Here is a 57,671-nt window from a genome sequence, read left to right on the forward strand (position 1 = left end):
CTCGGTGTGCCTATCTTCACTGGCAGTCCCCCTAATTTTCACTCTGACCGAGCGGGTGGTCGGTATTGTTTGTTAAGCAAAGGTGTATCCTGCGCAACATTATTTCGCAAGCGCAGCATTAATACGTTGTGTTATTACCACATCACCTCATATCCATCGGCGGGTTTGGCGTTCATATCGGGCAAAGTCGGCGCGAAAAATTCTGCGCATTCTGTCCTCTTCTGGCACGATGAAACGACGTTCCAGAAGCCATACGAATATTGGAATCAGAACCAATGACGCTATGGCATCAAACCGCAGGATCAGGCCGGACAGGATGAGCACATCGCCCACGTATATGGGGTTTCGGCTACGTTTGAAGATCCCTGACTGCACCAGCGATGTAGGCGTTTCATGCGGGATAATCGTGGTGCGATGACGGCGAAATTCGGCTGCGGCCAGAACGATCATGATAACACCGCCACCGATCAGAACACCGCTGAGCAAATCAACAAACCCGTTGTCGAGCGACAGCCCCATCGGCATATGCCGCGCCTGCAGCCATGCAACCACAGCAAAGCCCAGCAGCCACACCGGTGGGATGTCGATTTTTTGCATGTCGGGCAGTCTTTCGTATTCGGGCAGGGCAAAGTGTCGCTTTTGCCCGATGACCTACCGCTTTTCGTTGGAAATAGCAAAATCACAGTTGGTCGCAGCCATGCAATCGGCGCGCGCCCGGACATGGTTGCAGAGAGGGTCCTCGATGATGGACAGCCGCTTTTGGATCAGATAGCCATTTTGCATCAATAATTGTCCACATAATGATGAGAAAACGATGACCGACTTTGCCGCGACCAAAGCCATGTTCAACCTTCCCCAAGGCGTCGTTTATCTGGACGGAAACTCGCTTGGACCGCTGCCCCGCGCTGCCGGCGATCGGGTCAGTGACATGATGGTTCAGGAATGGGGGCAGATGCTGATCACCGGCTGGAACAAGGCGGGGTGGATGGCGTTGCCGATCAGCCTGGGTGACCGCATCGGACGGCTGATTGGCGCAGAACCTGGCAGTATCGTCACCGGCGACACCCTGTCGATCAAGGTCTACCAGGCCGTTGCATCAGCGCTTGAATTGTGCCCGGATCGCAAGGTCGTACTTTCGGACAGTGGTAACTTTCCCTCCGACCTCTATATGGTGGATGGCCTGCTTCGCTCACTCGGGCCGGAATATGAACTGCGCGTCGTCGCACCGGAAGACGTAGCTGACAATGTGACTGAGGATGTAGCCGTTTTGATGCTGACCGAGGTGGATTACCGCTCGGGCCGGATCCACAACATGAATGCTTTGACAGAACTTGCCCATGCAAACGGCACAGTGACAGTCTGGGACCTGGCCCATTCAGCTGGCGCGATTCCCGTCAATCTGGCGGCATGCAATGCAGATTTCGCGGTTGGGTGCAGCTATAAATACCTGAACGGCGGGCCGGGTGCGCCCGCATTCATCTATGTCGCCCCGCGCCTGACGGAACAGGTGCGCCCCGCATTGTCCGGGTGGTTGGGCCACGAGGCGCCTTTTGCCTTTGATCTGGATTATCGCGCTGGCAACGGGATCGAAAGAATGCGTGTCGGTACGCCTCCGATCCTTCAGATGGTCGCGCTGTCTGCGGCGATGGATATCTGGGATATGGCTGACATGCAGGACGTGCGGACCAAATCCATTGAATTGACCGAGTTGTTCATCAAACGTGTCGAAGCCGCCTGCCCCGATCTGCAACTGGCAAGCCCGCGCGATCCCGCCCAGCGCGGCAGTCAGGTGTCTTTCCGATTTGCCGACGGCTATGCCGCCATGCAGGCCCTGATTGCCCGCGGCGTGATCGGAGACTTCCGCGCGCTTGACATCATGCGGTTTGGCTTCACGCCGCTGTACATTGATGAGCAGGATGTTGAAAATGCAGTCGAAATCTTGGCGGACATCATGCAGAACCGCCTGTGGGATGCACCAGAATTCAAGGTGCGCCAGCGCGTTACCTGACTTCTAGCCCCGCTCCTACCAGAGCGGCAAACTGGGCAACACGGGTTTCATATTCTTCCGCGCCAATAGCGCTTGCCTTCAGCCCTTTCAGAGTGGCCGTTATCGTTTTGGCCGTCTCGTCTGCCTCCATCTGCAACCAGACTCGCCCAGCCTGATCTTCGCGCTTCAGCCACTCGGCATATAGGCGCGCAAGTTTAGCCTCGCCTTGCGATATGATTTCTGACGACATGGATTTGGTCGTATCCAACATTTCAAGCCCATGTGGGGATGCAAGGATGGTCGCCATCCCCTCGGTTTGGGCTTGAACCGCGCCCTTGAAAATGTCCGAAACCGAGCCCGGTTTGGTCAGCGCCGCGGCCACTGCAACGCTTTTCGCTGCATAGTAGAGCTCGGTTAGTTTAGTAACGATCGCCTCTTTATTTTTGAAATGCAGATACACTGCCGGACGGGACATCCCTGCGCCCTGCGCTATGTCATCCATCGAGGTCTTGCGGAATCCATAAGTCGCAAAGGCCCGAAACGCCGAGTCCAGGATCGCCTGTTGCCGTGTATCGTCTGCTACGTCTGCCATCCTTGAACTGGTGACAGTTTCTGTCCATTTTGTCAATTGACACACTGACACTTTTAATCAATTATGTCAGAAACCAGCCACAGCTACGAGAGGTGCGCCATGGCGACCGCCCTTAAGATCAACGGAAAGCAACATCAGGTTGACCTGCCCGATGACGTCCCCCTGCTTTGGGTTCTACGGGATGAGGTCGGCTTGACTGGCACCAAATTCGGCTGCGGCGTGGCCGCTTGCGGGGCATGCACCGTGCACATTGACGGCGAGGCTGTGCGTTCGTGCCAAGTGGCGCTGTCGGATGTATGGGGCGATGTGACCACGATTGAAGGCATTGGCTCCCCGGACGCGATGGCCGCGATTCAGCAGGCCTGGGTCGATCATCAGGTGGCGCAATGCGGCTACTGCCAGTCGGGCCAGATCATGCAAGCCGCGGCGCTGCTGGCCGAGAACCCTGCGCCTTCGGATACCGATATCGACGATGCCATGCAGGGCAATTTATGCCGCTGTGGCACCTACCCCCGCATTCGCGCTGCAATCCACGACGCGGCATCCAAGCTGAAAGAGGCATAAACGATGGCATCTGTTGGAAAAATCCTCCGCCGTACGTTCCTGATCGGCTCGGCCGCGATTGTCGGCGGCGTGGCATTCGGCGCCTATTACGTCAGCCGCCCGGCCGCCAATCCGCTGAGACCAGCTAAGGGCGAAACCGCGCTCAGCCCTTTTGTTCTGATTGATCAGCAAGGCGTCACCCTGTTCGCCCCTCGCGCCGAGATGGGGCAAGGCGTCAGGACCACTTGGGCAGCCTTGATCGCCGAAGAACTGGATGTGGAGCTGGACCAGGTCCGCGTTCTGCACGGCCCCGCAGCAGCGGCCTATTACAACTCGGCCCTGGTTGGAGAAGGCTTGCCGAACAAGGGTTATGACATCTCGGACTTCCAGCACAATCTGGGGGAAGCGCTGGGTGTGTTAGGCCGAACACTGGGCCTGCAAGTTACCGGCGGCTCGACCTCGATGAAGGACGGGTTCGAGCGTATGCGCGAGGCGGGTGCGACCGCGCGCGAAACGCTGAAACAGGCCGCAGCTGACCGTCTGGGCGTGGATCGTACGCAACTGAAAACCGAGAACGGCACGGTGATTGCACCGGACGGGACGCGCATTCCGTATACTGAGCTTTCCGAGGCTGCCGGTCAGATTGAACCGCCGGAAGTCGAATTACGCGATCCGTCAAACTGGCGCTTGCTGGGGCGGAACCTGCCGCGTGTGGATGTGGTCGGCAAATCCACCGGAACGGCTGAGTTCGGGATCGACGTGCGCCCGGAGGGTCTTAAGTTTGCCTCTGTCCGCATCAATCCCAAGCTGGGCGGTGAGATGAAGAGCTTTGACGCCAGCGCGGCCGAACAGATGCCGGGCGTGGAAAAGGTGGTTGATCTGGGCAACGGCGTGGCTGTGATTGCCACCAACACATGGCTGGCCATTCAGGCCGTCGAGGCGATTGATGTGGACTGGGGCGACGCCCCCTACCCGCCTGAAACTGACGCTGTATTTGCGGAAATCGCGAAATCCTTCGACACGTCCCCCAATTCGACCATGCGCGATGACGGGGATGTTGACACTCTGCCCGACGGCGCCACCGAAATCACTGCCGAATATACAGTGCCCTATCTGGCCCATTCCACGATGGAGCCGATGAACGCCACCGCGCTGTTCACAGGCTCGGCGCTGGAACTGTGGTGCGGCAATCAGGCCCCGACGCTTGTCCAAATACGCGCGGCCAACACGGCCAACCTGGATAAAGAGGCCGTTCAAATCCACACCACCTATCTGGGTGGGGGATTTGGCCGCCGGGGTGAGCTGGACTTTGGCGAGATCGCCACAAAGGTCGCGATGGCCATGCCCGGCGTTCCTGTCCAGACCACCTGGAGCCGTGAAGAGGACATGCGCCACGACTACTACCGCCCCGGTGCGATGGCCCGTATGCGCGGTGCTGTCAAAGACGGTCAAGCCGTTCTGATTGACGGCAAGGTCGCGGCGCAATCCTGCACGCAACAAGCGGTTCAGCGCTATACCGGCTTGCCGGCTGGCGGACCCGACAAAGTGCTGGTCGAAGGGTTTTTTAACCAACCCTATGCGGTGCCCAACTATCGCATGAGCGGGCACATCGCCGATCTGGATATTCCCGTCGGCTTTTGGCGTTCAGTCGGGAACAGCCACAATGGATTCTTCCATGAGACCTTCATGGACGAGATGGCGCATGCCGCTGGCCGCGACCCGCTGGAGTTCCGATTGGAATTGGCCAAAGCCGAGCACGCGCCATCGGCAGGTTGTCTGCAGGCCGTGAAAGAGATGTCCGGCTGGACCGGAGAAACCCCGGACGGTGTCGGGCGCGGTGTGGCGATGACCTATAGCTTTGGCACGCCGGTCGCTCAGGTGATCGAGGTCGTCGATGAGGATGGCACTATCCGTATCGCCAAGGCATGGATCGCCTGTGACGTCGGTCTGGCCCTGGACCCCGGCACAGTCGAGGCGCAGATGTTCGGCGGCATGATCTATGGCCTGTCGGCGGCCGTGATGGGTGAGATCACATTCTCGGACGGTGAGGTCGAACAGTACAACTTCCCCGACTACGACGCCCTGCGGATGCACAATGCTCCGGTGACCCAGGTGAAAATTCTGGAAACCAACCAGCACATGGGCGGCGTTGGCGAACCGGGGACTCCCCCGTCCATGCCGGCCCTTGGCAATGCCCTTTTTGACCTGACGGGTGAGCGAGCGCGCACCCTGCCTTTGATCAATCAGTTCAATCTGCTGGTTTGATCGCGCTGCGCCGGTCCGGACCCTTCCTCCCGGATCGGCGCAGGAGTTATGCGGTTTGTTGAACTAGCGCCCTATCCGAACCGGTTGCCCATGCATGAACAGCAGCGCCGAACGCCTTGAACAATGGGCGGGACACGGGATCATTTTCGGCGTCCCATTCCGGGTGCCATTGCACTGACAACGTAAATCCGGGCGCGTCCTGAATGAATATAGCCTCGGGCGTTCCATCGGGGGCTTGACCATCAATCACAACCCGACGCCCAACCGATTTGATCCCCTGCCCGTGCAAGGTGTTCGTCATCACTTCGGTCGCGCCCATCAGGCGGTGGAATACACCGCCCTCGTTCAGCGCAACGACATGACGCAGGGCAAATTTCTCTTCCAGGGTCCCATCAGGCGGCATGCGGTGGTTCATCCGACCCGGCAGCTCTCGGATTTCCGGGTATAGTGTCCCGCCCATCGCCACGTTGACTTCTTGGAACCCTCGGCAGATGCCAAAGAAGGGCTGCCCGCGTTCCACACAGGCGCGCACCAGCGGCAATGTGATCGCATCGCGCGCCCTGTCAAATTCACCATGGGCCTCGGTCGCGGACTCGCCGTATTCCTCGGGGTGGACATTCGGGCGCCCGCCGGTCAGCAGAAAACCGTCGCAGACCTCAAGCAGCTCATCGACCGAGACATAGCGCGGATCGGCTGGGATCAGCAACGGCAGACAGTCCGACACATTCGCAACCGCGTCCGAGTTCATCGTCCCACCGGCATGGGTCGGATATTGATCATTCATCAAATACGAGTTGCCGATGATACCGACGACGGGTCGAGACATGCTGCGTTCCTGCGTTTTCTGTTTGCTTTCCAAAAACTATCGACAGCAAGAACAGCGCGCAATAGCACAGGCCCTGCGTGTCAGCGCAAGCTCTTGTTCAACTGTGCACATGTTGGAAAATGATCGCGCTTTGTCTGGTACTTTGGCCATTGCTTGTTTTTGTGGCTTTGCACGAACATCGCATTGGGTCGGAGAGCCCAAAAGGCTCTCCGCCAGTCATCAGGTTCAGATCTCGCCAGTCAGGCCGGCAGTTTCGATCCCGGCCAATGCCGCTGCGGCATCATTGTCGGACGTATCGCCGGTCACGCCGACCGCACCGATAACTACGCCCTTTTTGTCGCGAAGCAACACACCACCCGGAACTGGCACGACCTGCCCGCCATAGACGCCATTCACAGCTGCCATGAAATAGGCCTGCGCTTCGGCCCGCTGCATCTGCGCGGTGCCAGCCATGCCCAGCATCACTGCGCCATAGGCCTTGCCATGCGCAATTGCGAACCGACCGGGGGCCGCGTCGTCTTCGCGTTCAAATGCGATCACGTGGCCGCCTGCATCAAGAACGACGACGGAAAGGGGTTTCAGCTCCATTTCGTGCCCCTTTTCAAGGGTCTTTCGGATGATGGTGCGGGCTTTGCGGAGGGAAACTCCCATGTCGTGTCCTATCGTTCCTGTTGGTTTAAAGGCTGGCTTTCAGTTCCAACCGGCGGGCATGAAGAACCGGCTCGGTATAGCCCGAGGGTTGCACACGCCCCTTGAAGACCAGATCACAGGCCGCTTGGAAAGCAATTCCGTCGAAACCAGGTGCCAACGGGCGATAGTCTGCGTCATTTTCGTTCTGGCGATCCACCACAGCAGCCATTTTTTTCATCGCAGCCATGACCTGCCCTTCCGAGACAACATCATGGTGCAACCAGTTGGCCAGCGCCTGAGATGAAATCCGGCAGGTCGCGCGATCCTCCATCAGACCGACATCGTTGATATCTGGCACTTTCGAACAGCCAACGCCCTGATCAACCCAGCGCACCACGTATCCAAGAATGCCCTGCGCGTTGTTCTCGATCTCGCGGGCGATCTCGTCTTCGCTGAGGTTTCGACCGCCCAGCAGCGGAATGGTCAGCAAATCCCCCAGCGTCCCCCGCGCGCCACCGGCAGCCAGTTCATCTTGGCGTGCCAGTACGTCGATCTTGTGATAGTGCGTCGCGTGCAGTGTCGCCGCTGTCGGCGACGGCACCCAGGCGCACGTCGCGCCGGATTTCGGGTGGCCGATCTTCTGCTCCAGCATATCACCCATCCGGTCGGGCATAGCCCACATGCCCTTACCAATCTGTGCCTTGCCTTTCAGGCCGCAGGCCAGACCGATATCTACGTTGCGATCTTCATAAGACGCAATCCAGGGTGTGTTCTTGATGTCGCCCTTGGGCAGCATTGGTCCAGCTTCGATCGAGGTGTGAAATTCATCCCCGGTCCGGTCAAGAAAACCGGTGTTGATGAAGGCCACCCGCGATTTCGCAGCGCGGATGCATTCCTTGAGGTTGACCGACGTGCGGCGTTCTTCATCCATGATGCCCAGCTTCACGGTATTGCGCGGCAGGCCAAGGATGTCTTCGACCATGTCAAAAATCTCGACCGAGAACGCGACTTCTTTCGGTCCGTGCATCTTGGGTTTCACCACATAGACCGAGCCCTGGAGCGAATTGCCACCTTCACGCTTGAGATCGTGCATGGCGATCAGCGTCGTGCAGAGCGCATCCATCAACCCTTCGCCGATCTCATTGCCCTGTTCATCCAACACAGCAGGGTTTGTCATCAAATGCCCGACGTTGCGGATCAGCATCAGCGAACGACCCTTCAAGCTGCCTGTCTCACCGGATGCCGTCGTAAAGCTCAGGTCCTTGGCAAGTTTGCGGGTGAAAGTCGTGTTGCCCTTGTTCACCTCTTCGGTCAGGTCACCCTTCATCAGTCCAAGCCAATTGCCATATGCCACCACCTTGTCAGCGGCATCGACGCAAGCGACCGAATCCTCGCAATCCATGATGGTCGACAAGGCCGATTCCAGACGCATATCGGCAATATGCGCCGGATCAGTGGCCCCGGTAACGCTGTGTCCGTCGACCCTGATCTGAATGTGCAGCCCGTTGTTGCAGAGCAGTACCGCATCCGGTTTGCCCGGATCTCCGTCGTAACCTACAAATTGTTTAGGATTGGCCAGAGTCGGCATCAGCGCGCCGTCCTGTACACTCAGATCTGAGACATCAGCCCATGACCCGAAAGCCAGCGGCACAGCGTCATCCAAAAACTTTTTGGCCCATGCAATCACTCGCGCTCCACGCGCCGCGTCGTAGTCGCCAGCCGCAGGCAAATCACCCATCGCGTCCGTTCCGTAAAGCGCGTCATACAGACTGCCCCAACGTGCATTGGCTGCGTTCAGTGCAAATCGCGCATTGGTAATCGGAACAACAAGCTGCGGTCCGGGGATCGAGGCGATCTCGGGGTCGACATTGGCGGTTTCAATCTGGAAATCTGCACCTTCCTCGACCAGATAACCGATCTCGCGCAGGAAAGCCTGATAGGCCTCGGCGTCGTGGTCCTGGCCTTGACGCTCAAGATGCCATGCATCGACCTTGCCCTGGATGTCCTGCCGCTTGGCCAGAAAGGCGCGGTTCTTGGGGCCAAGCTCGGCAACCATGCGCGCCAGACCATCCCAGAAGGCATCTGCTGTGACACCTGTACCCGGCAGGGCTTGATCTTCGATGAACTCGGCCAGAACCGTATCCACCTGCAATCCGCTGCGCGCCTGTCTGCTGCTCATTTTGTTTCTCCCGGGAATGTGCACGACTGTATGCCGTCAGCATTTAGGACGAAAGTTTCCGATAGGCAACGTGCGCCGCAGCGTCGCGGTCAAAAAGACTTACCAAAATCAATTATCGGGACATTCCGGCGCGCGGATCGCACCGCTTGCAGCCAACCGCCACAGCCCATACGTTCGCGCAAACACAAAATCATGCGAGGCCCCTGATGCGCGACGCTGCCCCAACGACGATCTATCTGAAAGACTACACGCCCTTTGGTTATCTGGTGGACAGCGTGCACCTGACGTTCGATCTGGCCGCCCACGCAACCCGCGTCACATCACGCATCGCATTTCGTCCGAACCCGGAGGCCAGCGACAAGACATTCTTCTTGCATGGCGAAGACCTCAAGCTGATCCGCGCATCCATCGATGGTGCTGAAATCCCCTCCGAGATTACCGACAAGGGCTTGACTCTCGCAGCGCCGGATGCGCCGTTTATCTGGGAGGCCGAGGTTGAGATCGACCCGGGAAACAACACGGCGCTCGAAGGGCTATATATGTCGAACGGCATGTACTGCACCCAATGCGAGGCCGAAGGGTTCCGTAAGATCACCTTCTACCCTGACCGCCCTGATGTGATGTCCACCTTCACTGTGCGCATCAACGGTGATCTTCCTGTTTTGCTGTCCAACGGCAACCCCTCGGGCAAAGGCGAAGGTTGGGCAGAATGGACCGACCCGTGGCCCAAACCCGCCTACCTGTTCGCGCTGGTCGCGGGCGATCTGATTACCCATCCCGGCCAATTCACCACAATGTCAGGCCGCGAGGTCGATCTGAACCTCTGGGTCCGTCCCGGTGACGAGGGCAAGTGCGCCTTCGGGATGGAAGCGTTGAAGAAGTCCATGAAGTGGGACGAACACGTCTATGGTCGGGAATACGATCTGGACGTATTCAATATCGTGGCCGTGGACGATTTCAACATGGGCGCAATGGAAAACAAGGGGCTGAACATCTTCAACTCATCCGCTGTTCTGGCCAGCCCCGAAACCTCAACCGATGCCAATTTCGAACGGATCGAGGCGATCATCGCGCATGAGTATTTCCACAATTGGACCGGCAACCGGATCACCTGCCGCGACTGGTTCCAACTGTGCCTGAAAGAAGGGCTGACCGTTTTCCGGGATGCGCAGTTCACCTCAGACATGCGCTCGGCCCCGGTGAAGCGGATTGAGGACGCCATCGACCTTCGCGCGCGGCAATTCCCCGAAGATAACGGACCGCTGTCCCACCCAGTCCGGCCCGAGAGCTTTCAGGAAATCAACAACTTCTACACCGCGACCGTCTACGAAAAAGGTGCCGAGATCATCGGTATGCTGAAACGTCTTGTTGGTGATGAGGCCTACTCCAAGGCCTTGGATCTGTATTTCCTCCGCCATGACGGACAGGCCTGCACCATTGAAGACTGGATCAAGGTGTTCGAGGACACCACCGGCCGCGACCTGAGCCAGTTCAAGCGCTGGTACAGCCAATCTGGCACGCCGCGCGTGACAGTGAGCGAAGATTGGAATGACGGCACATATACGCTGACATTGGCGCAGCATACCGAAGAAACACCTGGGCAGTCCGAAAAGCTGCCGCAAGTGATCCCCGTCGCGGTAGGTCTGCTTGGCCAAAACGGGGACGAGGTGCGCGCAACCGAGGTTCTGGAACTGACCGAGACTGAACAAAGCTTCCAGTTCACCGGGCTGGCGGCAAAACCTGTGGCCTCAATCCTGCGAGATTTCTCGGCCCCTGTGATCCTTGAGCACGATCACACTGATGCCGAACGCGCCTTCCTTTTGGCCCATGACATTGATCCTTTCAATCGGTGGCAGGCGGGACGGTCATTAGCGCAGGACACGCTGTTGCGCATGACCCTCGAAGACGCAACGCCGGGTGCGGATTACCTTGACGGGGTGCTGGCCGTTCTGCGCGACGGCAATCTGGACCCGGCGTATCGCGCCCTGATGCTGGGTCTGCCTTCGCAATCCGAACTGGCCGCTGCGTTGTCCGACCGGGGTGAAACACCTGACCCTATGGCCATCTGGACAGCGGTAGAGACACTGCGGCAGGCAACAGCGCAGCACGTTCAGGATCTTCTACCGCGTCTGCACAGCGAAACCTTGATCGAGGCGCCATACAGTCCCGACGCAGACCAAGCCGGCAAACGTTCGCTGGGCAATGCTGCATTGGCCCTGACCTCACGGCTTGATGGTGCGGCAATGGCGGCCGAGCAATACGCGGCGGCTGGCAACATGACGCAGCAGCTGAGCGCCCTGTCCTGCCTGCTGCGCGCAAGCAAAGGTGAGGCCGAGCTTTCCGCATTCTACGAACAATGGCAGCACGACCGCCTGGTGATGGACAAGTGGTTTGCCCTTCAGGTCGGGATGGCCTCGCCAGAAGCTACGGCGGACATTGCCCGCACCCTGACCGAGCACGCCGATTTCAACTGGAAAAACCCCAATCGTTTCCGGGCGGTGATGGGTGCGTTGGCCATGAACCACGCCGGTTTCCACCGCGCAGATGGTGCGGGTTATGCGTTGCTGGCCGACTGGCTGATCAAACTGGACCCGGTCAACCCACAAACCACGGCGCGGATGTGTTCGGCCTTCCAGACCTGGAAACGCTATGACGCAGACCGTCAGGACCTGATCCGCGCGCAGCTGACCCGCATCGCGGAAACGCCTGACCTGTCACGCGACACGACCGAAATGGTCTCTCGCATTCTCAACGCATGACGGAATTTGAATTTACGCGTCAGAACCGGGCGCCGCACACTGTTGGTGTTCTGATCTGCGTCTATGCGGCCTTGTTGGCACTTGTGATCCTGTTCGACGCGGCATGGTGGCTGGTGGTGCTGTTGGCGCTGCCTACGTTACCGGCCATTTGGGATATCACACAGAACACCAGCGCAGGGCTGGTTCTTGATCAGAACAAACTGCGCTGGTTTACCGGCACCCGTGAGGCCGAAATTGATCGTTCGGACATTGATTATATCCGCTTCGACACACGCTGGGATTTCTCGGTGCGCGTTTCACTGGTTCTGACATCCGGCAAGCGGATTCGGCTGCCTGATGAGTCGTCTCCGCACCACAGAGAATTCGAAGAGGTCCTGCAACAGGCCGGTTTCCGAGTTGAACGTCATCACTTCGTCTCATTTTGAAACAATAATCGAATTTGAATTCAATTAGACACAAAGATTAACCAATTACCTCCAAAGAGCTTGAATTCGAAGCCGATTGCGGCAAAGCTCTCACCCTCAAGTTTCTGTTTTTTTTGTTTCGAGTGCCGCCATGTTCTGGTTTTTTAGGGACCGTTCGTCCCGTTCCCGATCTTCTATTGTTCCTCCCGCTGCATCCGGCGCGTATTTCGCTGACCCGGCTGTTTCGCCCGTGTTGCCAGACCAAGGGCAACTGAACATCCCATTGGCTGATGTTCAGGCCCAGGATGAGATTGGGCGCAGCTCGATAGAAAAAGGCCGTTTCCTGGCCAGACAGGATCGCTGGGCGGAATTGTCCGACCTGATGCACAAAGCAGACGACGCACGGGAAACTGCACCCGACGGCATGCCTGTCGCGGAATTGCTGGCGTTTGGGGCGCGGGCCGATGTGGTTCTGGCGGCAGAACATGCGCTGTCTGACGCCAAAGCGCTATCAGAATTTGATGTCATGAACGGCATTTCCGAATTGGAAGACGAGATGCGCGCGCATTCGGGCGACCCGATGATCGCCTTGGTTGTCGCATTGGCCCACATTGATATGGCATGGGCATGGCGAGGTACAACGAACGAGGCAACCCTGCCCTCGCTGCACCAATCCCGCTGTGCTGCCCATTTCGATCGGGCAGCTGCAATCCTTCCCAATTGTCGCGAGGCCGCAGCGGACAGCCCCATTGTCGCCTCGGCTGGATGCGCAATTTTGGCAGGTCAGCGTAAAGCCAACACGCGGGTGGCGGATGAATACGAGCGGTTGATTAAACTCGACCCAGTTAACCATCGGCACATGCGCGCGATGGGCACCCATCTGCTGCCGCGCTGGTTCGGAAGCTATAGCGAGCTTGAGGTCCAGGCGCTGCGTATGGCGGCCCAGACCCGGGACATCTGGGGGGCCGGAGGTTATACTTGGGTTCAGTTCGACGCAATTGCCCTGGACGAAGAGGCCTGCGCGCGTCTGGATGTCGATTTCTTCCTGGAAGGCATGCACGATATTCTGCGCCGACGCCCTGACCAGCAAACCGTCAACATGCTGTCGGCATACTGTGCCATCACAATCCAGAACGGCGCTGGCCAGTGCGGCAAGGCAGATTTTGTGCGCAGCCAGATACACCAGGCTGCAAACTGGCTGATCCGCGACCACCTGACCGAACTGCACCCGCTGATCTGGGCCCATGCAGCAAATGGGTTCAACAACAGTGTTCGGATCAATTCACCCGAACGGTTCGCGGCCCGCGGGCATCGGGATGCCCTACGTGCAATTGGCGATCTGTTCCGTGATGAGCTGCGCAGCGGATTGGATGTGACCTTTACTCCGAAGGGTTTACGCCTGTCCGGGCACTGATTCCCCCTTGCCCCTAGGCCGTGCCGGGCCTAATACGCAGGCTTAGACTTCTGCGGAAATGAGGCGCGCCATGCTCGACCTGACATACGAAATGCCCAAACCCAAAACCATTGCCGGGGCCAAGCACGATTGGGAACTGGTAATCGGGATGGAGGTGCATGCGCAGGTCTCGTCCAATGCCAAGCTGTTCTCGGGCGCATCGACCCAATTTGGGGCCGAGCCGAACTCGAACGTGGCGTTCGTGGACGCGGCGATGCCGGGAATGCTGCCGGTGATCAATGAATATTGTGTTGAACAAGCGGTGCGAACCGGTCTGGGCCTTAAGGCGGATATCAAACTAGTATCGGCCTTTGACCGCAAGAATTATTTCTATCCCGACCTGCCGCAGGGCTATCAGATTTCCCAGCTGTACCAGCCTATCGTAGGCGAAGGTGAAGTGCTGGTGGAAATGGGCGACGGCACTGCACGCATGGTGCGGATTGAACGCATCCACATGGAACAGGACGCAGGCAAATCAATCCACGACATGGACCCAAATATGTCCTTTGTCGACCTGAACCGGACCGGTGTTTGCCTGATGGAGATTGTCAGCCGCCCCGATATCCGCGGGCCGGAAGAAGCGGCCGCTTACATCGCCAAGATGCGCCAGATCCTACGGTATCTGGGTACCTGCGACGGCAACATGCAAAACGGCAACCTGCGCGCGGATGTCAACGTTTCGATCTGCCTACCCGGTGCCTATGAAAAGTATCAGGAAACGCAGGACTTCTCGCATCTGGGCACCCGCTGCGAGATCAAGAACATGAACTCGATGCGCTTTATCCAGCAAGCGATCGAGGTCGAGGCCCGGCGTCAGATTGCCATCGTCGAAGGTGGCGGTACTGTCGATCAGGAAACCCGCCTGTATGATCCGGACAAGGGTGAGACGCGGTCGATGCGGTCCAAGGAAGAAGCGCATGATTACCGCTATTTCCCCGACCCCGATCTGCTGCCTTTGGAGATTGAACAGGCGTGGGTCGACGACATCGCAGCCGGGCTTCCGGAATTACCGGATGCAAAAAAGGCGCGTTTTATCGACACCTTCGGTCTGACGGATTACGATGCGTCGGTTCTGACGGCCGAAGTGGAATCGGCTGCTTATTTCGAAGAGGTCGCCAAAGGCCGCAGCGGTAAACTGGCCGCAAACTGGGTCATCAACGAGCTATTCGGTCGCCTGAAGAAAGAAGATCACGACATCACCGCCTCGCCCGTTTCGCCTGCGCAGTTGGGTGGGATCATCGACCTGATCGCCTCAGACGCCATTTCTGGCAAGATCGCCAAGGATCTGTTCGAGATTGTCTACACCGAAGGCGGCGACCCGGCGCAGATCGTTGAAGAACGCGGCATGAAACAGGTCACCGACACCGGTGCCATCGAAACTGCGCTGGACGAAATCATCGCGGCCAATCCGGCGCAGGTCGAAAAAGCCAAGGTGAACCCGAAACTGGCAGGCTGGTTTGTTGGTCAGGTCATGAAAGCAACCGGCGGCAAGGCGAACCCCAAGGCCGTCAATGAGTTGGTCAGCAAAAAGCTGAGCTCGTAAGCCTTTCGGTCCAGGAAACTGCTACGGCAGGGTCGGTGCGTCTGGCGCGGACCTTTCCGGCCCCGCGCGCGGGGCGCAACAGACAAAACAGAATTTGCCCAACGGGCGATGATGACTGTTCGAAACTCGACAACATGTTAGATTGCCAGGGATCGGCAACCAGGAAAATCTGATGCAGCGCTACGAATACAAAGTTGTCCCCGCCCCGCAAAAAGGCACCAAGGCCAAGGGCGTCAAAACTGCCGAAGGGCGGTTTGCAGTGTCGATCGAACAGATCCTGAATCAGATGGGGCAGGATGGCTGGGATTACCAGCGTGCGGAACTTCTGCCCAGCGAGGAACGGGCAGGCCTGACCAGTTCCACCGTGAACTGGCGCAATGTTCTGGTGTTTCGGCGTGAGGTTGCAGCTGAGTTTTCTTCGGCGAATGAGCCGGTTGAGGACAGCGATGATGCGCCCATGGCTCACCCGGTGCCCGGACCAGAAGAAGTGCAGGCCCCTGCACCGATTTCAGAAGAGGTCAAGGACCCTCCATTGACCCTGAAGTCCACGGACCTGTCCGAAAAGGACAAAGAGCAGACCTAAACGGTCTGCTCCGTGTTTTCATAGCCTGCAGCTGAATTACTCGGCAGCGCTTGCCGCTTGGCTCAGATCCTGCGCCAGCATCAGTGCATTGCCGTCCGGGTCGTAGAACGTCGCGGTGCTGACCATGCCTTCGATCGTTTCTGTCGCCCCATCGAACCTGACGCCCGAGGATTCGAGCGCCTGACGCGCCGTCGCAATATCCGACACCCCGAACACCGGCACCGTATTGCCCGGCGCAGGCTCGGCCTGCTCACCCAGACCCAAGGTCACACCGTTGGTTTTGGTCTTCATCTCGCTCCATCCGGCTTCGTCAATATGGTGGATCAGCTCAAACCCCAGCTTGGCCTGATACCATTCGGCACTGACATGCCTGTCTTGCACGGACATGGCGATCGTGATCGTATTTTCCAGTGAAACGAGTGGCATTGAACTATCCTTTTGGCGGAAATTAAAGTAACTATACTTTATGGACATAACGATTCTTGTCAAGCTTACATCCCGCGCATGGTCCCTGAACATTCTGGCGTTAATGCATGAAGGCATGCCGGGACGGCAGGCACCGCTACTGGCTGCGACCAGCGCCGGTAGAACGGCGTTTGCCCAAAGCCTTGACCACCTGATTCAATTGGGTTTTCTGGAACGGAATCCCGGCCACGGTCATCCGCTGCGTCCCGAATTTCGATTAACCCAAGCGGGGGAATCTGCGGCCGAAATCGCCAGCCGGATCGTGAATGTCGTGCCGGATGACGCTGATTTCGCGTTGCTCAGACGCAGTTGGACGGCACCTATTCTGGCACTGACCGACAGGCCCCAACGATTCTCGACTCTCAAATCCGGGCTGATCACCATTTCCGACCGCGCACTGTCGACGTCGCTTCACCGCCTGGAAGAGCAAGAGTGGATACAGCGAGACATTGATGCGACGCACCGGCTACCTTTTCCCACCTATCGCGCGGTAAATCAGGGAATCGCGGTTAACAGGGCGATTTCTCTGGTCGCCTAGGCACCTGTTCAGGTATCAATATCCAGCGCCAGCGCATGAATGCGGGGCACGATGTCGCCCAGTGCCTTATGTACGGCACGGTGGCGGGCGACGCGGGATTGACCCTGAAAAGCGCTGGCACGAATACGGACGTTGAAATGGCTTTCGCCGCCCTCTTGAAACCCGGCGTGTCCTCGGTGGCTTTCGCTGTCATCCACGACTTCCAGCTCACGCGGTTCAAAGGCTGCCATCAGGCAGGTTCGGATCTCGTCGGTAACAGTCATTTTTTTGCTCACGGGCGAAAATTTTACCGCCCCCCCTCTTCTACTTTCGGCTGCTTAGACTAAACTGCTGCCTCCGAGTCGAAAAGATGCGTTCTTAAGGATGAGCACATGGTGAAGTCAGACCCCTTCGGATTTGATATGTCCGTATCCACTTCCAAGAAGAAGAACCCGCGCGGGCGTCGCGGAATGTCGGGCGCGTCTGAAACCTCGACGCGTATCTGCGATCACGAAGGTTGCGAAGAACCGGGCAAGTTCCGTGCACCCAAGGCCCCTGACGTGCTGGACGACTTTTTCTGGTTCTGCCAGCAGCACGTCCGCGAATACAACAACAAGTGGAACTTCTTCGACGGCACCACCGAAGCCGAGCTAAATGCGCAGCGATCCAAAGACAAAGTGTGGGAGCGCGAGACCAAGCCGATGGGTGATCCCGAAGCGCGCGCATGGGCGCGCCTGGGCATCGAAGACCCGCATCAGGTGCTGGGAGCAAACAGCACGCAGAACAAAGGGCGCACCACTGGTGGTGGCGGTCGTCGCCTGCCCCCCACGGAACGCCGTGCGATCGAAATTCTGGAAGCCAATGACAGCTGGACCAAGGCCGAGGTGCGCAAGGCATACAAAAAGCTGATCAAGGTACTGCACCCCGACATGAACGGCGGCGACCGATCCCAGGAAGAGCAGCTGCAAGAGGTTGTCTGGGCGTGGGATCAGATCAAGGACAGCCGGAACTTCCGATAGTCGATCTATTGCTCGATCATTCTAATGCTCGAGCATTTCCCGTAAAAGCTTGGCTTCGGGGCGCTTCAAGCAACGCACACGCGTTTGTTTCCAGGCGGATCCACGGCTGAAGCGTTCTGGAAAGAGCACACGAAGTTCTTCGACATCTCCGCGCCCGAAAGACAAAAGCGCCATATCACCCAGAAACAAGCTTTCCGTTGGCAACCCGTGCGACATCAAAATCGCGTGCCGGTTGCAGGCAATATGGAAGTACGTCACCGCCTCATTGGACGACACCTGTCGAATTGTGTTGTCGTTCACAAGATGTATTGCCGCTGCAAAAACCCTCGGCTCACCGAACAACAATTCGGCGCGCCACCCTTCCAGAACAATTCTGTGTTGCGGTGACACGTACAAATCGCGGTCAGGCAAAGCATCCGCGATCGCTCCCTTTTTGATGCAAACGGGGCGCAATCGCGGGTCTTGCTGCAACGCCTCCGCGCTAAGGGTCTTCTTGCCAATCCACTGAATGGGTAGCAGTTCACCGCTGGAAACACGAACCCTGTCCCCAACCGACAGTTCTTCGACGGGACGAGGACCTTTTTCGGTTTCTATCAAAGTGCCCTTTACAAAACACGGCACTGTTCCCGCAGGAAGGTCGACTGTCACACTGAGGAAGGCGTTGTTACCGTTTCCTGGATTGCCCGTCGTCGCGCCTATTAAGACCGAGAGTTGCGTATTCGGAGGGATGTCCGCTCCCTCAGTAAGCTCAACGGTCAAAACTCCGCTGGGTGAAATCGAAACAGTGTAGTCGGAAGGATCCAATCCACCCGAACCAGTTACGGTCACACTCCAAGTCACAGCTTTTGTCGTGGTATACTGCTGCATAACAGAGGTCGACCCACCGGGGATCGAGATAGAAGTCGGGCCTGAAATTACTAGCGACATTTAAACATACACCGTTTAACACAAATCCGGGAACTGCTTTTGTATAAGCATATTGTAGTTTTAACTTATCACATTTTTCTATTGCAATGTTAATATTCCAAAGGGCCTTATGCCCGGGCGTTTTAATTTCAAAGCTCGCGCTGCCCGAGGTTTGAAAAACCAGGACGGACATTGTGTGCAAAATCAATAAGGCCAGTTTCAAAGAAACATCCGCCTAAGTTCCTACCAGCACGGCTTTCCCTTGCCCTTGCCCGCAATATGTTGCACCACACACGAGTTCAAACCCGGCAACGCGGGGCAAAGGATAAGGACAAGGCGAATGGCTGACGGATCGATCGACGTAAACGCAAAACCCACCGAAGAAATTTCGGTCCGTGACGTGTTCGGTATTGAAACCGACATGGCGATCAAAGGCTTTGCTGACCGCAGTGACCGCGTACCCGCGATCGACCCGACCTACAAGTTTGACCCGGAAACCACATTGGCCATTCTGGCGGGCTTTTCCCACAACCGCCGCGTGATGATCCAAGGCTATCACGGCACAGGCAAATCGACCCATATCGAACAGGTTGCGGCCCGGCTGAACTGGCCCGCCGTGCGTGTGAACCTTGACAGCCACATCAGCCGGATCGACCTGATCGGCAAGGACGCGATCAAACTGCGCGACGGCAAACAGGTGACCGAGTTCCACGAAGGCATCCTGCCCTGGGCGCTGCGCAACCCCGTTGCCATCGTGTTCGACGAATACGACGCGGGCCGTGCGGACGTGATGTTCGTAATCCAGCGTGTTCTGGAACATGACGGTAAACTGACCTTGCTGGACCAGAACGAGATCATCACACCGAACCCTAATTTCCGCCTGTTCGCCACTGCGAACACCGTTGGTCTGGGCGACACTACTGGCCTCTACCACGGCACGCAGCAGATCAACCAGGCACAGATGGACCGCTGGTCGCTGGTCTCGACGCTGAACTACCTCAGCCACGATGCCGAGACGATGATCGTTCTGTCCAAGGCGCCGCATTACAACACCGAAAAAGGCCGCAAGACCGTCAGCCAGATGGTTACCGTCGCCGACCTGACCCGGACCGCCTTCATGAACGGCGACCTGTCCACCGTCATGAGCCCCCGGACCGTGATCAACTGGGCGCAAAACGCCGAGATCTTCCGCGACGTCGGCTACGCCTTCCGCCTGTCCTTCCTGAACAAGTGTGATGAGCTGGAGCGCCAGACAGTCGCTGAGTTCTATCAGCGGTGCTTTGACGAGGAACTGCCGGAAAGCGCGGCGAGTGTGAGCTTGGGGTGATAATCTTCTTTGTCATAGCATCTATCTGGGTAGTTCTTGATTCAGCTTGGCTTTTTGACAAAATAGATTGGAAAAATACGGCGCCTTCGGAAATGACGGCGTCGCAGTATGTCCACCTGACACGGCTGCACTGGGAGTGCTTAGTGCTCTTCTCGGCAGCAATGATCTGGAGTACGTTCATTGTCTAAACCAAACGACAACCCCGCTGATCCGTTCAAGAAGGCTCTGGCCGAGGCCACGAAGGTTATGGCCGACGATCCAGAACTGTCGGTGAGCTATACCGTTGATCCCTCGGGTCTATCGGGCGAGTCGATGCGGTTGCCGCAGGTTTCTCGGCGGATGACCCGCGAAGAGGTTTTGCTGGCACGGGGTACGGCGGATGCTTTGGCGTTGCAGCGCCGATATCATGACGATGCGACCCATAATCGCTATGCCCCTCCGGGTGATATGGCGCGGGATCTTTATGAGGCGATGGAAGTTGCCAGGTGTGAGGCGATGGGCGCGCGGGATATGCCCGGCACAGCATCCAACATCGACGTTAAGATCGGGCATGAGGCGCTGCGCCGCGGGTACGACCAGTGCAAGCAGCCCGCTGATGCACCGCTATCGGTTGCTGCAGGATATCTGATCCGCCATCTGGCGACGGGGCGGGACCTGCCGCCAGCGGCTGAGAACATCATGAACCTGTGGCGCGGCTTCATCGAAGAGCAAGCCGGCGGGACGCTGGAAAACCTGCAGGAAATCCTGTCGGATCAGGCCGAATTCGCCAAATTCGCCCGCCAGATGATCAAAGATCTGGGTTACGGCGACCAGTTGGGTGATGACCCGGACGAGCTGGACGAAGATCAGGAAGATCAGGCCGAGGACGACGCCGAAGAACAGCCCGATCCTGACAGCACCGGTCAGGATGATCAGGACGAACAGGACGCCGACGCGACACCCGAGCAAACGCAGGAAGAGCAGCAGGACCAATCTCAGGCCCAGGTCTCGATGGACGAGATGGCCGAGGATGAGATGGGCGACGAGGCCGAGATGCCCGAGGGCGAGGCCCCGATGGAGCCGCCTACCCTGCCGCCTGCATCCGAGGCCGATCCGGATTACAAGGTCTACCTTGGCACATATGACGAAGAGATCGCAGCCGAGGATTTGGCCGAGCCTGCCGAGTTGGAGAGACTGCGCGCCTATCTGGATCAGCAGCTTGAGCCTCTGAAAGGTGCGGTCAGCCGACTGGCGAACAAGCTGCAGCGCCGTTTGCAAGCGCAACAGAACCGGTCATGGGAGTTTGACCTCGAAGAAGGTATTCTCGATGCCGGGCGACTGGCGCGCGTGGTGGCAAACCCGACGACGCCCCTTAGTTTCAAGGTCGAGAAAGACACCGAGTTCCGCGATACGGTGGTGACACTGCTGCTGGATAACTCGGGCTCGATGCGCGGTCGCCCGATCTCGATCGCAGCTATCTGTGCCGATGTTCTGGCCCGGACGCTGGAACGTTGCAACGTGAAGGTCGAAATCCTTGGCTTTACTACGCGCGCTTGGAAAGGCGGCCAGGCACGTGAGGCATGGCTGAATGACGGTCGCCCGCAACAGCCGGGGCGTCTGAACGACCTACGCCACATCATCTATAAAGGTGCGGATGCCCCGTGGCGTCGCGCACGACCCAACTTGGGTTTGATGATGAAAGAAGGCTTGCTGAAAGAAAACATCGATGGTGAGGCTCTGGAATGGGCGCACCGCCGGATGCTTGCGCGGCGCGAACAGCGTAAGATCCTTATGGTGATCTCGGACGGTGCGCCGGTAGATGATTCAACACTCAGCGTTAACCCCGCGAATTATCTGGAAAAACACCTGCGCGACGTGATCGGGATGGTCGAAAAACGCAAGTTGGTCGAGCTTTTGGCCATCGGTATCGGCCACGATGTGACCCGGTATTATGATCGCGCGGTGACGATTACGGATGTCGAACAATTGGCAGGTGCGATGACTGAACAGCTGGCGGCCTTGTTCGACAGCGATCCTCGGGCACGTGCGCGTGTGATGGGGATGAAAAGGGCCAGCTGACGCTGGCCCTGCCTCCGGCAGGAGTATTTTTCAAAAGATAAAGGGGACAGCCCCCGTTTGCGAGAGGTGTCACATGTTTCAGTCCTTTGCAGTCACTGCGCGTCCGGAACAGGGTCCGCCCAGACTGGCCGCTTTGCGATCCCAGATGGCGCAGGATAGGCTGGACGGTTTTCTGATCCCCCGCGCAGATGCCCATCAGGGCGAGTATGTGGCCCCACGCGATGAACGTCTGGCATGGTTGACGGGTTTCACCGGGTCGGCCGGTTTCTGTGCAGTGCTGACCGATATTGCGGGCGTTTTCATCGATGGCCGATATCGTACGCAGGTCAAGGCACAGGTTGCGGCGGATTTCACGCCGGTTCCCTGGCCCGAAACCAGCCTGGGCGCGTGGCTCATGGAACAATTGCCCGATGGCGGCAAGGTTGGTTTTGATCCCTGGCTGCATGCAGCCGGGCAGATTTCCAGCCTGCAGAAAGAGTTGAACGCGAGCGGTATCGATCTTGTGCAATGTGACAATCTGGTGGATCGGGTGTGGCCGGATCAGCCGGATGCTCCGTTGAACCCGGCTAAGGCGCATCCGATTGAGTTTGCCGGAGAAACAGCCGCAAGCAAAATTGCACGGCTGGCGGAGGATCTAAAACAGAACGGGTGTGATGCGGCCATCATTACATTGCCGGATTCGATCATGTGGCTGCTTAACATTCGTGGATCAGATATCGGGTATAACCCGGTAGCACATGGATTTGCCATTTTACATGCCGATGGTCGGGTTGATCTGTTCATGGCGGCGCAAAAGCTGGCCGGGGTATTAGATCATCTGGGCGACCAAGTTCAGGTTCACGAACCACAGATGTTTCTGGAAGCGGCTGCGGGTTTGGTCGGCAAGGTTCAAGTCGACTTAGGGACTTTGCCACAAGCAGTAGCTGACGTTCTCAGCGACAAGATGATGGATGCAGGTGATCCCTGTGCCCTGCCGAAAGCTCGCAAGAACCCCGCTGAAATCGCAGGCAGCGCCGAGGCGCATCTTCGTGACGCGGTGGCCGTTATTGAAACCTTGTGCTGGCTGGATGCACAGGCCGCGGGCACAGTGGCGGAAACGCAAGTAGTCACGCAGCTAGAGGAAAACCGCCGCCGGGATAACGTGCTACAGGATATCTCGTTCGACACGATTGCGGGCACCGGGCCCAACGGCGCGATCATGCATTACCGGGTGACCGAAGAAACCGACAGCCGGCTGGAGAATGGGCACCTGTTGGTTTTGGATAGCGGCGGTCAGTATCTGGATGGCACAACCGACATCACCCGCACCATTGCGATCGGAGAAGTGGGCGTTGAGGAAAAAGCCTGCTTTACCCGCGTGCTCAAAGGGATGATCGATATGTCCATGCTGCGCTGGCCCTCCGGGCTGGCCGGGCGGGATATCGAATGCATCGCACGCGCCCCCTTGTGGGCAGCGGGCCAGGATTTCAATCACGGGGTCGGCCACGGGGTTGGCGCATACCTGAGCGTCCACGAAGGGCCGCAACGCTTGTCGAAAGTCAGCCTTGTTCCGCTGGAGCCGGGGATGATCCTGTCAAACGAGCCGGGATATTATCGCGAAGGTGCGTTTGGCATTCGCATCGAGAACCTTGTTGTGGTGCAAGAGGCCCCGGCGCTGCCCACCGCAGACGCCGAGCGTGCGATGCTGAATTGGCGGACGCTCACATACGTTCCAATTGACCGGCGGCTGATTGTAGTCGATATGCTATCGGCACAAGAACGCGCGTGGCTGAACGCATATCACCGCGACGTTGCGGAAAAAGTCCGCCCAAGGCTGGGCGATGACGCTCAATTGTGGTTGGATGCCGCAACTGCGCCGATCTGACACTGGACTGTCAGATAAACCGGGCAGAGGAGTGATCCGTACTGAAGACGAGGGAAGAAGCAGAGATGACAGACATAACGATCCGCAAAGCAGCTGGTAAATGGAGCGTTCGTTCCGGCGGCGCGGTTCTCGGAGAGAGCATGAATGCACTGGAGCTGCTGGAAGGTGATCTGGAGCCGGTGATCTATTTCCCTCGCGCCGATATCGGAATGGCGTTTTTGGACCGTACAGAAAAGGTCACACATTGCCCGCACAAAGGCGATGCAACGCATTTCTCAATCGTCAACAAATCATCGGTGACCGAAAACGCAGCGTGGAGCTATGAGGATCCGGTCGCCGCAATGGCCGAGATCGAGGGCTATGTCGCGTTTTACCGCGTCGATTCCGTTAAAGTCGAACAGATCTGAATCCCTTAGATGGCCTCTCTGATACGCTCGATCGAGGCCATGTCGTGACGCACACGCCCATAGGCCTGGGCCATGGAGGTCAGGGTATGCGGCGCGCAGCCAATTTCTGCGAGGCAAGAGGCGTCAATAACACGCACGCGCCGCTGAAAGGCCTGCTCAACCACCTGATCTACAGGTTCATCGCCCGGCCCAAAGGTCAGGTTGTGGTAGTGGAACCCCTGCCCTGGCGCAGTAATGCCCAGATTGTGACGGACGCGATGCGAGCCCAGCCAGTCAAGTAGGAACTGTAGCCCCTCGTCCTGCCCCGGGTCCGGCACATGCGTCGCCTCGATCTGACCAAGCTCAGGTTGCAGACGAAACTGTACATATGTCTTGGGCGTCCAGATCCGAACGGGTTGCACAAAATCAATGAAACGTCCCATGCGCCAACCGCGCAGACGCGGACCCAGGCCCAGGGTTGTCGTAACAAGGCTTACCGGGGCTTGCGACACGGCATAGACAGACGCAAAAAGGCTGCATCGACCATCCTGTTTCCGCTTGAGCGTCAGCGCATTGAAATTTCCACGATTCGTGTAGTTCCGCGGGGATCCCAACGCGCGTGCCAGCCTCAGACAGTTGATCGTATATGGCGCGTGGTCCAAAAAGCCGATCTGGGTGATCTGTGGCAGGCTGCGCGCAAGCAAGGTGGCTGTGCCCAATACCCCGGCAGCAAGGAACACCTGGCGGGCTTGAATGCGCGTTCCATCCGCCAATTCCAAGCTTACGCAATTCTGGTCGTTTTCGATCCGTTGCACGCGGCCTGCGCGGACTTCGACATTTGGCATTTCGCTTAGACGATTTCCTACGGCCCGCGCCATGGCTCCCAAGCCGATATCCGGGGCGTCCTTTGTTCCCGTCAAAAGGCGCGGCGCGCTTTTTTCCAACCCATCGCCCAAATGTTCGCGCCGGATGCCGCCTATGACCTGCAGGTCACTTTGCACGGTCTCGCAGGCGGCGGTGTAATTTGCCCAGGTTTCAAGATATCGCCCCTGACCCCAGGGATCTTCGCTATCGTAGACCTGCAGTTGTTTACCCCAATAGTTGGCAAGCCCACCCACTTCGGCGGCAACGAATAATGGGGGGGCATCCCCGGATACATCGGTACGTTCAGTCATAAAAGCCGGCTGCTGACGTTCGTACGCGACAGACACAATCTTGGCCGGGCCGTCCTCACATGGTTCGGATCCAGCACCTGTAATCACCACCACCGAGCCTGAAACCGCTCGCATGGCGGTCAAAGCGGCGTAACCAGCAGGGCCCGCGCCTATCAACGCAACATCAAAAACTCGCATAATATGGACCTTTGCCCGGCTCCCACCCTTGTATTGACCTGATGGTCGCAAAAAAGTGGCTGAAACAGCCCCGTGGGAGCATTGGAGAATTACTGATAAAAAAAAGGATTTCCTGGGATACTATTTTGCCTGATCCGTCACGATCAGCAAAGCGCCTGCGTCCCAATGTGGCGAGACATGAACCGCTTTGTTCGGACAACATCGTCCTGTCCATCCGGTTTTTTCCTTGGGCGAGCCTCACACCAGATCTCCGGACCGGACACCTGATGAATGGGTTTTGCAACATAGCCGTTGCGGCAAATGATGCGCGCAGGCAGCCTGAATCCGACAGTGCAAATCAAGATGCAGAAATAGCATTTTCAAAGTACTCCCGTTCGCGCGAGTTTCAGTTCAAAAATAAGTCAATGCAGTTATGTCGTTCAAGATTTTGAAATTTCCTGGCTCCCGACACGCGCTTTGGGAGTAAATTTCCTTTGGTCACGTAGGGATATCGCTGCAATCGTCACCAATATTAACGATTTTTTGGCCTTTTTATCAAGAAACCCGAAAAAACAGTGAAATATTTAGCTGTTTTGCAGGTGCGGCTTACCAGCAAAAACCCGCCAAGACATGCAGCCAGAAGGGTTTCGTCAGAGGTCCAACCCTGGTCACACCCCCAAAAACATTGGATTCACGATCCAATCACGGGGCTGTTGCATGCATGTGAGGCATCAAGAGTGCACAATGCCACCAAACACCGCCCAGAGGATGCTATGTCACTTACACGTCGCCGTTTCGCAGGATCATTGGGGACCGCGCTCTTGTTGCCTGGCGCGTTGTCTGCACAGCAAGACCCCGTGCTTGATGCCGTGCGTTCCACCTTGTACGGAAGCAACGCAGAGTTTGAGCAAGGCATGGCCTTTCTCGTACAACGCGGCAACCCGGATGTGGTGCCTGCTTTGCTGACCGGTATGAGATACGCCAGACGTCGCAGCAGCGACATCGTGAATGTTATGCAGACCCTGACTGGTGAGAGTATCGGCCAAGACTGGTTTGAGTGGATGCTCTGGCAGGAAAAGAACCCGCAAATCGTACCGCACCCCTCGCTCATCCCGTTCAAACGCGAAGTTCTACTGGGGATTGATACGAATTTCGACGTCTTCCTGAAACCAAAGTATTTGCAGCGCGACAAGATGAAGATCCGGCTTGAAGAGATCGCGTGGGGTGGTGTGAACAAGGACGGTATCCCATCGCTGGACAATCCGGCGCTGATCCCTGCCGCGCGCGCAGATTACCTTAAGGACGATGACCTGGTCTTTGGCGTTTCGATCAACGGGGACGAACGAGCCTACCCGCTGCGGATCATGGGCTGGCATGAAATGTTTAACGAGGTGATTGGCGGGGTTCCGGTGGCCTTGGCCTACTGCACACTGTGTGGTTCAGGCATTTTGTTTGAAACGCAAGTGCCGGGTCGCAGCAAACCGCTGATCTTCGGCTCGTCCGGGTTTCTGTACAGATCCAACAAACTGATGTTCGATCGTCAGACGCATTCCCTGTGGAACCAATATACCGGCAAGCCGGTTGTTGGCGCGCTTGTCGGCAGCGGTATCGAGTTGAAACAACGCCCTGTGGTCATCACCACATGGCAAAGCTGGAAAACATCGCACCCCAAGACGAAAGTCCTTTCAATGAACACCGGTCACCGGCGGAATTATGGGTCGGGTGTCGTGTATCGGGAGAATTTTGCTTCGTCCGAATTGATGTTCCCGGCGCTGGTCGATCAGTCCAGTCACAGACAGAAAGATTATGTTTTCGCCATCCGGCAATTTGGCGCGGCGCGAGCATGGCCCCTGGATGCGTTCGGCAGGAGCCGGGTAATCAACGACGCCATCGCCAACCGGCCTCTGGTGCTTATCGGAAACGACGAAAAGCGCGCAGTGCGCGCCTATGAACGCGCATCTCACAAGTTCGCTGCGTCGGGCAACCAATTGGTGGATGAAACGGGTCAGAAGTGGACCATGACCGAAGAGGCGTTGGTTGGACCAGGAGGTGCGGAATTGCCCCGGGTCGCAGGCCATAATTCATACTGGTTTGCTTGGGACAACTATCTGGGCGATACCGCGACCGTGTATGATCGCTAAGAGTGCTCTTCAGCCGCCGTGGCAGCCAAGGCGCGGTTATACGCCTTCAGTGCATCGACGTGGTAAAGCGCTCCGACCGGGTTTTCACTACCGTCCTCTTCGACAATCACCACCGGAATACAGGGGATGTCATCCCTGTCGAAATAGGGCATCGCGGCCTCTAGCGTCGCGCTAGCCTGAACACAAAGCCCTTGTTCGATCAATTCGACCGCCTGTTCTTTCGTGATCGAGCGCGAGTCGCCCAAGGGGCGCATGACCGCCCCGGTTCGCAGCATCGCCAGCAGATATGCTTGCGGCCCGGCGGCCAGATGCACGTTACGACGTTCCAGCTGGGTCAAGAAGAAGGACCGATCCACAAGACGCGAGGCCAGCGCTGTCGACATCGACACCGAAACCATCACGGCCAGACCGATCTGCCAGTCTCCGGTCAGTTCAAAGACGATCATCGTGGTCGAAATCGGTGCGCCTAGAACAGCGGCAGCAACGGCCCCCATTCCGGCAAAGGCATAAAGCGTATGGGTGCCAGACACATCCGGCAACAGCCCCGTCGCGATCAGACCGAAGGCCAGCCCGGTCAACGCCCCAATCATCAGCGAAGGAGAAAATACCCCGCCGCCCATACGCCCGCCCATGGTGATCGCCACGGCAACTGTCTTGATCACGGCAAACAAGATGGCAAAACTCAGGGTCAGGTCACCTGCCAAAGCGCGGATCGTCGTTTCATACCCGACGCCGATGATGTGCGGGAACCAGATCGCCAGCAGTCCCAACATCGCTCCTGAGACGGCCGGGCGCAGCCAGCCAGGCAAGGCAAGCCGGTTCTGGATATGGTTGCCGATATCTTCGGCAAAAAAGATCGACCGCATGAGCAGAAGCGAAACCAGCCCGCAGATCAGGCCAAGTAGCAGAAAGGCGGGCAATTCCACGTAGAATTGCAGGGAACCGGGCGTATCCAGAACAAACTCGGTCACGTCGCCATATTCCAGCCGGTTGATCACCGTCCCCGCAACCGAAGCGATCACGATGGGTGCAAAGGCATGCACTGCAAAGTGGCGCAGCACGACCTCAAGCGCGAACAGCGCACCTGCGATCGGTGAGTTGAAGCTGGCCGAGACGGCTGCGGCAACGGCGCACCCCAACAGATCGCGCCCGGTAATGCCATCAGCATGGATGCGGTTGCTGACCCAGGTCGAGATAACGCCAGCCATGTGCACGACCGGTCCCTCTCGGCCCGTGGACCCGCCTGTACTGAGCGTGACCAACGAGGCAAAGAACGACGCGATACCCGCTTTGCCTTCTACACGACCATCGGTTACCGCGGCCCCTTCGATGACGTCAGCGACGGATCGCACGCGCCCGTCATCAGTGAATTTGTTCAGGATCACGCCTACGATTAGCCCACCGATGATGGGAATGATCAGGATTAGAAACCAAGGTAGTTTTTCCGCATGGCTGTGCAGCAGCAAAATGTCATCCGTATCATAGACATAAGCCTGCAGCGACCGGATCGCCTTGCGGAACCCCAGCGCCATGAAACCTGCCGCAATCCCAATCGCCAGTGCGATGAACCAGAACTGAATCTGGCTGGGCCCACGCCGCCGCATCACCCGCCAAGCGTCCTTAATCGCGGCCAAAGCCTGATTGAGCTGGTTGCGCAGAACAGTGCGGGTTGATTGGGTCATTGGCCCTCGGGGATCACGTCTTTCCCTTTAGTAAGCCACGGAGCGCCCTTATAAAAGTGGGATCGCGACGGATTGAACACGCGAAAGCGGCAGAATTGCCTCAGGCCTGCAAAAGGGCTCGGGCTGCAGCGCGCGCCTCGTCCGTGATGGTGTCACCTGCGACCATACGGGCAATTTCATCCACGCGGTCGGGTTCGGCCAGTGGCACAACGGTAGACAGGGTCTTCCCGTCGGTGACGTGTTTTTGCACCCGCCAGTGATGCGCCGCACGGGCCGCCACTTGCGGTGAGTGCGTCACGACCAGCACCTGCCCACCCTGCGCCAGCGACGCCAGACGCCGCCCGACCGCATCGGCAGTTGCACCACCAACGCCCCGGTCGATCTCATCGAAAATCATCGTGCGCGCGCTGTCATCCCCGGTCAGGCAGACCTTGAGCGCCAGAAGAAACCGACTGAGTTCCCCGCCCGAAGCGATTTTGTTCAGCGGACCAGAAGGTGCGCCAGGGTTGGTGGCAACTGTGAACGCAACAGCGTCGATGCCTTCCGGACCGGGGTCTGACGCCGTGATTTCCGTTTGGAACACAGCGCGCTCCATCTTCAACGGGGCGAGTTCGGTCATCACGGCGACATCCAGCTGCCCGGCTGCCTTCTGTCGCACAGCACTAAGCTTGGCCGCTGCGTCGTCATATGCGGTCTGAGCGGCGTCTACCGCTGCCCGCTGATCGGCCAGATCCGCGTCGCCTGCGTCAAGTCGGTTCAAACGGTCACGCAAAGTTTCGGCAAAGGTGCCCAAATCATCAGGTACGACATCATGTTTACGAGCCAGTGCGCGGATGGCGAACAGGCGTTCTTCGGCCTGCTCCAATTCCGTCGGATTGAAATCCAATTTCTGCAGACAAGCATCGACACCGTCCTGCGCCTCACCCAGTTCGATCAGGGCGCGCCCCAGGGCCGCGATTGGTGCCTCCAATTGGCCGCCGGCATTGTCCGAGACGCCTTCGAGCCAACGCACAGCGTCCGCCATTTCGCTTTCGGCCCCGTCCCCGCCAAGCAGAGAGAAAGCCCGAGCGACATCATCCCGGATACGCTCGGCCCCTTGCATCATGCGACGGCGGGCGTCGAGCTCGGCGTCCTCACCGGGTTGCGGGTCCAGCTGATCAAGCTCGGATACCGAATGCCTCAGAAATTCCTCTTCCGCGCGCATCGCCGCAAGGGTCGATTCCGTTTGGGCCAGAGCCTTTCGTGCGCGCGACATCCCGGACCAGGCCAATCGCACCTTTGCCAGTTGGGATTCTGCGCCGGCGTAGTCATCCAGCATTGCCCGGTGACCGCGCGGGTTCAACAGGCCGCGATCATCGTGTTGACCATGCAGTTCGATCAGGGTCTCGGACAATGCGCGCAGCACCTCGCCCGAACAACGGCGATCATTGACCCACGCGGTCTTGCGCCCCTCGGCCGTATTCACCCGCCGCAGGATCAGTTCCTCTCCGCCGGGCAGGCCCGCCTCGGCGAGAATTGCATGTGCAGGATGGTCTTCGTTTAATTCGAACTCGGCCACGACTTCACCCTGGGCGGAGCCCTGACGGACCAGTTCAGCCCGACCACGCCAGCCCAGAACAAACCCCAGCGAATCCAGGAGAATCGACTTGCCCGCGCCGGTTTCACCGGTCAACGCATTCAGGCCCGGCTGAAACGTCAGTTCCAGCCGGTCGATGATCAGCATGTCACGGATATCGAGGGCGCGCAGCATCGGGTCTTAGCGTCCCACCCCATTGCCCATGGCGATTACAACCACTCACCTTTGACGGTCTGACGGTAGATCGTGCTGAGCCAGTTGTTGCCACGGCTCTTGAGATCCAACCCGCGTGACGTCAGCAGCGAATAGCCTGCATCATACCATTCGGACGATTGATAGTTGTACCCAAGAATGGCCCCTGCCGACTGTGCCTCATCCACAAGACCCAGTGCCAGATAGGCTTCAATCAAGCGGTACAGAGCTTCGGCGGTGTGAGATGTGGTCTGGAAATCCTCAACCACCACACGGAACCGATTAATGGCCGCAGTATAATGGTCCTGGCGCAGATAGTAGCGCCCAATTTCCATCTCTTTGCCAGCCAAATGGTCAAAGGCCAGATCGAATTTCAGAACCGCAGAGGTCGCGTATTCGCTATCCGGGTAGACCTCGATCACGGTGCGCAGCGATTGCAACGCCTGAAAAGTCAGGCCCTGATCGCGCCCGACCTCGTCAATCTGGTCATAATAGCTGAGCGCCAGAAGATATTGGGCATAAGCCGCATCTTCGTCTGTTGGGTAGAAGTCGATGTACCGCTGCGCGGCACCTCGACTTTCTTCGTAGTTTTTGTCCGAGTGGTATGAGAACGCCTGCATGATCAGCGCGCGCTTGGCCCAATCGGAATACGGATACAGACGTTCAACTTCTGAAAAATACCACGCCGCATCGTCCGAACGATTCTGCGACAGCTCATATTCGCCGCGCGTGAAAATCTGTTCAGGAGTGAACCCTTCCAGGTTCTGATTGCGGTCTGCGCCTTTTCCAGCGCACGCCGTCAAAACTGCTGTCAGAAGAATCGCGCCTGCGAACCTGACTGCCGCTTTGGTGCCAACCATTCCGCCTATCCTTGTCGTATTACTTGACGGGGTTAAGCCCCGATTTAGGCCAAGGTCTAGCACATAAAATTCCGGTGCAAAACGTCTTATGCGCCCGTTCGCGGAATTGTCGACGGAGTTGATCCAATCAGGCGACTTCGGGGATTTCGTCCCGGACCAGGCCCTGCCCCGGAAGACGGGCTGCCTGTTCAGGTGTACACAGGATCGGACGGACGGCACCCGGTGTTTCGAACAGCTTGCGCAGCAGAGTATTGGTCATTGCATGGCCAGATTTGTCACCGGTAAAGTGACCAAAGATCGGACCGCCTGCCAAATACAGGTCACCAAGGGCGTCCAGCATCTTGTGACGCACAGCCTCATCCGCGTGGCGAAAACCACCCGGGGTAAGGACTTCATCACCCTGAACAACGACGGCATTTTCCAGCGTACCGCCCAAAGCCAGCCCGTTTTCGCGCATCGCCTCAACATCAGTACGGCGACAGAACGTCCGGCAGTCACACAGCTCACGTGCGAACGAGCCGTTGCGCATATCCAACGTCTTGGTCTGGCTGCCGATGGCACCATCTTCGAAGTCGATATGGAAATCGATGATCAGACCATTTGCAGGCGCAATCGATGCGCTTGCACCTTCGCGCACAGCGGTCACCGGCTTAAGAACCTCATAGGCCAGAACCGGGCTGGCCTGGCGACGCACGCCCTTCGCCATGATACCGCGAACGAAATCAATCGAAGACCCGTCCATGATCGGAACTTCGGGACCATCAATCTCGATCAGCGCGTTGTGTATTCCGCAACCGGCCAGCGCGGCCATGATGTGCTCGACCGTGGACACAGACACACCCGCGTCGTTGATCAGGCGGGTGCACAGCGGGGTGCGCTCGACCACGTCATAGATCGCGGGGACAAGGGCATTGCCCAGCTCAATATCCGTCCGCTTGAACCAGATGCCGTGACCGGCAGCCGCCGGTTTCAGGACCATCGTCGCAGGCTTACCGCTATGCAGTCCGACGCCTGTAAACGTGACCGGAGATTTGAGCGTATGTTGCAAGGTGAACCTCGAAGAGTGGTGTCCGGCCTCGTTTGGCCGTGTTGGACACTCAGTTAAGGAAGGCGGCGTCAAGGCTCAACTCACTCTTTGCAACCGAATGAAACATGTATGTGACAGATCGGCAAATCCCTGCTTACACCCCATTAAGCATCTGTAAAACAAAAGAAAAGGGCCGCCATTTGGCGACCCTCTGCATTCATTTTGTTACCGCGATCAGTTGGCCTGGCGCCGCAAAAAGGCGGGAATTTCGATCCGGTCCTGTTCGGGGTCGACCTCATCCCTTGCAGGTGCCGTAGCGTCAGATTGGCGCATCACGGGCTGCTGACGCGGTGGTTGCGCCGGAGTATCTGCTGCGTGGCCGGTCATCCGGTCGATCAGGCGGTTAAAGCCAAACCGGGGACGATCATGCGCTTCTTCCTGCGATACAGGGGTTGGCTGCGGGGTCGCGGGGCGGACCATCGAAGGGCTCCGCTCGGACGGCGGAACGTTCTGGACTGCGGCCTGCAAGCGCTGCAGCGCCTCGGGCGACGGTGTTCCCGCTGCCGGTTGAGGCTGCGGCGCGACATAGTTTTCGGACGCAGGCTCAACCGGTTCGGGGGTCGGTTCGAATTCGGCAACGCGCGGCTGATAGGCCGGCGGAGGCAGACCATCATCATCCTGCCGGGCACGCGACTGGAACTGCGGCTGTGCAGGCTCTTCCGGCGCTTCAAACAGCGAGGGTTCGCGGATCATATCTTGCTGCGGCGCTTGCTCAGCGACTTCCGCAGCAACCGGAGCCTCTTCCTGCACCGGCTCTTCTGCTGAAACGGTGCGGGTCAGCGGTGCCGACATTGAACGACGCGCGACAGGGACATCTTCCTGCTTTTCATTGGCATCGATACCGGTCGCGACAACCGATACGCGCATGCCGCCTTCCATCACGGTATCCAGAGTCGAGCCAACGATGATGTTGGCCTCGGGATCCACTTCTTCGCGGATGCGGTTGGCGGCTTCGTCCAGTTCGAACAGGGTCAGGTCGTGCGAGCCGGTGATGTTGATCAGAACGCCCTTGGCACCCTTGAGGCTGATTTCGTCCAGCAGCGGGTTGGCAATCGCCTTCTCGGCGGCCTGAACCGCGCGATCTTCGCCGGTGGCCTCGCCTGTTCCCATCATCGCTTTGCCCATCTCGTCCATCACGGCGCGAACATCTGCAAAGTCGAGGTTGATCAGGCCCGGACGGACCATCAGATCGGTCACCCCTTTAACGCCCTGATAGAGAACATCGTCCGCCATCGAGAACGCCTCGGTAAAGGTGGTCTTTTCGTTGGCCAGACGGAACAGGTTCTGGTTCGGGATGATGATCAGAGTGTCGACGACCTTTTGCAGCATCTCAACGCCGTCTTCGGCCTGACGCATCCGCTTGGCACCCTCAAACTGGAAGGGCTTGGTCACAACACCGACGGTCAGAACGCCCAATTCCCGCGCGGCCTGCGCGATGATCGGGGCGGCCCCTGTACCTGTACCACCGCCCATACCAGCGGTGATAAAGCACATATGCGCGCCGGCCAAGTGGTCAACGATCTGTTCAATGCTTTCTTCGGCTGCTGCCGCACCCACGGTCGGACGGGCCCCTGCCCCCAGACCTTCAGTGACTTTCACGCCCAGTTGAACCCGTGCCGAGGACTGGCTTTGTTGCAGTGCCTGCGCATCGGTGTTGGCGACCACAAATTCGACGCCATCCAGCTGTTTCTCAATCATGTTGTTGACAGCGTTACCGCCTGCACCACCAACGCCAAATACTGTGATCCGAGGCTTCAGTTCGTCGTGCCCGGGCATCGAAAGATTCAATGTCATGCTCTGTCCGCCTGTTTTTTTGTTCCCGCCAAAGCGGTGTTTTTCTTACCTATCCACTAACAATCCTACCGTTTGAAACGGCAAACGTCACGCCAAAAATCGCGCAATTCCACAAAATATGGAGGAAATAAGGCGCTGACCGGCAGTATTTCGCAAATACCGCCAGATGTTGCGTAAAGAACTCAATGCAGCACAAAACAGGCGATTTGCGCGCGGCACTTAACCGACGCATCACCAAAGGGACTCATAAACTGTCAAACTGCGGAAAACTGCTCAGGTCCTGCCGCGGGCCTCTGTCGGGCCTTGTGGATATCTTGCGGGATAAACGAGTCAGCTGCAACCCATTTCTTTAGCTGATCGGGGCACTTGGACAATTCAAACCGTCCTCGGTGATGCTGCGCACCTCCTGGATTTCGCTGTCCGCAAAAGTGGCCAGTCTAACCACCAACTTGCCCTTATATTCGAAAGGCCACCAACACACCGGGATACCATCCTGGTCATCATCGTAGAGAAAGCAGATTTGACCATCAGGCGTGGTGATCTGACCATAAACGCAACCGCGCCCCACCATGCGCCAGACCGACAGCACGGGGCTGAGGAACTCTTCAGTTCCTACAAGCTCGCCCGTTGAAAAGTCGTGAAACGTGACAGTCTTGCCCTTTACTGCATCCAGAAACGCCTCAGGCGTGATCCGGGTTTGCGCCTGAGTGGTCAGCGGTGCCAGGGCCAGCAGCGCTGCGGCCCCCAGCTTACCAATTGTCACGGAACCAACGCACGGCCCGCTTGAACGGGCGCGCGGCATAGGTGTCGACCGGGATTTCAAAGTCCCACCATTCGTCCTGCGGGTGCGCTGCAAACAGGCTAAGCCCCACTGCGGACGAGAACCCCGGCCCAGTCGCCGATTGCGGTAGACCATGAACACGCAGCGGCCGGCCAAGGCGGACACGCTGCCCAAGGATGCGGGTGGCTAGCCCGTCCAGGCCCATGATCTGGCTGCCACCACCGGTCAGGACGATCTGCTGGCTGGGCATATGCTCGAACCCTGCCGCATCCAGACGGACGCGCACTTCTTCAAGGATTTCCTCGACGCGGGGGCGCATGATCCCGATCAGTTCAGCACGGCTGACGGTGCGGCGATCATGTTCCCAATCGCCGGTATCCCCGCCAATGTCGATCAGGTCCCGATCATCCGCGCCAGTTGCGTGAACGCCGCCGTTGAAGGTTTTTATCCGCTCCGCCACCGAGGCCGGGATACCCAGCCCCATCGAAATGTCCGAGGTCACATGATCGCCGCCCATGCGCACGCAGTCGGCGTAAATCATGTGCTTTTTCATGAAGATCGACACGCTGGTCGTTCCGCCACCCATGTCGATACAAGCCGCGCCCAGTTCCTGCTCATCCTCGACCAGGGCGGAAACACCAGACACATAGGCCGAGTTTGCAATTCCTGCCAATTCCAGATCGCAGCGTTTGATGCAGCGCACAATGTTCTGGATCGCGGTCGCGTCGACCGTCAGCATGTGCATGTCGACGGCTAGGCTCTGCCCCATTTGGCCGCGCGGGTCGATCAAACCTGAACGATTGTCCAAAGCGAAGTTGACCGGCTGGGCATGCAATACCTCGCGCCCTGCCCCGTAATCCGGCACATCACAGGCGTTCAGGACACGGCCAACCTCGGCCTCGGTCACGACCTGCCCCTCAAGATCGACCTGTGCATCCAACCCGTAAGAGCGCGGGTTCGCACCCGAGAAGCTGGCAATCACATGATCGACCCGGAGATCGGCCATCTTTTGCGCCGCCTGCAGGGCGGTTCGGATGGCCCGTTCGGTTTCCTGCATGGCGGTGACTTCGCCGAACTGTACGCCCCGCGACCGTGTGGTCGCAGCACCAATCACTCGAAAGCCGGTCTGCCCGGCCATCGACCCGATGGTGTTATCCTCGCTCAGGCGGCCGGTCCCGTCAAAGCGCAGTACAAGACAGGCGATTTTGGAACTGCCAACATCGAGAATGGCGACAACACCGCGTTGCATGGCTTGTCTGCGCATCTGCCGCATGGCGCGCTGGGACTGATAAAGATCGGTCATCATGGTCGTTACTGCTCGCTACCCACTGTCACTTTTGTATTCCACCAGTCTTCGCTGGCAGCTTTGGTCATTCTTATTGTCGGACGTTGCCCAAGGCGCATGTCGACCACCGCCACGTCACGTTCCAAAAGGTCCTGCACCTCATTCACGGCCAGAACGCGTTCCAACGCGCGTACGGGGCGTTCGGTCGGCAACATGATGCGCTGGCCGCGGTCCATAACCAGGTCCCAGCGACGCTCGCCAATCCGAACCAAGCCACGTACACGACCGCCGAGGCTGCGGGCGGTTGTCAGCAATTCAAGCGCCTCACCCACGTGACCGTCTGCACCTTTGCCCGCGATCAGAGGTAAATTAGAGTGATCCTTGCGGGACGCGATGCGCTCCACATGCGCGCCGGTCTCATCCAGCAATTCGATCCCATGGCGCGTACGCCAGACGATGACGGGCTGACGCTCGACCACATCCACCTGCAGAATGCCGCCGGGGCGTACCCGCACGGTGGCGGACCTGACCGGATTCAGCCCTGTGATCGTGTCGCGGATCTGTTCAACGTCCAGGTCCCATGAACTGACGGGGAAATCCAGCGGTACGACCTCACGAATATCCTCGGACAGGTTGGTCCCTGCCCCGTCAATGGCCATCAGATTGACCATGAACTCCGGTCGTTGCTGGATCGAAGTCTTGATGTCGATGACATAGGCCACCACCGCATCACGGCGTTCCTGCGAGCCGAAATAGATGCCAATTGCGGCGCAAACCGCAAGCACCGGCAGGCCAAACTTCAGGCTGCGCCGAACGCCCCGCGTCAGCATCCAGCGTTGCAGGCGGTAGCTGAGACGAGACGGGGCCGGGTCAAGCCGATCGCCCTTGCCACCAAACATGCCACGCAGCCGCAATTTGGGTTCGGCGCCGGTATGTGCGCCGGATTCGAAATCAGCATCGGGACCGGCCAGTTGCTTGGGCCGGTGAACCACAGGCGCGCGGGTGGCTCTTAGCGGTCGCATGATGCGTCCTCCACCATCCAGGCACAAAGCTGCCCGAAACTCATACCCATATGCGCGGCCTGTTCAGGCACCAGCGACGTCGGCGTCATGCCGGGCTGAGTGTTGGTTTCCAGCAAGAACAACCCATCGGCACCCATACTGTCATCCCAGCGGAAATCCGTACGGCTTACGCCCTTGCATCCTAGCGCGGAATGAGCGCGTAACGCGTAGTCCATGCACAGGTCAAAAATCTCGGTCGGCACGTCAGCGGGCAGAACATGCCACGAACCGCCGGGCTTATACTTGGCGTCATAATCGTACCAACCACCATCGGTCATGATCTCGGTAACCGTTACGGCCTTGTCGTTCATCACCGTTACGGTCAGCTCGCGACCGGCAATGTATTTCTCGACCATCACCAGATCGGGCATTTCATCCGACAGTTGCGGAGGGCCATTGGACCCTTCACGCACGATGTAGATCCCAACACTGGAGCCTTCGTTGTTGGGCTTGGCCACGTAAGGGGGCTCCATCACATGAGCCTTAACCACCTCGACCTTGGGTACGATCACACTGGCAACAACGGGCAGGCCCTCGGCCTCAAACACCTCTTTGCTGCGCTGCTTATCCATCGCCAGGGCCGAGGCCAGAACACCAGAGTGCGTGTACGGAATGCGCATCCATTCCAGCAGGCCCTGAACGCAACCATCTTCGCCCCAGCGGCCATGCAGGGCGTTAAACACAACGTCTGGTTTGATTGCTAAAAGGCGCGCATAGAGGTCAGGACCAGCGTCCAGCTCAACTACTTCAAAGCCTTCTCCCACAAGGGCGGCCGCGCATTCGCGCCCAGAGCTGAGAGACACCTCGCGTTCCTTCGAGGGTCCACCCATCAATACCGCCACTTTGGGGTTTGTCCTGCTCGACATACCCAACGTGCGCCTCAATGTCCCCGGACCTTACGTGGTGGTCCGTACTGCGTTTATCTCCTTGATCCGTCGCCTTAATTTGCCTGTTATGGTCTGACGGTCAGGGCTTTATTCTGTCAACGGATCACCGATCCGCATGATTTCCCACTCTAGCGTGATGCCGCTTGTTTCGTAAACCTTTTTTCGCACTTCTTCGCCCAGACCTTCGAGGTCAGCGGCAGAGGCATCACCGGTATTGATCAGGAAGTTCGAGTGCTTTTCGCTCATCTGTGCGCCACCTAGTGTCGCACCGCGCATGCCCGCATCGTCAATGACCTTCCACGCCTTGAGGTCGTGCACATCATCCGCCCGCCCGGTCGAGGAAAACCCCGCCGGGTTGCGGAAGGTTGACCCGGCGCTGCGATCTTTGGTCGGCTGGGTTTCGTCACGTTTTTGCAACTGCGCCGACATTCGGGCGTGCAGCTCTTCCGGATCACCAGATGGGCCTTCGAATGTGGCCGAAACCAGAACCGCGCCTTCGGGCAGATCGGACTGACGATAACGGAAGTTCAGGTCTTCGGGCGACAGGTCCACCACTTCGCCTTGGCGAGTGACAATTGTCGCCTTGCGCAGCACGTCCGCCGTGTAGCTGCCGTAACACCCTGCGTTCATCCGCACCGCACCGCCGATTGAGCCCGGGATGGTACGCAAAAAGGTCAGGTCCACACCCTCATCCGCCGCCTTGCGCGCCACATGCGCATCCAACGCGGCTGCTCCGGCGGTGACGATGTTTCCCTCAACCGAGATAGCATTGAACCCGCGCCCCAATCGGATCACAACTGCGCGCAAACCGCCATCGCGAACGATCAGGTTTGACCCGACGCCCATGGGAAAGATTGGAGCCCCTGCAGGCAGATGACGGAGGAAATCCTGCAAGTCTTCAATATCGGCAGGCTGGAAAAGAAAGTCTGCAGGGCCGCCTACCCGAAGCCAGGTCAGATCGTTCAAATTGCGGCACTCGGTGAGTTTACCGCGCGGTGTCGGAAGCGCTGTCATGTCGGCTAGATCGCGGATTCTGACGCATAACGCAAGACGCTTCCATTACGGAGCAGATCCAATTAACCGACGTACCCACCGCCCCAGATAGATCATCGGCCAACGCAACACAGACATACCTGCGGCCAGAACGATCAGCCCAATCCATGGGCCGTTTTGCAGGGTGACGTAACCCAGTATCGGAATCCCCACAGCGATCAAAGCATAAGCGCGCGTCCAGTGGTTGTCCTTGCTGGGGATCATCGCCAGCACATTCGCAGAAATCCCCCAAAGCGCGGCAAGAGCGATCGACCAGTTCATTCCTCGACCTCCTGCCCGGTCCAGCGGCGCCAATAAAAACGAATGGGATTTCGGAACATGGATGCAAAGGCCGCAAAGGCCAGCACCGAGAAGAACCAGCCAATGTCGTGTCCCAGCCAGACGATCAGCGCAGGTGCAGAAATGAACAGCACAACGCCCGGCGGAAATTGAAGGCGCATCGGCAGCATGGCCACGACCGTTGAGGCCAAAACCCACAAGCCAGCAAAAAGCACTGAATATACCAACTGCCCCTCCGAGGACGATCATTGCTGCAACTGCAACATCACACTTTAAAGTTGCAATGCTAGAGAGTCCATTCCATCAAACGGCTTGTTTTTGTCGCAGCCTTTCTGGCAGCCCGTTGGCCCAAGTACTGATCGTACCAGCGCCGAGACAGACGACCATGTCGCCGGGGCGGGCCTGTTCGCGCACTAGACGCTCCAGATCGTTTTCGTTCAGCAATGCACGCGCGTGGCGGTGACCGTGGCGGATCAGGCCTTGCACCAGATCATCTCGGCTAGCTCCTTCGATCGGATCTTCTCCAGCAGAGAAAACATCGGCAATGGCCACAACGTCCGCATCATTGAAACAGGTACAGAAATCATCAAACAGATTGGACAGACGCGAGTACCGGTGCGGTTGGTGCACGGCGATGACCCTGCCTTCGCTTGCCTGGCGCGCAGCTTTGAGGACAGCTGCAATCTCTACCGGATGGTGGCCGTAATCGTCGATAATGGTGACGCCATCGACCTCTCCGACCTTGGTGAAGCGGCGGTTGACGCCCCCGAAATTGGCCAGCGCCTCGCGGATTTCAGAGGCCTTCATACCCAGATGGCGGGCGACGGCCACGGCGGATAACGCATTCGAGACGTTATGGTCCCCGGGCATCGGCAATGTGCAGCCCTCGATCATCTTGTCTTCGTACTGAAGGTGGATGTCGAAATGCGCCACGCCGCCCTTGTAGGTCAGGTTCAAGGCGCGCACATCGGCCTGCGCGTTGAACCCATAGGTCCGCACCCGGCGGTCGGTGATGCGACCTACCAGCGTTTGCACTTCGGCGTGATCCGTGCAGCACACAGCCAGACCGTAGAATGGCAGGTTCGAGACGAACTCGTAAAAGCCGTCACGCAATTGGTCGAAGTCACCCCAGTGCTCCATATGCTCGGGGTCGATATTCGTAACAATGGCAATGGTCGCGGGCAGTCGGTTGAACGAGCCGTCGGATTCGTCGGCCTCGACCACCATCCATTCACCCTGCCCCATCCGTGCATTCGAGCCATAGGCGTGGATGATGCCGCCATTGATGACGGTCGGATCGAAATCGCCGGCCACCATCAGCTCGGCCATCATTGTGGTTGTGGTGGTCTTGCCGTGGGTTCCGGCAATGGCAATATTCGACTTCAGGCGCATCAACTCGGCCAGCATGTCGGCGCGGCGAACGACGGGCAGACCTTGCGCCCGGGCGCCGTCCAGTTCGGGGTTACCCGGCTTGATCGCGGTCGACACCACAACAACGGCCGCGTTTTCCAGGTTTTCGGCACGCTGACCGACAAATATCTCAGCCCCAAGGCTCGCCAGACGATCAGTGATTTTGGACGCTTTCAGGTCTGACCCCTGCACGCGGTAGCCCAGGTTCAGCAGAACCTCGGCAATGCCCGACATCCCGATCCCGCCGATCCCCACAAAGTGAATCGACCCTACGTCTTGCGGCAGTTTGGTTGCTGGATTCATGTGGTCTCCTTCTGCGCCAGTTGTTCGACAAGGGCCGTCAGACGTTCAGTTGCGTCGGGGGCACCGGTCGAGAGGGCGGCATGGGCCATCTTTTGCGCGGCTTCGGGGTTGGTCAGAACGGCGGTGATTTGCTCTGTCAGCGCGGGAACGTCAAGTGCGTTTTCCGGAATCATGATCGCGCCGCCTGCCTGAACCAATCCTCGCGCATTGGCGGTCTGATGGTCGCCTGCGGCTGCGGCAAACGGGATCAGGATCGATGGACGTCCGATGACCGAGATATCGGCCACGCTGGATGCGCCGGATCGGCTGATGACAAGTTGTGCATCCGACATGCGACGCGGAACGTCGTCAAAGAAAGGTTTGACCTCGGCCCGGATACCATGTTCGGCATAGAACGCCGTGACACGTTCCCCGTCTTCGTCGCGGGCCTGATGTGCGACACGGATATGGCTGCGCAGGTCGTCAGGCAGGGCAGCAATCGCGCCAGGGACAATATCGCTGAGAATGCGCGCGCCCTGACTGCCGCCCATAACCAGAATAGACATAGGATAGTCGCCCGGTGGGATGTAACCTGCGGCCTCGCGCTCAAGCACGGCGGCGCGGACCGGATTTCCGGTGTGGATGCCATTGGCCCCTTCGGGCAGATCGGTCGGCCAGACACCACAGGCGACGTTGGCAACACGCGTGGCAAACAATTGGTTCACGCGCCCCAGAACCCCATTCTGTTCGTGGATCATGCGCGGAATCTTGAGCATCGTCGCGGCCCCCAATGCCGGGATCGACGGATATCCGCCAAAGCCAACGACCGCGTCCGGTTTGTCCCGCATCATCTGGAACGCCATGCTGGCGACACCACCCGCAATCCTTGGTCCGACCAGCGCCTTAGCGGCCAGTCCGCCGCGCGCGAAGGTGGCCGAGGCCACCTCGACAATCTCGACCGTTTGCGGAAAGGCGCCTGTGTAGCGCGCGCCACGCTCGTCCGTGGAAAGGCGCACGCGCCAGCCTTTATTCAGCATCGCTTCGGCCAACGCCTGCGCCGGGAACATGTGGCCCCCGGTGCCGCCAGCCGCAATCAACAGGTAAGGTTTCCCCATTATCCTCTTCCGCGCAGAATATCGCCAAGTTCGCCCTGTGGGCGGCTTCTGGTGAAGGCCAGCAACATGCCAACAGCGATGCCGCCCGCAATCAGCGACGAACCACCGTAGCTGACAAAGGGCAGCGTCATGCCCTTGGCGGGCAGCAGGCGCACGGCCACACCCATGTTAATCATGGCCTGAACGCCAAACATGCAGGCCAGACCGGTCCCGGCCAGACGGATGAACATGTCACGCTCCCGCATCAGCCGCAGCAGTGAGCGTACAACGATCAGTGAATACAGCGCGATGATGATCAGCACCAGGATCAGCCCGTATTCTTCGGCCGCAACCGCGATGATGAAATCCGTATGGGCATCGGGCAAGGACCATTTCACCTGCCCCTCACCCACGCCGACACCGAACAGACCACCTTCGCGGATGGCGTTCGTGGCATAGCCCAATTGCGTGGTCGGGTCGACCTCCTGGTTCAAAAAGCCATCAATACGGCGGGCAAAGTGTTCCGAATTCGAATAGGCGAACATCCCACCCAAAACTACGACCCCGGCCATGCCAACCAGCAGCAGCATCGGCGCGCCGGCCACAAAGTACATCACACCCCATCCAAACAGGATCAGGCAGGCCTGACCGAAGTCAGGTTGCAAAACCAGCATCGCCACAATCGCAATACACAGCGCAAATGACCACAACCGACCCGGAGGGCCGTTGATCTGTTGCGACGCAGCCAGCAGCCACGCGGCCACGACAACAAATCCGGGCTTCAGAAATTCCGACGGCTGCAAAGATGCAAAGCCCAGCGAGTACCAGCGCACTGCCCCTTTCCCGAAGTCCGTCCCGAAGACGGGCAAGAAGGCCAGCGCCACAAACGAGGCAAGGAAACCAAGTACTGCCAAACGGCGCACCAGTGTCGGCGACATCATCGACGTCAGCAGCATCGCAATCAGCGCCAGCCCGCCGAACACCGCCTGCCGTTCGACATAGTGGAACGGATCAAACCCGTTACGCCCTGCCAGCGGTGGTGATGAGGCCAGCCCCAGCAACAATCCGATGACAAACAGGATCAGAACGCAGGACATCGTCCAGCGATCAATCGTCCGCCACCATTTCGGAAGAATCGGTTCTCCGCGCTGGTCCTGGACCGCACCATACACCATCTCAGTCATGAGATACCGCCACTATCTGCCTCGTTAATGTCCCGTTTTTCAGGATCTGATTGAGAGTCTACAGGCATTTTTGCGTTTGGGCTAGCGGAATGACACGGCAACAGGGGAAATTGACACCTTCAAGTCGGTGATCCGACCCGGGCTTTCCCTTCCTGGATGTACGGATCACCTAGGTGACAAGATCGTAGTGCTTTATCGTTCTGGATTCGACCAACTCGGCCTCTGCCGGATCGATATGTGGACTTTGGTAATCTTCACCAACAAAAGCCATTAATGCGTCCAGGCTGCTCCAAATCATAACAAAACTGAACTCACGCGGTGTATCCGAACGCGGAGCACCCGGCATGACCTGAACGATGCCTTCGGTGCTTTGCATCAATGGGATCGCAGTCTCGTGGAAGAACTTTGAAAATTCCGCCTCTTTGCCCGGCCGAACTGTGACTTGGAAAATGCGCATGATCATTGAACCGCCCTCCTGTTCTGTGCATCAAGATGAGTTTTCTTTTCGCGAGCATTCTAACACATGATATCGCGACCAAATTCGCAAAGGCCTCAGCGACCGCTTTAATTCCCTTTCCCAGAACTGGCAAAAAGGACAAGGACTCACCACCAAACAGACTTACACGACGTGTGTTTTCGTCTAGCCCTTGCCTTCCCTATTAATCCAAGCCATGCGCAGCACATGACTTATGACACGATCATCCTTGGTGCCGGTGCAGCCGGTATGATGTGCGCCGCCCATTGCGGCGGGCGCGTTTTGGTGATCGACCACGCCAAAGCTGCCGGAGAGAAAATTCGTATCTCGGGTGGTGGGCGCTGCAATTTCACCAATATGTACGCGGGACCGGGTAACTTCCTGTCGCAGAATCCGCATTTCTGCAAATCCGCGCTTACGCGGTACACACAGTGGGATTTCGTTGACCTGGTCGGCCGACACGGCATCGCATGGCATGAGAAAACGCTGGGGCAACTGTTCTGCGACGGATCGTCAAAACAGATCATCCAGATGTTGCTTGATGAGATGGAGCGGGCCGGGGCCGAATTGTGGGTTCGAACTGAACTGAAAGACCTGCGTAAGACCGATGGCGGATTTGCTGTGGACCTCGAACGTGAAGGGCAGCGGCATAGCCTGAACTGCACCAACCTCGTGCTGGCCACTGGCGGCAAGTCGATCCCAAAGATGGGCGCGACCGGGCTGGCCTATGACATTGCGCGCCAGTTCGGACTGACGATAACTGAAACGCGGGCGGCACTCGTGCCGTTTACGTTTTCGGATGGCAAGTTCAAGGACCTGTCTGGCGTATCCCTACCTGCGCGACTGTCGAATGACCGGACCAGCTTTGACGAAGCCCTTCTGTTCACCCATCGCGGGCTTAGCGGACCATCGGTTCTGCAATTGTCTTCCTATTGGCGCGAAGGCGAGGCGATCCGCGTAAACCTGATCCCGGATCTGCCGCTGTTTGATTTGCTGCGAGATCAGCGGCAAAGCGGCGGACGCAAGGCGCTGACCACGGAACTGGCGCGCCACCTGCCTGGGCGTCTGGTCGAGTACCTGAGCCATCATATCCCCATGCCAGGCAATCTGGCCGATCAGTCGGACGCCGCGCTGTCCGAACTGATCGCAGCACTGTCCGACTGGCGGCTTACGCCCTCGGGCACCGAAGGGTATCGTACAGCCGAGGTGACGCTGGGCGGGATTGACACTGATAACCTGTCGTCAAAAACGATGGAGGCCAGGGATGTCCCCGGCCTCTATGCGATTGGCGAAGCGGTGGATGTCACCGGCTGGCTGGGCGGTTACAATTTCCAATGGGCGTGGTCCTCGGGCCACGCCGCTGGAACTGCAATCGCCGGGCAGAGTTAGCCGACGACGTTGTAACCACGTCCGCGCATGCAGTTGCGCACCAGGACTTCTTTGTTCTGGTTTTTGTTGATGACGTCAGCGCCGGCGCCAACCAGGGCACCTGCCACAGCCGCGCGACCCAGATTGTCGCTGCTGTCCTGAACGATCCCTGTAACAGCGGCGGCACCCACCGCGCCAATAGCTGCGTTTCCTGCGGTAGAGCCATCAACGCTGGCCTGAGATGCAGCCAGTTGTTGGCACTGCTGAAGGTCTACGTTGTAGTTCGGGCCGATCGGACCGTCGACGATTGGTTGATAATTGGCACCTGTGTTGGTGCAGGCACCGGCAACGAGAATGGCAGGCAGGATCAGAGAGAACTTACGAAATGGCATAGTTATAACCTCGTGTTGAATTTGCAGGCAAGCAAAACCAATAATGATGGCGCGTCAAGCTGATAGCATCGCAGCTTGGCCCAACCGGCGGTCTATTGCAAATGGCTATTCGGGAAGCCTTTGCCTGACTTCCGCCGCGAAGTCCTCTCCGCGCTGCTCGAAATTGTCATATTGGTCGAAACTGGCCGCGGCTGGTGCAAGCAGGACTGTCTCGCCGGGTTGGGCATCCTTCATGGCTTGCTCAACAGCCTCGGACATGGTGGTGCAGACCAGCGCATCGGCCTTTAGTTGCATGGCGAAATTCGCGGCCTCGCGACCAATGACATAAGCTTTGACCACCTGGTCTGCGGCTGCGTTCAGAGCGGCGACACCGCCTTCCTTCTCAAGCCCCCCACAGACCCAGCGGACCTTCCTGAAGGCGCTCAACGCCTTGAGAGCGCTGTCCACATTGGTGGCTTTTGAGTCATTCACATAAGTAACACCGCCCACTTCGGCGATGATCTGGCTGCGATGCGGCAGGCCCGGATAGCTGTGCAGTGCGTCTTCGATCACGCGCGGTGCCAGCCCCAGCGCGCGACAGGCGGCATAAGCCGAACAGGCGTTTTGGTGGTTATGCGCGCCGGGAAGGCCCGTGATTCCGCGCAGGTCAATCGAACCCGCTTGCCGTCCCTTGCGGTATTCCGACAGAAACCCTTTACGGGCAAAAACTTGCCATCCGGATCCCGCCAGTTTGCGCGCAACCGATACGCGGATGACCCGATCATCGGCGCGGCCTTCGGCCAGCTGACCGGCCAGAAACGCGCCCTCTTTCTCGTCAATGCCAATCACGGCGCGATCCGGGCCACCTTCAGCGAACAACCGTCGCTTGGCCGCGAAATAGCCCCCCATCCCGCCGTGGCGGTCAAGATGGTCGGGCGACAGGTTGGTGAAAACGGCCACGTCCGGGGTCAAGGCGCGGGCCAGTTCTGTCTGATAGCTGGACAGTTCCAGCACAACGACCGAACCGTCGCCGCCCGGATCAATATCCAGCACCCCACGCCCGATATTACCCGCCAGCTGCGCCTCGCGCCCGGCTTCGGTCAGGATATGGTGAATCAAAGCCGCGGTGGTCGACTTCCCGTTCGACCCGGTCACTGCGATCACACGCGGCGGAGTGTCGTAATTGTTCCACTCAGGCCCTGCAAAGGATCGGAAAAACAGCCCAATGTCGTTATCGACCGGGACACCGGCCTCAAGCGCCGCAGCCACAATTGGATTGGGGTCAGGATAGAGATGAGGAATACCGGGCGAAACGATCAGGGTGGCGATATCGTCAAACACCCCATGACGGCGCAGATCGGTACAGACGAACCCTTCAGCCTCGGCCACTTCCCGGGCGGCAGGATTGTCATCCCAACAGACAGGCTCAGCTTTACCTGCCTGCAGGGCACGCGCCGTGGCCAGCCCCGACCGGCCAAGCCCCAGAACCGCAACCTTCTGCCCTGAAAACCCTTTGACCGGGATCATACTGCCCACCTTCGTATAGCTTTGAATTGGCTGCCACACTGCACCGAAGAAATCACCGATGGCAAGGGTGGCAAAAGGCTCGCGCGTCAGTGCGAGCCGGGCCCAACAGGTGACAGGTGGACCGCAGGTCCGCCGAACCCGACGGGAGCGTTACCGGACTTTCAGCGTTGCCAGACCGATCATTGCCAGGATTAGCGAGATGATCCAAAACCGGATCACGATCGTCGGCTCAGCCCAGCCCTTCTTCTCATAGTGGTGATGGATCGGCGCCATCAGGAACACACGCCGCCCGGTGCGCTTGAAATACAGCACCTGGATGATCACGCTCAGCGCTTCGACCACGAACAAACCACCTACGATCGCCAGAACCAGTTCGTGCTTGGTGGCTACCGCGATGGCACCCAATGCACCGCCCAGCGCCAGCGATCCGGTGTCGCCCATGAACACCGCAGCTGGTGGCGCGTTGTACCAAAGGAAGCCAAGACCTGCGCCAAACAGAGCCGAGGTAAAGATGAAAATCTCACCTGTTCCAGGCACGTAATGCACGTCCAGATATTCGGTAAAGTCGACCCGTCCGACAGCATAGGCAATTACCCCCAGCGTCGAAGCTGCGATCATCGCCGGCATGATGGCCAGACCATCCAGACCATCGGTCAGGTTCACAGCGTTGGCCGCCCCTACGATCACGACGATCGAGAAGGGTATGTAGAACATGCCCAGATTGATCAGTGTATCCTTGAAAATGGGCAGCGCCAGCTGGTTCTGAAGGGCCTCGGGATGGTGCAGCGTGGCCCAGGCCGAGGCCAGAACTGCGATGATAACCCCCAGTGCCATACGCATTTTCCCCGAAACGCCTTTGGTGTTCTGTTTCGACACCTTCGCGTAGTCATCAGCAAACCCGATCGCCGCATAGGCCAGCGTTACAAACAGAACCATCCAGACATAGGGATTGTCCCACCGCGCCCAGATCAATGTCGATGTCATCAGCGCGCCCACGATCAGCAGCCCGCCCATCGTCGGTGTGCCCGCCTTCGAAAAATGCCCTTCGGGCCCATCATCCCGGATCGGCTGGCCCTTGCCCTGCTTTTTGCGCAGCACATTGATCAGCGGTTTGCCAAAGAGAAACCCGAAAATCAGCGCAGTCAAAAAGGCGCCGCCAGCGCGGAACGTAATATAGCGGAAGAGGTTGAAAAAATCCCCTCCGTCCGACAGGGCGGTCAACCAATAGAGCATTACAAAACCTTTCTCACACTGAGGTGGCGGGCGCGATCATCAATCAAGCGCGCCCCCTTGCCCCATTTTACGCAAACCGTCAACAATCTGCGCCAATGCCATGCTCAGCGATCCCTTGGCCAACACAGTGTCACCGGCCTGAACAAGCTCTGGTAGATGGACGGCCATCTCGGTGCTGGTCTCAAACCAAAGCCCGCGTTTGCCCGTCGGAAGCGCATCGTGCAGCGCCTTCATCAGCGGACCAACGCAATGCACTTTGTCCACGCGCTGCACGGCCGAAACATCCGCTATCGCCGCATGCATGGCAGTTTCCTCCGGCCCCAACTCCTTCATATCCCCAAGAAAAGCGATACGACGCTGCCCTTGCGCCGCGGCCAAAACATCCAGTGCGGCCTCCATCGACGTGGGGTTAGCGTTGTAGCTGTCATCCAGCAGTTCGATCCGGCCACCGTCGGTCAACGCGATCTGTTCGCGCACCCCGCGACCCTTGACCGGCGACCATCCGCCGAGACCTGCAATTGCCTGATCCAGATCGACGCCCATTTCAACACAAGCAGCCAATGCCCCCAGCGCGTTCATGGCGAAATGTGTGCCCGCTGACTGAACGTCAAACGCAAACGGGTGCCCTGCGACTGTTGCCTTTGCATGAACCGAGTCAGCCTCTTGGGTTACATTGGTCAATGTGTAGTCGGAGCCATTGCGGCCGAAATCGACCGTTTTCGCGCCCAAATCCCGCGCACAATCGCGCAGGATGTCCGCATGCTCGATATCTGCGTTCAGGATGGCCGCGCCGCCCTCGATCAGGCCGTCAAAAATCGCCGCCTTTTCATGCGCAATACCGGCCACCGACTCGAACGCTTCTAGGTGCACTGCCGCCACGGTCGTGACCAGCGCCACATGCGGGCGGGCTTGCTGCGCCAGAGGCGAGATCTCACCGGGATGGTTCATACCAATCTCGATCACAGCGAATTCTGTGTTGCGCGGCATCCGGGCCAAGGTCAGCGGCACGCCCCAATGGTTGTTGTAGCTGGCAACGCTGGCATGAGTTTTTCCCTGCGCGTCCAAAATGGTGGCCAGCATTTCCTTCGTCGATGTCTTGCCGACGCTTCCGGTCACCCCGAGCACCCGCGCATTGCAACGGTCACGACCCGCGCACCCCAGCGCCTCAAGCCCCAACTGCACGTCTTCGACGATCAGCAAGGGCGCATCCTCTGGCACGCCCTCGGGAATACGCGACACCAAGGCCGCCCCAGCGCCTTTTTCCAAAGCCTGCGCTACGAATTCATGCCCGTCCCGCGCGGCTGTGAGTGCGACGAAAAGATCGCCGGGCTGGATAGTGCGCGTGTCGATCGACACACCATTGACCGCCCAATCCGAAGTGACGCGTCCACCGGTTGCCTCGGCGGCCTCGGCTGCTGTCCACAATGTCATGCCACCCTCCCGTCCAGTGCGGCCACACTGATGCTGGCCTGTTCGACATCATCAAATGGCAGAACCTGATCGCCAACGATCTGGCCGGTTTCATGCCCCTTGCCCGCAATCAAAAGCGCGTCGCCCGGTTGCAGCGCGTCTATCCCGCGCAAGATGGCCTCGGCCCGATCACCGACCTCAGTTGCCTCTGGTGCCCCACCCATCACGGCGGCGCGTATGGTGGCCGGATCTTCGCTGCGCGGGTTGTCGTCGGAAACGAAAACCACATCTGCGTGGTTGGCGGCAGCTTGGCCCATAAGCGGGCGCTTGGTCGCGTCGCGATCACCGCCTGCACCGACAATCGCTATCAGGCGGCCCATCACATGCGGGCGCAATGCCTTGAGTGCAGTCGCCACTGCGTCAGGTGTATGAGCGTAATCCACAAAAACCGCTGCCCCATTCTCTCGCGTCGCCGCCAACTGCATGCGTCCGCGAACCGTCGTCAGATGCGGCAGGGTTTCGAACACGTGTTCAGGCTCTTCCCCTGCAGCAATAACCAAACCGCAGGCCAACAAGATGTTTTCGGCCTGAAAACCACCGATCAGATTCAAACGGGTTTGGAAAATCTTACCCTGCCAAGAAAACCGCAGGTCCTGACCTGTTGCATCAAATCGCTGATTCATCAGGCACAGGTCTGCTTCCCCAAGCCCAACGGTCAGAATCTTCTGCCCCCGATTTTTGGCAATTCGGAGGATCTGAGCGCCCTTGGGATCGCTCATGTTGACGACAACAGTGCCGTCTTGCGGCAGGACCCGATCAAACAGACCTGCCTTGGCGTTGAAATACGCCTCGAACGTTTCGTGGTAGTCCAGATGGTCCTGAGTGAAGTTCGAAAACCCCGCCGCAGCCAGCTGTACCCCGTCCAAGCGGCGCTGTTCCAACCCGTGCGAGGATGCCTCCATCGCCGCATGAGTCACTCCATTCTCTGCAGCCTGATACAGGCACCGATGCAAAGTGATTGGTTCGGGTGTTGTATGGGCTAATGGTGCGGTCCACGCCCCCTCGACCCCTGTGGTCCCGAGGTTCACCGCGGCGTGACCAAGTTCGGTCCAGATCTGGCGTACAAAAGTTGCGACCGAAGTTTTGCCATTGGTGCCAGTAACCGCAACAATGGTCTTAGGCTGTGCTCCGAACCACAGCGCAGCACACCCGGCCAGCGCTTGACGCGGGTCCTCGAGCACCATCAGCGCCGCATCTGATGCGGCCAGTTCCTCGGCTGCGATCTCTGCCCCTTCAGCATCCGTCAGGATGGCTGCGGCCCCCATACGCAAAGCGTATCGAATGAACTCACCGCCATGAACACGTGTACCGGGAAGTGCCGCAAAGAGGAAACCGTCTTTGACTTCGCGACTGTCGACCGCCAGCCCTGTGATATCAGGATTGGTGCCACCTCGGGCGGTCAGGGCCAGTTGGCTGAGTTTCTTTGTCCTTGCGCCCATGACCCACCTCGTTTGGACAGCCTAATTTGAGGTCAGCGTTATAGCAGCGCCGGCCTCAGGCTCAACCCGAGGACGCAGGCCCAGCAAAGGTGCGATGCGCCCGATCAATTCTGCGGCCACAGGAACCGCTGTCCAACCTGCCGTACGCCGCTTTTCGCCATAAGCAAGGATGGATGGTTCGTCCAACGTTACGATCAGGACGTATTTTGGGTCATAGGCGGGAAAGAACGTCGCGAAGGTCGCAATCACCTTGTCGTCGTAATAACCACCACGCGGCTTGGGCTTATCCGCAGTGCCGGTCTTACCGGCCACATCATAGCCTGCCACATCGCCAAAACTGGCGGTGCCATCGGTCACCACCCGGCGCAACATGTTCTGCGCCTGGTTTGCCGCGTTATCAGACATCACCCGAGGACCGTATTGCGGCCCATTTTTGCGCAGAATCGTCGGGCTTACATAATGCCCGCCATTGGCAATCGCCGCGTACCCTGCCGCCAGATGCATGGGGCTGGTCGACAGGCCATGACCATAAGAGATGGTCACCGTGCTCAGTTCGCCCCATTTCTTTGGCTTCAACGGCTCACCGCCCTTGGCCTCGACGATTTCGAACGGGGTGGGATCGAACATACCAAGCGATTCCAGAAAATCCTGCTGCCGCTGCGCGCCGATCTGCAGCGCTAGTCGCCCGGTGCCCCGGTTCGAGCTGTGGACGATCACATCCGCGACGCTGATCTTGCCGTAATTCTTGCCGTTGAACTCACCAATCGGGAAACGACCAATCCTCATCGGCCCTGAGGTATCGATGATCGTATTCGAGTTCACCAATCCCAACTGAACCGCCTGCGCGGCAGTGAAAATCTTAAACACGGACCCCAGTTCGTAAACGCCCTGAACATAGCGATTGAACAGCGGGCTATCTGAGGGATCGAACCCCGAGGTCGGCGGGCGCGGGCGATCATTGGGGTCAAATGACGGCAAAGAGGCCGCCGAGATCACCTCGCCCGTATGCGCGTTCATCAGAACCGCTGACGCCCCCTTGGCGTTCATAATCTTCATGCCGCCAAACAGCACCTGCTCAACGGCGGCTTGAACCGTCAGGTCCAGCGAGAGCTGCAGCGGCTTAGTCCCATTCGCGGGATCACGCAGGTAGTCGTCAAATTGCTTTTCAACGCCGGCCACACCGATCACTTCGGCAGCACTGACACCTTCGCGCCCAAAGCTTGACCCACCTAGGATATGCGCCGCCAGACGGCCATTCGGGTACAACCGCATCTCACGCGGGCCGAACAGAATGCCAGGATCACCGATATCGTGCACGGCTTGTTTCTGCTCGGGCGAGATACGCTTTTTGATCCACAGGAATTTGCGATTACCAGTGAAATCCTTGACCAGGCGTTCTTTTTCCAGATCGGGGAAGATCGCCACAAGCTGATCAGCGGCAGCAATCGGGTCGATCATCAGCGGCGGCTGCGCATATACCGAGTAAGTGTCCAGATTGGTCGCAAGAATGCGCCCTTCCCGGTCTACGATGTTGGCCCGCTGCATCGCAATGGCTGCACCCGGGGCCGAGGCCACGGGTTCTTGCGCTTCGGACGTGGCCAACATGCCCATCCGGACGCCCACGACTGAAAAGGCGCAGAAAAAGAACAGACCCAGCACCAGCAAGCGGCCCTCAGCACGGGTGCGGCTGCGGTCTTTCATGTCTTCGTGACGCTTGCGGATATTTTCGCGCTCGATGGCTTTGGGATTCTCGCCCCGCGAGCGCGCGTCAAGGATTCGGGCCAGAGGGCGCAGCGGCGTTCGGGTCATGGGATTTGCACCTCACCCAGCGCCTGAATGTTCGTGATGGCCTGCAGCTCGATCGGGTCGACGATCGGCAGGTCAGGATCTTCCGCATAGGCAATCTGATCGCCGCGACCAAATTGCTCGGCCCGCAGGGGCAAAAGGCCCAACCGTTCAAAGTTCAGATCAGCAAGCTCTCGCAACCTGTCGGGGCGATTCAGATAGGCCCATTCGGCGTTCAAAACCGCCAGCTTCACCTGCGCCATACCAATTTCGCGCTGCAGCTTCTGCGTTTCCTTCACCACCTGCTGCGTGCGATAGTTTTCCTGATACGCCCACAGCGCCAGTCCAAACACGGACAGAGCAGTCAACACATACAAAACACTCTTCATTTTGCTCTTCCCCCTAGTTGCGGCATACCAACAGCGCGGGCATCAATTTCCCCCGACGGCGCATCCGTTCGAATTGCAACACGTAGCTTTGCCGAGCGCGAACGCGGATTTTCCTGCAGCTCCTGATCATCCGGTCCCACGGCTTTACGAGTCTTAAGCGTGAACTGCGGCAGCTCCTGCTCAATCTCGGGCGCATACCGATTGGCCCGGCCCGTCTTGCCCGCACGGGACTGAAAGAACCGTTTGACCATCCGGTCTTCGATGGAATGAAACGTTACGACTGCCAGTTGACCGCCCGGTCTCAACGCACGTTCCGCAGCCATAAGACCTTGATACAGCTCTTCATATTCAGCATTCACTGCGATCCGCAGACCCTGAAAACTGCGGGTTGCTGGGTGGGACTGCCCCGGCTTGGGTCGCGGCAAACAGGATTCTATGATCTTAACCAGGCGCAGCGTCGTCGTAAGGGGTTCGTCGGCGCGCGCCTTTACAATGGCCTTGGCAATGCGACGGCTGGCTCGCTCCTCGCCATAATGAAACAGGATATCGGCCAGTTGTTCCTCGGTCGCAGTGTTGACCAAATCAGCCGCGCTTTCACCTTCTTGGCTCATACGCATGTCGAGCGGGCCGTCTTTCATGAAGGAAAACCCGCGTTCCGCCAGATCCAGCTGCATAGACGACACGCCCAAATCCAGAACGATACCATCCAGATCCTGTGCATATTCGTCCATGCGCGAGAATACACCCTGCTGCATCACCAGCCGGTCGCCATAATCTCCGACCCAATCCGCCGCCATTTCAAAGGCCAACGGATCACGGTCCACGCCGATGACCTTATCTGCACCAGCGTCCAGCAGGCCTCGCGTATATCCGCCCGCACCAAACGTTCCATCCAGCCAGACACCCGACACAGGCGCAACAGCAGCCAGCAATGGACGCAGCAGAACGGGGATATGAGGTTTTTCGGAAGGGGTTTTAGCGCCGGCCATGCCGTTACGCATCCCCGGTGCCGTCAAGGAACTCCAAAGGATCAAAGTCCTCGGGCTGTTCGTCCAACCACTCTTCGGCCGCAGCGAGTTCTTCGGATTCGTAAGTTTCCGGCTTCCAAATCTGGAACGTGTCACCCGCGGCGATAAAGAATGCCTCACCTTCAAGGCTGATCTTGTTGCGCAGCTTTGCCGGCAGCACCAGACGGCCGGTTTCATCCACTGTGGTCGGGAAGGATTGCCCATGGAACATACGCTGCAACATCTTCCGTTGCATCGACCCGCGCGGCAACGCCTCGATCTTGGCATCAACCTCTTCGATCGCCTGCATAGTATAGCATTCCAGAAATTTGCGACGGTGATCGCCGTAGACAATTACAAGCTCAGGTGTGTCACCGGGCTGCCAGTTCGGGTCAGAGGATTCAAGCACACGGCGAAACGAGGCCGGGATCGACACCCTGCCCTTCGTATCCACCTTGTGGTGGCTTTCACCTCTAAACCTGCGCGCCAAGACGACTGTCCCTTCCGCTTGCGCCCCACTTAAAATTTACTTCCCCAGATGAAAAACGGCGGGTTGATCTGCTGCCACTGATCAACCCGCCGCATTGACCCGCTGTGCGGGATGTCCAGCTGCGCGCGCCACCTGGGGGGATGTCTGCTCGCCCGCGCGCCGGATCTCTTGATTGATGAAAGCGAGATGCCTGTATGAAACCTGATTTTTGTTGTTTCGGGGTCGTTTGGTGCCCCATGTGCCTCGTCCTCATCGGATGAATTAGGGATGACATGGGAATTCATGGAAATCAATAAGAAATTTTCTAGCTCCATGTTCAGAATCGCAGTTTAGCCAACGCGATTGAGAAAGAAAACCACCCCACGGACACCAATTGTAGGCGATAAGAGTAACTGATACACCAAATAGGCTAACTATCGCCTCACCCCAAGTATTCCCATAATTTCCCAAAAAATTCTCATAAGAGCGTTATTTCGTGGCTGACGTAGTGAAAATGAGCCACTTGGGTGACGAATCACCCCAATATCAAACCCCAACCACATGTGGATTCTGCCAATACCAGCAAACGCCCATGAATTCCCATGAACCGGAATCTTCATGTTATCCGCCGCGCCTGGCCCACCAGATACGCAAGGCGCACAAGATCTGACCGACTCCGCACAAGAGACGCGCAAACACGAAATTCCAGAAAAATTTTCTGAAACCTTCCCTTGGGGAAGCACCCGCTGCAGGCCTTATTTTATTGACCCTTCCAAACTCCCATCGACAACCAGTTGATATCTATGCATTTGCTGCATAGCAGCATTGACGTTGTCAGGTATTGTGCAATCGCAGCATTTGATTATTTTCAGTCTCAAGCAAGCGCCGGACAACACCGGCAACACTGAATACATCGAGTAAAGTAAATGGCTGTAGCAACACATAACACCACGCTCAAAGGCGCACCGGCAACTAGCCTGGCTTCGCTGATCCAGGCGACAAAGACCCGGTTCGCGCAGTATCGCATCTATCGCCAGACAGTTAACGAGCTGTCTGAACTGTCGAACCGTGAACTGGCTGATCTGGGGCTTCAACGCTCGATGATCCGCCGTCTGGCCCAGCAAGCGGCCGAAGAGCACGTCGCACGTTAAGCGACACCGAAACATCCAGATCAGGTCCTTCCTCCTCCCTTTTGGACCTGTACTTCTGCGGCGACATCTCCTCCTCCCTGATGTCGCCGCCCTTTATACCGGCCTTGAACGCCGGAACGTGACACACCGGGCACTCCTCCCTTTCCCGGTGTTGAAAGCGCGCGGCGACGTCTCTCCTCCTCCCTGACGTCGCCGCGTCTTCTTCATACCGGGATCAAACCCGGGTTCGGATACATCGGGGCTCTCCTCCTCCCTGCCCGGATGTTGAAAAGAACGGCGGTTCCCTCTCCTCCTCCCTGGGAACCGCCGTTTTTGTTTTTCGCACCGAGATGTAAACTGAAGCCCTGACCAGAATTTCAGGAGCTTCCGATGGCCGCATATTTCATCGCCCAGATTTCCATTCACGACCCTGACGGGTACCAGAAATACCTTGAAGGCTTCATGCCGATCTTTGACCGGCACGGAGGTCGCCTGTTGACGATATCCTCCAAACCCGTGGAATTGGTCGAGGGCGTATGGCCCGAAGACGGAATTGTGTTAATGGAGTTCCCATCTCTTGCCACGGCCAAGGCGTGGATAGACGACCCAGACTATATCAAGCTGGCGGAAATCCGGCGCAAAACCGCGACGGCGAACATGGTACTGGTTGAAGGGCTATAGCGTTTAGAACGGCACGTCATCCTTGGCGGACAGAAAGCGGGA

Annotated in this window: 54 protein-coding genes (1 of these 54 running past the window's edge); 19 read left to right on the top strand and 35 right to left on the bottom strand. The window is 58.2% G+C overall.

The window, feature by feature from the left end:
* Positions 1–147: 147 nt before the first annotated feature.
* Positions 148–597 (bottom strand): isoprenylcysteine carboxylmethyltransferase family protein, encoded by a 450-nt coding sequence (locus tag DS906_RS05635; RefSeq protein ID WP_113789254.1) that lies wholly within the window; start codon positions 595–597, stop codon positions 148–150.
* Positions 598–814: 217 nt separating this feature from the next.
* Between DS906_RS05635 and kynU the strand changes: the two genes are divergently transcribed.
* A complete protein-coding gene (kynU, locus tag DS906_RS05640; protein ID WP_113789255.1) occupies positions 815–2,008 on the top strand; it encodes a kynureninase in 1,194 nt (397 codons plus the stop codon).
* Here kynU and DS906_RS05645 read toward each other — a convergent pair.
* Complete coding sequence (locus tag DS906_RS05645; protein WP_113789256.1) at positions 2,001–2,579, bottom strand: TetR/AcrR family transcriptional regulator; 579 nt, start codon at positions 2,577–2,579, stop codon at positions 2,001–2,003. The genes kynU and DS906_RS05645 overlap by 8 nt on opposite strands.
* A gap of 99 nt (positions 2,580–2,678) precedes the next feature.
* On the opposite strand from DS906_RS05645, the gene DS906_RS05650 reads away from it, so the two are divergent.
* Together DS906_RS05650 and DS906_RS05655 are read left to right on the top strand one after the other, a co-directional pair.
* A complete protein-coding gene (locus DS906_RS05650; RefSeq protein WP_113789257.1) occupies positions 2,679–3,143 on the top strand; it encodes a (2Fe-2S)-binding protein in 465 nt (154 codons plus the stop codon).
* A 3-nt stretch (positions 3,144–3,146) separates the two neighbouring features.
* Positions 3,147–5,387 (top strand): xanthine dehydrogenase family protein molybdopterin-binding subunit, encoded by a 2,241-nt coding sequence (locus DS906_RS05655; RefSeq protein WP_113789258.1) that lies wholly within the window; start codon positions 3,147–3,149, stop codon positions 5,385–5,387.
* Between the two features lie 46 nt (positions 5,388–5,433).
* Here DS906_RS05655 and DS906_RS05660 read toward each other — a convergent pair whose 3' ends face one another.
* From DS906_RS05660 to DS906_RS05670, 3 genes are all read right to left on the bottom strand, one after another.
* Positions 5,434–6,213: a gamma-glutamyl-gamma-aminobutyrate hydrolase family protein gene (locus tag DS906_RS05660; protein WP_113789259.1), complete on the bottom strand. Its 780-nt coding sequence runs from the start codon at positions 6,211–6,213 to the stop codon at positions 5,434–5,436.
* A gap of 225 nt (positions 6,214–6,438) precedes the next feature.
* Positions 6,439–6,864, bottom strand: coding sequence for a heme-binding protein (locus DS906_RS05665; protein WP_113789260.1), 426 nt, complete (start codon positions 6,862–6,864; stop codon positions 6,439–6,441).
* A 25-nt stretch (positions 6,865–6,889) separates the two neighbouring features.
* Complete coding sequence (locus tag DS906_RS05670; protein WP_113789261.1) at positions 6,890–9,022, bottom strand: malate synthase G; 2,133 nt, start codon at positions 9,020–9,022, stop codon at positions 6,890–6,892.
* Between the two features lie 206 nt (positions 9,023–9,228).
* Here DS906_RS05670 and pepN point away from each other — a divergent pair, with 206 nt between their 5' ends.
* The 5 genes from pepN (at position 9,229) to DS906_RS05695 (ending at position 15,764) form a co-directional block, all read left to right on the top strand.
* Complete coding sequence (gene pepN / locus DS906_RS05675; RefSeq protein WP_113789262.1) at positions 9,229–11,781, top strand: aminopeptidase N; 2,553 nt, start codon at positions 9,229–9,231, stop codon at positions 11,779–11,781.
* Positions 11,778–12,206: a hypothetical protein gene (locus DS906_RS05680; RefSeq protein ID WP_113789263.1), complete on the top strand. Its 429-nt coding sequence runs from the start codon at positions 11,778–11,780 to the stop codon at positions 12,204–12,206. The genes pepN and DS906_RS05680 overlap by 4 nt, the downstream gene beginning before the upstream one ends.
* Before the next feature lie 229 nt (positions 12,207–12,435).
* On the top strand, positions 12,436–13,599 hold the full coding sequence (locus tag DS906_RS05685; RefSeq protein ID WP_233494694.1) for a hypothetical protein: 1,164 nt from the start codon (positions 12,436–12,438) through the stop codon (positions 13,597–13,599).
* A gap of 70 nt (positions 13,600–13,669) precedes the next feature.
* Positions 13,670–15,181, top strand: a complete 1,512-nt coding sequence (gatB, locus tag DS906_RS05690) for an Asp-tRNA(Asn)/Glu-tRNA(Gln) amidotransferase subunit GatB (protein WP_113789265.1) — start codon at positions 13,670–13,672, stop codon at positions 15,179–15,181.
* A 172-nt stretch (positions 15,182–15,353) separates the two neighbouring features.
* Positions 15,354–15,764, top strand: coding sequence for a DUF4177 domain-containing protein (locus DS906_RS05695; protein ID WP_113789266.1), 411 nt, complete (start codon positions 15,354–15,356; stop codon positions 15,762–15,764).
* Positions 15,765–15,800: 36 nt separating this feature from the next.
* Here DS906_RS05695 and DS906_RS05700 read toward each other — a convergent pair whose 3' ends face one another.
* On the bottom strand, positions 15,801–16,190 hold the full coding sequence (locus DS906_RS05700; protein ID WP_113789267.1) for a VOC family protein: 390 nt from the start codon (positions 16,188–16,190) through the stop codon (positions 15,801–15,803).
* 40 nt (positions 16,191–16,230) lie between these two features.
* Between DS906_RS05700 and DS906_RS05705 the strand changes: the two genes are divergently transcribed.
* Positions 16,231–16,767, top strand: a complete 537-nt coding sequence (locus tag DS906_RS05705) for a winged helix-turn-helix transcriptional regulator (protein WP_113789268.1) — start codon at positions 16,231–16,233, stop codon at positions 16,765–16,767.
* An 8-nt stretch (positions 16,768–16,775) separates the two neighbouring features.
* On the opposite strand, the gene DS906_RS05710 is transcribed toward DS906_RS05705, so the two are convergent.
* Positions 16,776–17,030, bottom strand: coding sequence for a BolA family transcriptional regulator (locus DS906_RS05710; protein WP_058279592.1), 255 nt, complete (start codon positions 17,028–17,030; stop codon positions 16,776–16,778).
* Positions 17,031–17,138: 108 nt separating this feature from the next.
* Here DS906_RS05710 and DS906_RS05715 point away from each other — a divergent pair, with 108 nt between their 5' ends.
* Complete coding sequence (locus tag DS906_RS05715) at positions 17,139–17,765, top strand: J domain-containing protein (protein WP_113789269.1); 627 nt, start codon at positions 17,139–17,141, stop codon at positions 17,763–17,765.
* 21 nt (positions 17,766–17,786) lie between these two features.
* Here DS906_RS05715 and DS906_RS05720 read toward each other — a convergent pair whose 3' ends face one another.
* Entirely contained in the window at positions 17,787–18,692 is a 906-nt protein-coding gene (locus DS906_RS05720; protein WP_113789270.1) for a Hint domain-containing protein, read from the bottom strand.
* Between the two features lie 319 nt (positions 18,693–19,011).
* Here DS906_RS05720 and cobS point away from each other — a divergent pair, with 319 nt between their 5' ends.
* From cobS to DS906_RS05745, 4 genes are all read left to right on the top strand, one after another.
* A complete protein-coding gene (gene cobS, locus DS906_RS05725; RefSeq protein ID WP_058274350.1) occupies positions 19,012–19,998 on the top strand; it encodes a cobaltochelatase subunit CobS in 987 nt (328 codons plus the stop codon).
* 180 nt (positions 19,999–20,178) lie between these two features.
* Positions 20,179–22,056, top strand: a complete 1,878-nt coding sequence (gene cobT / locus DS906_RS05735) for a cobaltochelatase subunit CobT (protein WP_113789272.1) — start codon at positions 20,179–20,181, stop codon at positions 22,054–22,056.
* 73 nt (positions 22,057–22,129) lie between these two features.
* Positions 22,130–23,920 carry an aminopeptidase P family protein gene (locus tag DS906_RS05740; protein WP_113789273.1) on the top strand — a complete coding sequence of 597 codons (1,791 nt, stop codon included), beginning with the start codon at positions 22,130–22,132 and terminating at the stop codon, positions 23,918–23,920.
* 65 nt (positions 23,921–23,985) lie between these two features.
* Entirely contained in the window at positions 23,986–24,327 is a 342-nt protein-coding gene (locus tag DS906_RS05745; protein ID WP_113789274.1) for a DUF427 domain-containing protein, read from the top strand.
* Between the two features lie 5 nt (positions 24,328–24,332).
* Here DS906_RS05745 and DS906_RS05750 read toward each other — a convergent pair whose 3' ends face one another.
* Positions 24,333–25,658 carry a hypothetical protein gene (locus DS906_RS05750; protein ID WP_113789275.1) on the bottom strand — a complete coding sequence of 442 codons (1,326 nt, stop codon included), beginning with the start codon at positions 25,656–25,658 and terminating at the stop codon, positions 24,333–24,335.
* Positions 25,659–25,699: 41 nt separating this feature from the next.
* Here DS906_RS05750 and DS906_RS22025 point away from each other — a divergent pair, with 41 nt between their 5' ends.
* Both DS906_RS22025 and DS906_RS05755 read left to right on the top strand, forming a co-directional pair.
* Entirely contained in the window at positions 25,700–26,089 is a 390-nt protein-coding gene (locus DS906_RS22025) for a hypothetical protein (protein ID WP_147235182.1), read from the top strand.
* A 321-nt stretch (positions 26,090–26,410) separates the two neighbouring features.
* Positions 26,411–27,778 carry a DUF3179 domain-containing protein gene (locus DS906_RS05755; RefSeq protein WP_113789276.1) on the top strand — a complete coding sequence of 456 codons (1,368 nt, stop codon included), beginning with the start codon at positions 26,411–26,413 and terminating at the stop codon, positions 27,776–27,778.
* On the opposite strand, the gene DS906_RS05760 is transcribed toward DS906_RS05755, so the two are convergent.
* From DS906_RS05760 to DS906_RS05835, 16 genes are all read right to left on the bottom strand, one after another.
* Positions 27,775–29,460: a chloride channel protein gene (locus tag DS906_RS05760; protein WP_113789277.1), complete on the bottom strand. Its 1,686-nt coding sequence runs from the start codon at positions 29,458–29,460 to the stop codon at positions 27,775–27,777. The two genes, DS906_RS05755 and DS906_RS05760, sit on opposite strands and share 4 nt — an antisense overlap.
* 100 nt (positions 29,461–29,560) lie before the next feature.
* Positions 29,561–31,210: a DNA repair protein RecN gene (recN, locus tag DS906_RS05765; RefSeq protein WP_113789278.1), complete on the bottom strand. Its 1,650-nt coding sequence runs from the start codon at positions 31,208–31,210 to the stop codon at positions 29,561–29,563.
* Between the two features lie 35 nt (positions 31,211–31,245).
* Positions 31,246–32,088: an outer membrane protein assembly factor BamD gene (locus DS906_RS05770; RefSeq protein ID WP_108859457.1), complete on the bottom strand. Its 843-nt coding sequence runs from the start codon at positions 32,086–32,088 to the stop codon at positions 31,246–31,248.
* 127 nt (positions 32,089–32,215) lie between these two features.
* Positions 32,216–33,136 carry a UDP-3-O-acyl-N-acetylglucosamine deacetylase gene (lpxC, locus tag DS906_RS05775; protein WP_113789279.1) on the bottom strand — a complete coding sequence of 307 codons (921 nt, stop codon included), beginning with the start codon at positions 33,134–33,136 and terminating at the stop codon, positions 32,216–32,218.
* Between the two features lie 213 nt (positions 33,137–33,349).
* On the bottom strand, positions 33,350–34,969 hold the full coding sequence (gene ftsZ, locus DS906_RS05780) for a cell division protein FtsZ (protein ID WP_113789280.1): 1,620 nt from the start codon (positions 34,967–34,969) through the stop codon (positions 33,350–33,352).
* Between the two features lie 349 nt (positions 34,970–35,318).
* Positions 35,319–35,732, bottom strand: coding sequence for a hypothetical protein (locus DS906_RS05785; RefSeq protein WP_233494695.1), 414 nt, complete (start codon positions 35,730–35,732; stop codon positions 35,319–35,321).
* Complete coding sequence (gene ftsA, locus DS906_RS05790) at positions 35,719–37,053, bottom strand: cell division protein FtsA (RefSeq protein ID WP_113789307.1); 1,335 nt, start codon at positions 37,051–37,053, stop codon at positions 35,719–35,721. Before ftsA ends, DS906_RS05785 begins: the two co-directional genes overlap by 14 nt.
* An 8-nt stretch (positions 37,054–37,061) precedes the next feature.
* On the bottom strand, positions 37,062–38,057 hold the full coding sequence (locus tag DS906_RS05795) for a cell division protein FtsQ/DivIB (RefSeq protein WP_113789281.1): 996 nt from the start codon (positions 38,055–38,057) through the stop codon (positions 37,062–37,064).
* A complete protein-coding gene (locus DS906_RS05800; RefSeq protein ID WP_113789282.1) occupies positions 38,045–38,968 on the bottom strand; it encodes a D-alanine--D-alanine ligase in 924 nt (307 codons plus the stop codon). The genes DS906_RS05795 and DS906_RS05800 overlap by 13 nt, the downstream gene beginning before the upstream one ends.
* A gap of 102 nt (positions 38,969–39,070) precedes the next feature.
* Entirely contained in the window at positions 39,071–39,997 is a 927-nt protein-coding gene (murB, locus tag DS906_RS05805; protein WP_113789283.1) for a UDP-N-acetylmuramate dehydrogenase, read from the bottom strand.
* Between the two features lie 45 nt (positions 39,998–40,042).
* A complete protein-coding gene (locus DS906_RS05810; protein ID WP_113789284.1) occupies positions 40,043–40,297 on the bottom strand; it encodes a DUF2484 family protein in 255 nt (84 codons plus the stop codon).
* Positions 40,294–40,530, bottom strand: a complete 237-nt coding sequence (locus tag DS906_RS05815) for a DUF2484 family protein (RefSeq protein WP_369934173.1) — start codon at positions 40,528–40,530, stop codon at positions 40,294–40,296. The genes DS906_RS05810 and DS906_RS05815 overlap by 4 nt, the downstream gene beginning before the upstream one ends.
* Before the next feature lie 88 nt (positions 40,531–40,618).
* A complete protein-coding gene (gene murC / locus DS906_RS05820) occupies positions 40,619–42,028 on the bottom strand; it encodes a UDP-N-acetylmuramate--L-alanine ligase (RefSeq protein ID WP_113789286.1) in 1,410 nt (469 codons plus the stop codon).
* Complete coding sequence (locus DS906_RS05825) at positions 42,025–43,122, bottom strand: UDP-N-acetylglucosamine--N-acetylmuramyl-(pentapeptide) pyrophosphoryl-undecaprenol N-acetylglucosamine transferase (RefSeq protein ID WP_113789287.1); 1,098 nt, start codon at positions 43,120–43,122, stop codon at positions 42,025–42,027. Before DS906_RS05825 ends, murC begins: the two co-directional genes overlap by 4 nt.
* Positions 43,122–44,285, bottom strand: coding sequence for a putative lipid II flippase FtsW (ftsW, locus tag DS906_RS05830; protein WP_113789288.1), 1,164 nt, complete (start codon positions 44,283–44,285; stop codon positions 43,122–43,124). The genes DS906_RS05825 and ftsW overlap by 1 nt, the downstream gene beginning before the upstream one ends.
* Positions 44,286–44,454: 169 nt before the next feature.
* Positions 44,455–44,748 carry an antibiotic biosynthesis monooxygenase gene (locus tag DS906_RS05835; protein WP_113789289.1) on the bottom strand — a complete coding sequence of 98 codons (294 nt, stop codon included), beginning with the start codon at positions 44,746–44,748 and terminating at the stop codon, positions 44,455–44,457.
* Positions 44,749–44,967: 219 nt separating this feature from the next.
* Here DS906_RS05835 and DS906_RS05840 point away from each other — a divergent pair, with 219 nt between their 5' ends.
* Positions 44,968–46,149 (top strand): NAD(P)/FAD-dependent oxidoreductase, encoded by a 1,182-nt coding sequence (locus tag DS906_RS05840; RefSeq protein ID WP_113789290.1) that lies wholly within the window; start codon positions 44,968–44,970, stop codon positions 46,147–46,149.
* Here DS906_RS05840 and DS906_RS05845 read toward each other — a convergent pair.
* The 9 genes from DS906_RS05845 to mraZ form a co-directional block, all read right to left on the bottom strand.
* On the bottom strand, positions 46,146–46,520 hold the full coding sequence (locus DS906_RS05845; RefSeq protein ID WP_233494696.1) for a glycine zipper family protein: 375 nt from the start codon (positions 46,518–46,520) through the stop codon (positions 46,146–46,148). The two genes, DS906_RS05840 and DS906_RS05845, sit on opposite strands and share 4 nt — an antisense overlap.
* Before the next feature lie 105 nt (positions 46,521–46,625).
* The gene (gene murD / locus DS906_RS05850; RefSeq protein ID WP_113789292.1) at positions 46,626–48,026 is read right to left on the bottom strand and encodes a UDP-N-acetylmuramoyl-L-alanine--D-glutamate ligase; all 1,401 of its coding nucleotides are present in this window, start codon (positions 48,024–48,026) and stop codon (positions 46,626–46,628) included.
* Between the two features lie 150 nt (positions 48,027–48,176).
* On the bottom strand, positions 48,177–49,259 hold the full coding sequence (gene mraY / locus DS906_RS05855) for a phospho-N-acetylmuramoyl-pentapeptide-transferase (protein ID WP_113789293.1): 1,083 nt from the start codon (positions 49,257–49,259) through the stop codon (positions 48,177–48,179).
* A 39-nt stretch (positions 49,260–49,298) separates the two neighbouring features.
* On the bottom strand, positions 49,299–50,690 hold the full coding sequence (gene murF, locus DS906_RS05860) for a UDP-N-acetylmuramoyl-tripeptide--D-alanyl-D-alanine ligase (RefSeq protein WP_113789294.1): 1,392 nt from the start codon (positions 50,688–50,690) through the stop codon (positions 49,299–49,301).
* Positions 50,687–52,168 carry a UDP-N-acetylmuramoyl-L-alanyl-D-glutamate--2,6-diaminopimelate ligase gene (locus tag DS906_RS05865; RefSeq protein ID WP_113789295.1) on the bottom strand — a complete coding sequence of 494 codons (1,482 nt, stop codon included), beginning with the start codon at positions 52,166–52,168 and terminating at the stop codon, positions 50,687–50,689. The genes murF and DS906_RS05865 overlap by 4 nt, the downstream gene beginning before the upstream one ends.
* 21 nt (positions 52,169–52,189) lie before the next feature.
* Positions 52,190–53,977, bottom strand: coding sequence for a penicillin-binding protein 2 (locus DS906_RS05870; RefSeq protein WP_113789296.1), 1,788 nt, complete (start codon positions 53,975–53,977; stop codon positions 52,190–52,192).
* Positions 53,974–54,342, bottom strand: coding sequence for a cell division protein FtsL (locus DS906_RS05875; protein ID WP_113789297.1), 369 nt, complete (start codon positions 54,340–54,342; stop codon positions 53,974–53,976). Before DS906_RS05875 ends, DS906_RS05870 begins: the two co-directional genes overlap by 4 nt.
* Positions 54,339–55,331 carry a 16S rRNA (cytosine(1402)-N(4))-methyltransferase RsmH gene (gene rsmH, locus DS906_RS05880; protein ID WP_113789308.1) on the bottom strand — a complete coding sequence of 331 codons (993 nt, stop codon included), beginning with the start codon at positions 55,329–55,331 and terminating at the stop codon, positions 54,339–54,341. Before rsmH ends, DS906_RS05875 begins: the two co-directional genes overlap by 4 nt.
* 4 nt (positions 55,332–55,335) lie before the next feature.
* Positions 55,336–55,803: a division/cell wall cluster transcriptional repressor MraZ gene (gene mraZ / locus DS906_RS05885; RefSeq protein WP_233494697.1), complete on the bottom strand. Its 468-nt coding sequence runs from the start codon at positions 55,801–55,803 to the stop codon at positions 55,336–55,338.
* Between the two features lie 941 nt (positions 55,804–56,744).
* On the opposite strand from mraZ, the gene DS906_RS05895 reads away from it, so the two are divergent.
* Together DS906_RS05895 and DS906_RS05900 are read left to right on the top strand one after the other, a co-directional pair.
* Entirely contained in the window at positions 56,745–56,969 is a 225-nt protein-coding gene (locus DS906_RS05895; protein WP_113789300.1) for a DUF1127 domain-containing protein, read from the top strand.
* Between the two features lie 369 nt (positions 56,970–57,338).
* Positions 57,339–57,629 (top strand): DUF1330 domain-containing protein, encoded by a 291-nt coding sequence (locus DS906_RS05900; RefSeq protein ID WP_113789301.1) that lies wholly within the window; start codon positions 57,339–57,341, stop codon positions 57,627–57,629.
* Positions 57,630–57,632: 3 nt separating this feature from the next.
* Here DS906_RS05900 and DS906_RS05905 read toward each other — a convergent pair whose 3' ends face one another.
* Positions 57,633–57,671, bottom strand: partial view of an ATP-dependent helicase gene (locus DS906_RS05905; protein WP_113789302.1) — the end only. The gene runs 2,358 nt beyond the window's last position; only the last 39 of its 2,397 coding nucleotides appear in the window; the start codon falls outside the window, past its right edge; it ends in the stop codon at positions 57,633–57,635.

Source organism: Ruegeria sp. A3M17 (assembly GCF_003318255.1).
GTDB lineage: Bacteria > Pseudomonadota > Alphaproteobacteria > Rhodobacterales > Rhodobacteraceae > Ruegeria.

Coding starts and splice junctions, on each gene's coding strand:
- DS906_RS05635 (WP_113789254.1), bottom strand. CDS start 597: ATGCAAAAAATCGACATCCCACCGGTGTGGCTGCTGGGCTTTGCTGTG.
- kynU (WP_113789255.1), top strand. CDS start 815: ATGACCGACTTTGCCGCGACCAAAGCCATGTTCAACCTTCCCCAAGGC.
- DS906_RS05645 (WP_113789256.1), bottom strand. CDS start 2,579: ATGGCAGACGTAGCAGACGATACACGGCAACAGGCGATCCTGGACTCG.
- DS906_RS05650 (WP_113789257.1), top strand. CDS start 2,679: ATGGCGACCGCCCTTAAGATCAACGGAAAGCAACATCAGGTTGACCTG.
- DS906_RS05655 (WP_113789258.1), top strand. CDS start 3,147: ATGGCATCTGTTGGAAAAATCCTCCGCCGTACGTTCCTGATCGGCTCG.
- DS906_RS05660 (WP_113789259.1), bottom strand. CDS start 6,213: ATGTCTCGACCCGTCGTCGGTATCATCGGCAACTCGTATTTGATGAAT.
- DS906_RS05665 (WP_113789260.1), bottom strand. CDS start 6,864: ATGGGAGTTTCCCTCCGCAAAGCCCGCACCATCATCCGAAAGACCCTT.
- DS906_RS05670 (WP_113789261.1), bottom strand. CDS start 9,022: ATGAGCAGCAGACAGGCGCGCAGCGGATTGCAGGTGGATACGGTTCTG.
- pepN (WP_113789262.1), top strand. CDS start 9,229: ATGCGCGACGCTGCCCCAACGACGATCTATCTGAAAGACTACACGCCC.
- DS906_RS05680 (WP_113789263.1), top strand. CDS start 11,778: ATGACGGAATTTGAATTTACGCGTCAGAACCGGGCGCCGCACACTGTT.
- gatB (WP_113789265.1), top strand. CDS start 13,670: ATGCTCGACCTGACATACGAAATGCCCAAACCCAAAACCATTGCCGGG.
- DS906_RS05695 (WP_113789266.1), top strand. CDS start 15,354: ATGCAGCGCTACGAATACAAAGTTGTCCCCGCCCCGCAAAAAGGCACC.
- DS906_RS05700 (WP_113789267.1), bottom strand. CDS start 16,190: ATGCCACTCGTTTCACTGGAAAATACGATCACGATCGCCATGTCCGTG.
- DS906_RS05705 (WP_113789268.1), top strand. CDS start 16,231: ATGGACATAACGATTCTTGTCAAGCTTACATCCCGCGCATGGTCCCTG.
- DS906_RS05710 (WP_058279592.1), bottom strand. CDS start 17,030: ATGACTGTTACCGACGAGATCCGAACCTGCCTGATGGCAGCCTTTGAA.
- DS906_RS05715 (WP_113789269.1), top strand. CDS start 17,139: ATGGTGAAGTCAGACCCCTTCGGATTTGATATGTCCGTATCCACTTCC.
- DS906_RS05720 (WP_113789270.1), bottom strand. CDS start 18,692: ATGTCGCTAGTAATTTCAGGCCCGACTTCTATCTCGATCCCCGGTGGG.
- cobS (WP_058274350.1), top strand. CDS start 19,012: ATGGCTGACGGATCGATCGACGTAAACGCAAAACCCACCGAAGAAATT.
- DS906_RS05740 (WP_113789273.1), top strand. CDS start 22,130: ATGTTTCAGTCCTTTGCAGTCACTGCGCGTCCGGAACAGGGTCCGCCC.
- DS906_RS05745 (WP_113789274.1), top strand. CDS start 23,986: ATGACAGACATAACGATCCGCAAAGCAGCTGGTAAATGGAGCGTTCGT.
- DS906_RS05750 (WP_113789275.1), bottom strand. CDS start 25,658: ATGCGAGTTTTTGATGTTGCGTTGATAGGCGCGGGCCCTGCTGGTTAC.
- DS906_RS22025 (WP_147235182.1), top strand. CDS start 25,700: ATGGTCGCAAAAAAGTGGCTGAAACAGCCCCGTGGGAGCATTGGAGAA.
- DS906_RS05755 (WP_113789276.1), top strand. CDS start 26,411: ATGTCACTTACACGTCGCCGTTTCGCAGGATCATTGGGGACCGCGCTC.
- DS906_RS05760 (WP_113789277.1), bottom strand. CDS start 29,460: ATGACCCAATCAACCCGCACTGTTCTGCGCAACCAGCTCAATCAGGCT.
- recN (WP_113789278.1), bottom strand. CDS start 31,210: ATGCTGCGCGCCCTCGATATCCGTGACATGCTGATCATCGACCGGCTG.
- DS906_RS05770 (WP_108859457.1), bottom strand. CDS start 32,088: ATGGTTGGCACCAAAGCGGCAGTCAGGTTCGCAGGCGCGATTCTTCTG.
- ftsZ (WP_113789280.1), bottom strand. CDS start 34,969: ATGACATTGAATCTTTCGATGCCCGGGCACGACGAACTGAAGCCTCGG.
- ftsA (WP_113789307.1), bottom strand. CDS start 37,053: ATGACCGATCTTTATCAGTCCCAGCGCGCCATGCGGCAGATGCGCAGA.
- DS906_RS05795 (WP_113789281.1), bottom strand. CDS start 38,057: ATGCGACCGCTAAGAGCCACCCGCGCGCCTGTGGTTCACCGGCCCAAG.
- murB (WP_113789283.1), bottom strand. CDS start 39,997: ATGACAGCGCTTCCGACACCGCGCGGTAAACTCACCGAGTGCCGCAAT.
- DS906_RS05810 (WP_113789284.1), bottom strand. CDS start 40,297: ATGAACTGGTCGATCGCTCTTGCCGCGCTTTGGGGGATTTCTGCGAAT.
- murC (WP_113789286.1), bottom strand. CDS start 42,028: ATGAATCCAGCAACCAAACTGCCGCAAGACGTAGGGTCGATTCACTTT.
- DS906_RS05825 (WP_113789287.1), bottom strand. CDS start 43,122: ATGGGGAAACCTTACCTGTTGATTGCGGCTGGCGGCACCGGGGGCCAC.
- ftsW (WP_113789288.1), bottom strand. CDS start 44,285: ATGACTGAGATGGTGTATGGTGCGGTCCAGGACCAGCGCGGAGAACCG.
- DS906_RS05835 (WP_113789289.1), bottom strand. CDS start 44,748: ATGATCATGCGCATTTTCCAAGTCACAGTTCGGCCGGGCAAAGAGGCG.
- DS906_RS05840 (WP_113789290.1), top strand. CDS start 44,968: ATGACTTATGACACGATCATCCTTGGTGCCGGTGCAGCCGGTATGATG.
- DS906_RS05845 (WP_233494696.1), bottom strand. CDS start 46,520: ATGCCATTTCGTAAGTTCTCTCTGATCCTGCCTGCCATTCTCGTTGCC.
- murD (WP_113789292.1), bottom strand. CDS start 48,026: ATGATCCCGGTCAAAGGGTTTTCAGGGCAGAAGGTTGCGGTTCTGGGG.
- mraY (WP_113789293.1), bottom strand. CDS start 49,259: ATGCTCTATTGGTTGACCGCCCTGTCGGACGGAGGGGATTTTTTCAAC.
- murF (WP_113789294.1), bottom strand. CDS start 50,690: ATGACATTGTGGACAGCAGCCGAGGCCGCCGAGGCAACCGGTGGACGC.
- DS906_RS05865 (WP_113789295.1), bottom strand. CDS start 52,168: ATGGGCGCAAGGACAAAGAAACTCAGCCAACTGGCCCTGACCGCCCGA.
- DS906_RS05870 (WP_113789296.1), bottom strand. CDS start 53,977: ATGACCCGAACGCCGCTGCGCCCTCTGGCCCGAATCCTTGACGCGCGC.
- DS906_RS05875 (WP_113789297.1), bottom strand. CDS start 54,342: ATGAAGAGTGTTTTGTATGTGTTGACTGCTCTGTCCGTGTTTGGACTG.
- rsmH (WP_113789308.1), bottom strand. CDS start 55,331: ATGGCCGGCGCTAAAACCCCTTCCGAAAAACCTCATATCCCCGTTCTG.
- DS906_RS05895 (WP_113789300.1), top strand. CDS start 56,745: ATGGCTGTAGCAACACATAACACCACGCTCAAAGGCGCACCGGCAACT.
- DS906_RS05900 (WP_113789301.1), top strand. CDS start 57,339: ATGGCCGCATATTTCATCGCCCAGATTTCCATTCACGACCCTGACGGG.